The sequence below is a fragment of the Helcobacillus sp. ACRRO genome (assembly GCF_022347125.1).
Classification (GTDB): domain Bacteria; phylum Actinomycetota; class Actinomycetes; order Actinomycetales; family Dermabacteraceae; genus Helcobacillus; species Helcobacillus massiliensis.
Genome location: NZ_JAKRNG010000021.1, coordinates 1 through 45,780, shown reverse-complemented (window position 1 = coordinate 45,780; position 45,780 = coordinate 1). Strand labels below are relative to the sequence as shown.

Annotated in this window: 41 protein-coding genes, 1 tRNA gene and 1 rRNA gene; 12 read left to right on the top strand and 31 right to left on the bottom strand. The window is 68.7% G+C overall.

Annotated features, from left to right (window positions below):
* Positions 1-76 (bottom strand): 16S ribosomal RNA (locus MHY20_RS08440); the annotation flags it as partial.
* Between the two features lie 512 nt (positions 77-588).
* Positions 589-1,290 carry a demethylmenaquinone methyltransferase gene (locus MHY20_RS08435; protein WP_183374786.1) on the bottom strand — a complete coding sequence of 234 codons (702 nt, stop codon included), beginning with the start codon at positions 1,288-1,290 and terminating at the stop codon, positions 589-591.
* 96 nt (positions 1,291-1,386) lie between these two features.
* Here MHY20_RS08435 and serC point away from each other — a divergent pair, with 96 nt between their 5' ends.
* The gene (gene serC / locus MHY20_RS08430; RefSeq protein WP_239376153.1) at positions 1,387-2,517 is read left to right on the top strand and encodes a phosphoserine transaminase; all 1,131 of its coding nucleotides are present in this window, start codon (positions 1,387-1,389) and stop codon (positions 2,515-2,517) included.
* A 97-nt stretch (positions 2,518-2,614) separates the two neighbouring features.
* On the opposite strand, the gene MHY20_RS08425 is transcribed toward serC, so the two are convergent.
* From MHY20_RS08425 to MHY20_RS08375, 10 genes are all read right to left on the bottom strand, one after another.
* Entirely contained in the window at positions 2,615-4,111 is a 1,497-nt protein-coding gene (locus tag MHY20_RS08425; protein WP_239376151.1) for an NCS2 family permease, read from the bottom strand.
* Positions 4,112-4,202: 91 nt separating this feature from the next.
* Positions 4,203-4,982 carry a glucosamine-6-phosphate deaminase gene (nagB, locus tag MHY20_RS08420; protein WP_183374791.1) on the bottom strand — a complete coding sequence of 260 codons (780 nt, stop codon included), beginning with the start codon at positions 4,980-4,982 and terminating at the stop codon, positions 4,203-4,205.
* A 127-nt stretch (positions 4,983-5,109) separates the two neighbouring features.
* Positions 5,110-6,459, bottom strand: coding sequence for an NAD(P)/FAD-dependent oxidoreductase (locus tag MHY20_RS08415; RefSeq protein WP_183374793.1), 1,350 nt, complete (start codon positions 6,457-6,459; stop codon positions 5,110-5,112).
* A 54-nt stretch (positions 6,460-6,513) separates the two neighbouring features.
* Entirely contained in the window at positions 6,514-8,097 is a 1,584-nt protein-coding gene (locus MHY20_RS11665; protein ID WP_275436742.1) for a DUF501 domain-containing protein, read from the bottom strand.
* Positions 8,094-8,909, bottom strand: coding sequence for a septum formation initiator family protein (locus MHY20_RS08400; protein ID WP_239376149.1), 816 nt, complete (start codon positions 8,907-8,909; stop codon positions 8,094-8,096). The genes MHY20_RS11665 and MHY20_RS08400 overlap by 4 nt, the downstream gene beginning before the upstream one ends.
* Positions 8,902-10,182, bottom strand: a complete 1,281-nt coding sequence (gene eno / locus MHY20_RS08395; RefSeq protein WP_239376147.1) for a phosphopyruvate hydratase — start codon at positions 10,180-10,182, stop codon at positions 8,902-8,904. Before eno ends, MHY20_RS08400 begins: the two co-directional genes overlap by 8 nt.
* 62 nt (positions 10,183-10,244) lie before the next feature.
* Positions 10,245-11,333 carry a MazG nucleotide pyrophosphohydrolase domain-containing protein gene (locus MHY20_RS08390; RefSeq protein WP_239376145.1) on the bottom strand — a complete coding sequence of 363 codons (1,089 nt, stop codon included), beginning with the start codon at positions 11,331-11,333 and terminating at the stop codon, positions 10,245-10,247.
* Entirely contained in the window at positions 11,330-14,887 is a 3,558-nt protein-coding gene (gene mfd / locus MHY20_RS08385; protein ID WP_239376143.1) for a transcription-repair coupling factor, read from the bottom strand. Before mfd ends, MHY20_RS08390 begins: the two co-directional genes overlap by 4 nt.
* Positions 14,884-15,486 (bottom strand): aminoacyl-tRNA hydrolase, encoded by a 603-nt coding sequence (pth, locus tag MHY20_RS08380; protein WP_183374799.1) that lies wholly within the window; start codon positions 15,484-15,486, stop codon positions 14,884-14,886. The genes mfd and pth overlap by 4 nt, the downstream gene beginning before the upstream one ends.
* An 87-nt stretch (positions 15,487-15,573) precedes the next feature.
* The gene (locus MHY20_RS08375) at positions 15,574-16,215 is read right to left on the bottom strand and encodes a 50S ribosomal protein L25/general stress protein Ctc (RefSeq protein ID WP_183374801.1); all 642 of its coding nucleotides are present in this window, start codon (positions 16,213-16,215) and stop codon (positions 15,574-15,576) included.
* A gap of 426 nt (positions 16,216-16,641) precedes the next feature.
* Here MHY20_RS08375 and MHY20_RS08370 point away from each other — a divergent pair, with 426 nt between their 5' ends.
* Positions 16,642-17,214, top strand: coding sequence for a hypothetical protein (locus tag MHY20_RS08370; protein WP_239376142.1), 573 nt, complete (start codon positions 16,642-16,644; stop codon positions 17,212-17,214).
* Between the two features lie 192 nt (positions 17,215-17,406).
* Here the strand turns inward: MHY20_RS08370 and MHY20_RS08365 are convergent, their stop codons facing one another.
* The 3 genes from MHY20_RS08365 to MHY20_RS08355 form a co-directional block, all read right to left on the bottom strand.
* Positions 17,407-18,387: a ribose-phosphate diphosphokinase gene (locus tag MHY20_RS08365; protein ID WP_183374805.1), complete on the bottom strand. Its 981-nt coding sequence runs from the start codon at positions 18,385-18,387 to the stop codon at positions 17,407-17,409.
* The gene (gene glmU / locus MHY20_RS08360) at positions 18,384-19,865 is read right to left on the bottom strand and encodes a bifunctional UDP-N-acetylglucosamine diphosphorylase/glucosamine-1-phosphate N-acetyltransferase GlmU (protein WP_239376141.1); all 1,482 of its coding nucleotides are present in this window, start codon (positions 19,863-19,865) and stop codon (positions 18,384-18,386) included. The genes MHY20_RS08365 and glmU overlap by 4 nt, the downstream gene beginning before the upstream one ends.
* 62 nt (positions 19,866-19,927) lie before the next feature.
* Positions 19,928-19,999 (bottom strand) — tRNA-Gln (locus MHY20_RS08355).
* A gap of 173 nt (positions 20,000-20,172) precedes the next feature.
* On the opposite strand from MHY20_RS08355, the gene MHY20_RS08350 reads away from it, so the two are divergent.
* The 4 genes from MHY20_RS08350 (at position 20,173) to MHY20_RS08335 (ending at position 23,687) form a co-directional block, all read left to right on the top strand.
* Positions 20,173-20,706, top strand: coding sequence for a MarR family transcriptional regulator (locus MHY20_RS08350; protein ID WP_183374809.1), 534 nt, complete (start codon positions 20,173-20,175; stop codon positions 20,704-20,706).
* A gap of 139 nt (positions 20,707-20,845) precedes the next feature.
* Positions 20,846-22,096, top strand: a complete 1,251-nt coding sequence (locus MHY20_RS08345; RefSeq protein ID WP_183374811.1) for an SPFH domain-containing protein — start codon at positions 20,846-20,848, stop codon at positions 22,094-22,096.
* Positions 22,096-23,412: a TFIIB-type zinc ribbon-containing protein gene (locus MHY20_RS08340; protein ID WP_239376140.1), complete on the top strand. Its 1,317-nt coding sequence runs from the start codon at positions 22,096-22,098 to the stop codon at positions 23,410-23,412. The genes MHY20_RS08345 and MHY20_RS08340 overlap by 1 nt, the downstream gene beginning before the upstream one ends.
* A gap of 14 nt (positions 23,413-23,426) precedes the next feature.
* Positions 23,427-23,687, top strand: a complete 261-nt coding sequence (locus MHY20_RS08335) for a hypothetical protein (protein WP_183374815.1) — start codon at positions 23,427-23,429, stop codon at positions 23,685-23,687.
* Positions 23,688-23,708: 21 nt separating this feature from the next.
* Here MHY20_RS08335 and MHY20_RS08330 read toward each other — a convergent pair whose 3' ends face one another.
* The 6 genes from MHY20_RS08330 to MHY20_RS08305 are packed head-to-tail and all read right to left on the bottom strand — an operon-like array spanning position 23,709 to position 29,576.
* Positions 23,709-24,380, bottom strand: coding sequence for an alpha-ketoglutarate-dependent dioxygenase AlkB (locus MHY20_RS08330; protein WP_183374817.1), 672 nt, complete (start codon positions 24,378-24,380; stop codon positions 23,709-23,711).
* The gene (locus tag MHY20_RS08325; RefSeq protein WP_183374818.1) at positions 24,380-24,895 is read right to left on the bottom strand and encodes a methylated-DNA--[protein]-cysteine S-methyltransferase; all 516 of its coding nucleotides are present in this window, start codon (positions 24,893-24,895) and stop codon (positions 24,380-24,382) included. The genes MHY20_RS08330 and MHY20_RS08325 overlap by 1 nt, the downstream gene beginning before the upstream one ends.
* A gap of 41 nt (positions 24,896-24,936) precedes the next feature.
* Positions 24,937-26,733, bottom strand: coding sequence for an ABC-F family ATP-binding cassette domain-containing protein (locus MHY20_RS08320; RefSeq protein WP_183374820.1), 1,797 nt, complete (start codon positions 26,731-26,733; stop codon positions 24,937-24,939).
* A gap of 44 nt (positions 26,734-26,777) precedes the next feature.
* Positions 26,778-27,707 carry a 4-(cytidine 5'-diphospho)-2-C-methyl-D-erythritol kinase gene (locus MHY20_RS08315; RefSeq protein WP_246370660.1) on the bottom strand — a complete coding sequence of 310 codons (930 nt, stop codon included), beginning with the start codon at positions 27,705-27,707 and terminating at the stop codon, positions 26,778-26,780.
* A gap of 28 nt (positions 27,708-27,735) precedes the next feature.
* Positions 27,736-28,611, bottom strand: a complete 876-nt coding sequence (rsmA, locus tag MHY20_RS08310) for a 16S rRNA (adenine(1518)-N(6)/adenine(1519)-N(6))-dimethyltransferase RsmA (RefSeq protein ID WP_239376139.1) — start codon at positions 28,609-28,611, stop codon at positions 27,736-27,738.
* Positions 28,608-29,576, bottom strand: a complete 969-nt coding sequence (locus MHY20_RS08305) for a TatD family hydrolase (RefSeq protein ID WP_183374826.1) — start codon at positions 29,574-29,576, stop codon at positions 28,608-28,610. Before MHY20_RS08305 ends, rsmA begins: the two co-directional genes overlap by 4 nt.
* Before the next feature lie 190 nt (positions 29,577-29,766).
* Here MHY20_RS08305 and rpmF point away from each other — a divergent pair, with 190 nt between their 5' ends.
* Positions 29,767-29,937 (top strand): 50S ribosomal protein L32, encoded by a 171-nt coding sequence (gene rpmF, locus MHY20_RS08300; protein ID WP_183374828.1) that lies wholly within the window; start codon positions 29,767-29,769, stop codon positions 29,935-29,937.
* A gap of 85 nt (positions 29,938-30,022) precedes the next feature.
* Here the strand turns inward: rpmF and rsmI are convergent, their stop codons facing one another.
* Positions 30,023-30,940, bottom strand: a complete 918-nt coding sequence (gene rsmI, locus MHY20_RS08295) for a 16S rRNA (cytidine(1402)-2'-O)-methyltransferase (protein ID WP_239376138.1) — start codon at positions 30,938-30,940, stop codon at positions 30,023-30,025.
* Positions 30,941-31,002: 62 nt separating this feature from the next.
* On the opposite strand from rsmI, the gene MHY20_RS08290 reads away from it, so the two are divergent.
* Positions 31,003-32,604, top strand: a complete 1,602-nt coding sequence (locus MHY20_RS08290; RefSeq protein ID WP_239376137.1) for a phospholipid carrier-dependent glycosyltransferase — start codon at positions 31,003-31,005, stop codon at positions 32,602-32,604.
* 3 nt (positions 32,605-32,607) lie between these two features.
* Here the strand turns inward: MHY20_RS08290 and MHY20_RS08285 are convergent, their stop codons facing one another.
* From MHY20_RS08285 to MHY20_RS08275, 3 genes are all read right to left on the bottom strand, one after another.
* Positions 32,608-33,072, bottom strand: a complete 465-nt coding sequence (locus MHY20_RS08285; RefSeq protein ID WP_239376136.1) for an S-ribosylhomocysteine lyase — start codon at positions 33,070-33,072, stop codon at positions 32,608-32,610.
* Positions 33,073-33,173: 101 nt separating this feature from the next.
* Positions 33,174-33,914, bottom strand: coding sequence for a LysR substrate-binding domain-containing protein (locus MHY20_RS08280; protein ID WP_239376135.1), 741 nt, complete (start codon positions 33,912-33,914; stop codon positions 33,174-33,176).
* 64 nt (positions 33,915-33,978) lie between these two features.
* Positions 33,979-34,890: a sugar-binding domain-containing protein gene (locus MHY20_RS08275; protein ID WP_239376133.1), complete on the bottom strand. Its 912-nt coding sequence runs from the start codon at positions 34,888-34,890 to the stop codon at positions 33,979-33,981.
* Between the two features lie 168 nt (positions 34,891-35,058).
* Here MHY20_RS08275 and MHY20_RS08270 point away from each other — a divergent pair, with 168 nt between their 5' ends.
* The 3 genes from MHY20_RS08270 to glpK all read left to right on the top strand — a co-directional run bounded on the left by MHY20_RS08270 (position 35,059) and on the right by glpK (position 39,200).
* Positions 35,059-36,777 carry a glycerol-3-phosphate dehydrogenase/oxidase gene (locus MHY20_RS08270; RefSeq protein WP_239376155.1) on the top strand — a complete coding sequence of 573 codons (1,719 nt, stop codon included), beginning with the start codon at positions 35,059-35,061 and terminating at the stop codon, positions 36,775-36,777.
* 115 nt (positions 36,778-36,892) lie between these two features.
* A complete protein-coding gene (locus MHY20_RS08265; protein WP_239376131.1) occupies positions 36,893-37,621 on the top strand; it encodes an MIP/aquaporin family protein in 729 nt (242 codons plus the stop codon).
* Between the two features lie 49 nt (positions 37,622-37,670).
* On the top strand, positions 37,671-39,200 hold the full coding sequence (gene glpK / locus MHY20_RS08260; RefSeq protein WP_239376129.1) for a glycerol kinase GlpK: 1,530 nt from the start codon (positions 37,671-37,673) through the stop codon (positions 39,198-39,200).
* Between the two features lie 123 nt (positions 39,201-39,323).
* On the opposite strand, the gene MHY20_RS08255 is transcribed toward glpK, so the two are convergent.
* From MHY20_RS08255 to MHY20_RS08230, 6 genes are all read right to left on the bottom strand, one after another.
* The gene (locus MHY20_RS08255) at positions 39,324-39,908 is read right to left on the bottom strand and encodes a DUF4870 domain-containing protein (RefSeq protein ID WP_239376127.1); all 585 of its coding nucleotides are present in this window, start codon (positions 39,906-39,908) and stop codon (positions 39,324-39,326) included.
* A gap of 13 nt (positions 39,909-39,921) precedes the next feature.
* The gene (locus tag MHY20_RS08250; RefSeq protein ID WP_239376125.1) at positions 39,922-40,785 is read right to left on the bottom strand and encodes an inositol monophosphatase family protein; all 864 of its coding nucleotides are present in this window, start codon (positions 40,783-40,785) and stop codon (positions 39,922-39,924) included.
* Between the two features lie 34 nt (positions 40,786-40,819).
* Positions 40,820-42,148, bottom strand: coding sequence for a D-arabinono-1,4-lactone oxidase (locus MHY20_RS08245; RefSeq protein ID WP_183374848.1), 1,329 nt, complete (start codon positions 42,146-42,148; stop codon positions 40,820-40,822).
* A gap of 20 nt (positions 42,149-42,168) precedes the next feature.
* A complete protein-coding gene (locus tag MHY20_RS08240; RefSeq protein WP_239376123.1) occupies positions 42,169-43,383 on the bottom strand; it encodes an alanine racemase in 1,215 nt (404 codons plus the stop codon).
* 71 nt (positions 43,384-43,454) lie between these two features.
* Positions 43,455-44,318 (bottom strand): hypothetical protein, encoded by an 864-nt coding sequence (locus tag MHY20_RS08235; protein ID WP_239376121.1) that lies wholly within the window; start codon positions 44,316-44,318, stop codon positions 43,455-43,457.
* A 67-nt stretch (positions 44,319-44,385) separates the two neighbouring features.
* Entirely contained in the window at positions 44,386-44,982 is a 597-nt protein-coding gene (locus MHY20_RS08230; RefSeq protein ID WP_183374852.1) for a GNAT family protein, read from the bottom strand.
* A 34-nt stretch (positions 44,983-45,016) separates the two neighbouring features.
* Between MHY20_RS08230 and MHY20_RS08225 the strand changes: the two genes are divergently transcribed.
* On the top strand, positions 45,017-45,655 hold the full coding sequence (locus MHY20_RS08225; protein WP_183374854.1) for a 5-formyltetrahydrofolate cyclo-ligase: 639 nt from the start codon (positions 45,017-45,019) through the stop codon (positions 45,653-45,655).
* Positions 45,656-45,780: the final 125 nt, after the last annotated feature.

Genomic DNA, 45,780 nt, shown 5'->3' with positions numbered 1-45,780 from the left:
GCCTTCATCGTTCGACTTGCATGTGTTAAGCACGCCGCCAGCGTTCGTCCTGAGCCAGGATCAAACTCTCCATAAAAAAATTTGAAACCCGGCAGAAAACAAACAACCGACGCTGATAAAAAATCTGCGTTCAATTGTCCGAAGAAATCAACTAAAAAATTGATCCTCTGCCAAAAAAACTTTGGCATCAATAAACAGACACACTATTGAGATATCAAACAACTTGCGCACACTGATCGTTACGGCTTGCGCCGCTCGGCCCCAATGGCTACTTCTTCACGATATTCGTGCCGCTCTCGGCACGGGAGATCACTCTACCCGCTTGGCAACTCCTCCGCAAGCCCCTCCGCTATGATCTGCGTCACTGTCTCTGTTCGGCATGGTGCCGCGCTTCGACTGCGTCGCTGTCATCGTTGAGAGGTGAAGCTCTTGGCTTCGGAATCGCTGCCTGAGGAACTTCCGTTCTCCGCGGCAACGAGATGAAACATTACGCGCTCCGGATCGGGCCCGCAAGCCAGCGCCGCGCGAAGGTGCGCTGGATAACAGTGGCAGCTTCGGTTCGGCTGTGCCGCCTGGTGAAACCGCTGGTCAGCGAGTTGCCGGGACGTACCCACGGTGCAGCGCCACGATGCCGCCCGTCAGGTTCCGATACTGAGCCTTCTCCAGGCCCGCATCGAGGAACCAGGACCTGAGACCCTGCTGGTCCGGCCACGCTGCGATCGACTCCGCCAGGTACGTGTACGCAGAGCCGTCCGAAGCCACCGCCGACGCCATTGCGGGCAGCGCCTTCATCAGATAGTTCGAGTACACGTGCCGGAAGACTCGATTGGTGGGCGTGGAGAACTCACACACCACCACACTCCCGCCTGGACGCACCACTCGGGTCATCTCCGCCAGTGCCTTCTGCGGCTGCTGAACATTGCGCAGTCCGAAGGACACCACAGCTGAATCGAAGGAGTCGTCAGCGAATGGGAGCGCGGTCGCATCAGCGCCGATGAAGGTGATGTGGGGCTGGCGGCGCCGGCCCTCCTGCATCATTCCCTCGGAGAAGTCGGACGCGATGACGCGATGGCCAGCGGCAGCAATCGCCGCGGACGAGGTCCCAGTGCCTGCGGCGACGTCCAGAACATCCGAGTGCGGACGCAGATCCAGCGCCTCGACCATGGCACGCCGCCAGCTGCGCACCTGCCCGAAGGCGAGGATGTCGTTGAGCAGGTCGTACCGTCCGGCGATGCCGTCGAACATCGAGGAGACGTCAACGGGCTTCTTCGAGAGGTCAGCGCGGTTCATGCCTCCATCCTGCCTGATCGACGGCGTGCGCCCCGCACGGCGCGCCGATGGCGGACAGGACTGCACCGCTGATGAGTCGACCACCACAATGGGTGCATGAGCAACAGCCAAACATTGACGATCCCCTCGACCCTTCTGCCGACCGACGGCCGCTTCGGCTCCGGCCCCAGCCGTGTTCGACCAGAGCAGATGGCCGCGCTCGATCGCGCCGGCCGTACGGTGATGGGCACCTCCCACCGACAGCCCGCCGTGAAGAACCTCGTCGGCCGAATCCGCCGCGGCCTCACCGACCTCTTCGACGCGCCCGACGGGTACGAAGTCGTTCTCGGCAACGGTGGTGCCACCGCCTTCTGGGACACCGCCGTCAGCTCCCTGATCCGCACTCGCTCGCAGCACGTCACCATCGGCGAGTTCTCCCAGAAGTTCGCCGACGCCGCTGCTGCCGCACCCCACCTGCAGGACCCGTCGGTCATCTCCAGTGCCCCCGGCACCCTCGCGCTGCCGACGGGCGAGGCCGATGTCGACGCCTACGCCTACGCCCACAACGAGACCTCGACCGGCGTGATGAGCCCCATCATCCGGCCGCACAGCGCCACCGATGACCAACTGGTGCTCGTGGACGCTACTTCCGGCGCCGGCGGGCTGAGCGTCGACATCGAGCAGACCGACGTCTACTACTTCTCCCCGCAGAAGTCCTTCGCCGCCGACGGCGGCCTGTGGTTCGCCCTGTGCTCCCCCGCTGCCATCAGCCGTGCCGAGGAGATCGCCGCGACCGACCGCTGGATCCCCCAGTTCCTCTCCTTCACCACCGCCCTCAGCAACTCCCGCAAGGACCAGACCCTGAACACGCCCGCCACCGCCACCCTCCTGCTCATGGCAGAACAGGTGGACTGGATGAACAAGAACGGCGGTCTGGACTTCACAACGGCTCGAACCGCTGAGACGAGCGGTCTGCTGCACCAGTGGGTCGAACGGCGTGACGAACTGACGCTGTTCGTCACGGAGCCTTCGGCCCGGTCGCAGGTCGTCACCACCATCGACCTCGACAGCGCCATCGACGCCGCCGAGGTCACGCGCATTGCGCGCGCCAACGGCATCATCGACATCGAGCCGTACCGCAAGCTCGGCCGCAACCAGCTGCGGATCGCGACGTTCCCCGCGGTCGATCCCTCAGACGTGCAGGCGCTCATCGCAAGCCTCGACTGGGTGCTCGACCAGCTCAGCTGACACCGAAGCACAACCCACAACGGCGGCCCTCTCCCACTCGAGAAGGGCCGCCGTTCTCAGGCGTCGCGGAAGCGGCAGGGCAACAGGGGCGTGTGCCTCAGGAGATCAGGGTCGCCAGTGGATCCCGCAGGAAGTACAGGACGAACATGCCCGCGATGATGTACATCAGCGGATGGATCCGTCGGCCCGCACCCTGGACGAGCTGCAGCAGCACATACACGATGAAGCCGGCGCCCATGCCGACCGTGATCGAGTAGGAGAACGGCATCAGGATGATCGTCAGGAACGCCGGAATCGCCACCGACAGGTCCGAGAAGTCGATGTCCGTCACCTGCGTCATCATCAGGAACCCGACCAGCACCAGCGCCGGCGTCGCAGCCTCGTAGGGCACCAGCGCCACCAACGGCGACAGGAAGACGGTCGCCAGGAAGCACAGGCCCGTCACCACCGACGCGAACCCGGTGCGCGCTCCTTCTCCGACACCGGTCGCGCTCTCCATGAAGCTCGTGGCGGATGACACGCCGCCCACGCCGCCCAGGATCGCCGCAGCAGAATCGGCCACGAGGATCCGCTGCGAATGGGGAACGTCCCCGTCCTCCTGCACCAGCTCAGCCTCTGACGCGACCGCGACCATCGTCCCCATCGTGTCGAAGAAGTCGGCGAGCAGCAGCGAGAACACCACGATGGACGCACCGACCACGCCCAGCGCCGTCACACCGCCGATCGGGTCCGCCTCGAACACCGTGGAGAAGTCAGGCAGAGCGAACGCCGAGAGATCCAGCGCCGGGACGTTCATCGACCAGCCCGTCGGGTTCCCAGAGGACTTGCCGTCCGCCGGAACGAACACACCGATCTTCAGCACCGCTTCCAGCAGCACCGCCACAATCGTCGTGGAGAGGATCGAGATGAGGATCGCCCCGGGCACCTTCTTCACCCACAGCACGATCATCAGCAGCAGCCCGAACACGAACACCGCCGTCGGCCAGCCCTCCAGCGAACCGTTGACGCCCAGCTGCACCGGCACCCCCGTGCCGGAGGTGACGAAGCGGGCGTTGAACAGACCGATGAACGCAATGAACAGGCCCATGCCCACAGCGATCGCCGTCTTCAGGAACCCTGGAACCGCCCGGAACACCGCCCGGCGGAACCCCGTCAGCACCAGCAGCAGAATGATGACGCCTTCGAGGACCACCAACCCCATCGCGCCGCCCCAGGTCATCCCCGGCAGTGCGACCACGGAGTAGGCGAGGTAGGCGTTGAGGCCGAGTCCGGTCGCAAGAGCCAACGGGAACTTCGCCCACGCGCCCATCAGAATCGACGCCACCGCGCCCACCAGAGCGGTGCCCGCAGCGACCGCGGGAAGGTTCGGCTCCGTGCCGCCGCCGAGGAAGTGCCCCGTGGAATCCGGAACCGTGCCGATGATCAGAGGATTCAGCACCACGATGTAGCACATGGCGAAGAACGTCACCACGCCGCCGCGGATCTCGCGGCCCACCGTGGATCCGCGCTCAGAGATGTGGAAGTAGCGGTCAAGCGCGCCGGGGCGCGGCTGCTGGCTGCTGGGTGCGGTCCTGGTGTCCGAGGTGCTCGACATGCCCCCATTCTCACCGATGCGCCCACGGTGCGTGCATGCAGTGACGCCCGCTCACGCAGTCAGCGCGACGGGCATCACAGAACAAGAGCAGTCAGCGCTTCAGCTGGTGCTCCTCGGAGAACCGGTAGTAGTCAGCGAGCTCCAGCTTCGCAGCGGCCTCATCGTCGATCACGAGGACCACGTCAGGATGCATCTGCAGCGCAGAGCCCGTCCAGCGGGAGGACACGGAGCCCTCCACGCACTGCGCGATGGCCTCCGCCTTATTGCTGCCCGTTGCGGTCAGCACGATGCGGCGCGCCTCCAAGATGGTGCCGATGCCCTGAGTGAGGACGTGGACCGGAACGTCCTCCTTCTTGTCGAAGAAGCGGGCGTTGTCCTCGATCGTCTGCTCCAGCAGCACCTTCACGCGAGTCCGGGAGGCCAGGGAGCTGCCCGGTTCGTTGAAGGCGATGTGTCCGTCGGTCCCGATGCCGAGGAGCTGCAGGTCGACGCCGTCGGCAGCGCCGATGGCGGCGTCGTACCGGGCGGCTTCGGCGACGGGGTCCTCGGCGTCACCGCGCGGGGACTGCACCGCGGAGTCCTCGATGTCGATGTGGTCGGTGAGGTGCTCACGGATGAACCGGGCGTAGCTCTGCGGGTGGTCGGCGTCCAAGCCGACGTACTCATCCAGCATGAACACGCGCGTGCCGGCGAAGCTGAGGCCCTCCTCCCGATGGCGGCGGATCAGCTCGGTGTAGCTGAGCACCGGCGACGACCCGGTGGCCAGGCCGAGTGTGGCACCGGATTCTCCGGCACCGCGCACAACGGCCTCGATCTGGTCGGCGACTGTGCGGGCGGCGTCCTGGGGTGTCTTCTTGATGATGACGCGCACGGCGTTCCTTCCGATGGGAATGGCGGGGACAGGATTGGGGCGGGGACACAGCAGCGCTCGCCTCCGCGGTCGCGGCGACGAGCGCTGCCGTGCACTGTTCACCGAGGAGACACCCTCGGTGCGGACGTCACTTCTTCTTCGGCGTCGACGCGGCGGCGAGTTCGAAGGCGCGGCGCGGATCCGTGGACTCCGGGATGCCGAGGATGTCGCGGTTGCCGATGGCGTTGGTCGCCCATCCGGCGATCACCGCGGCCTTGCGCGCGAAGGTCGGCATGGCGTACACGTGGTAGGCGCGGGCTGCTGCCCAGGCCGGCAGGCCCTTCAGTTCGATGGTCTTGCCGCCGATGAACAGTTGACCGACGCCCTTGTACATGCCGAGCGTGGCGACGGTGCCGAGGTTCTTGTGGAAGTAGTCCACCAGGGGACGGCCGTCGATGTCGCGGACGATGTTGTCGGCGAGGCGGACAGCCTGACGCTGAGCGTGCTGCGCGTTCGGGGGGCAGACCTTGCCCTCGCCGGAGGCGAGGTCCGGAACCGTGGTGCAGTCGCCCGCGGCGAACACGTTCTCCAGCGGACCGTTCTCGCCCTTGACGCGCAGATCGGCCATGCAGTCGAGGCGGCCGGTCTGGTTCAGCGGCAGGTCCGAGTTCGCCAGCACCGGGTTCGGCTTGATGCCGGCGGTCCAGACGATGAGGTCCGAGGCGAACTCGTCACCGTCGGAGGTCTTCACGATGCCGTCCTCGCAGGAGTTGAGGAAGGTCTCGAGCTTGACCTCGATGCCGCGCTCACGCATGTCCTTCAGAGCGAACTTGCCGAGGTCGTCGCCGACCTCGGGAAGGATGCGGCCCATCGCCTCGACGACCACGAATCGGACGTCCGACGGGTGCAGGTCCGGGTAGTAGCGCAGGGCGGCGCGGACCATGTCCTGCGCCTCTGCCACAGCCTCGCCGCCGGCGAAGCCGCCGCCCACGAAGGTGAAAGTGAGCAGGCGCTTACGGGTCTCGGCGTCCTTCGTGGAGGCTGCCTCCGCGAGGTTCGCGAGGATGCGGTCGCGCACAGCGATGGCCTCTTCGACCTGCTTGAAGCCGATGGCGTTCTCCGCCAGCCCGGGGATCGGCAGGGTGCGCGGAACAGCGCCCAGGCCGATCACCAGGTAGTCGTAGTTGATGGAGACCGCGACATCGTCATCGGTCTTCACCTGGACCGAGCGGTCCTTGTGGTCGATGCGGTCGACGGTGCCGGTCACAACCTTCGCACCCTTGAGCACCTTGCGCAGCGGAGCGAGGACGTTGCGCGGGTCGATGGCGCCGGCGCCCACCTCAGGCAGGAACGGCTGGTACGTGAGGTACGGGCGGGAGTCGACGACGGTCACGGCCGCGTTGGAGCCGAGCTTCTTCGTCAGCTCCGAGGCCACGTTCATGCCGACGGTGCCGCCGCCGAGGATGAGGACATGGGGCTTGGATGCATTGGTGTTCATGGCTTTAAGGCTAGTCCTGTTCTTCTGATCGTTCCATGTGGGATGTGTGAGGTGTCAGTCAGTCTGCGCACCCGTCGGCGCGCTCGTTCGAGGCGCCGGCTCCGCCTCCGCGACCCGCAGTCGCCGCAGGGCGCTGAGGGCGATGCCGTCGAGGATGTCGTGTTCGCTGGTGACGGCGACGGAGACGTAGCCTTCAGCGGCGACGCGGCGCAGGATCCGCGCCCAGACGAGGGCTCCGGCACCGATGACGTCGACGCGGCCCGGGTGGATGTACGCCATCTGCTCCCGCTCGGCGCGCGGGGTCCGCGCCATCTCCTCGCACAGCTCGGCGAAGCGCTCCACATCAGTCTCGGCGCCGTGGATCGCATCCGGTTCGTACTGGTCGAGGCCCAGTGCATGCGCTGTCATCGTGGTGACGGTGCCGGCGACGCCGACCAAGGAGCGCACGCGGGAGAGGTCGATCTCGGTGGCGGTGTCGAGCATCTCGTCGATGTCCCGCTCTGCAGCGCGGATCGCGTCCTCACTCGGTGGGTCGTCCTGCAGATGGCGCTCCATGATCCGCACGGACCCGATGTTCAGGGAGACCTCCGCCTCGGGCTCCTCAGCACCGATGATCAGTTCGGTGGAGCCGCCTCCGATGTCCACCACGAGGGACGGGGCTTCCGGCGCCGACGGGAGCGAAGTGACCGCGCCCTGGAAGCTGAGCGTCGCCTCCTCAGCACCGTCGATCACTTCGGGGTCGATGCCGAGGATCGAGCGGACGCCGCGGACGAAGTCGTCGCGGTTGGAGGCATCGCGGGTGGCGCTGGTGGCGACGAAGCGCACCGCGGCGGGGGCCACCCCTGCGGCGTCGATCCTCTGCTTGTAGGACCGCAGCGCCTCCAGCGTGCGGTCGATCGCTTCGGGGTCGAGGACGCCGGTGCGGTCCACGCCGTAGCCGAGCCGCACGATCGTCATGGTGCGGTCGATGTCGGTGAGTGCTGGACCACCGGGTCGGTCGGGATCGTCGGCGGCATCGGCGATGAGCAGACGAATGGAGTTGGTGCCGCAGTCGATCGCTGCGACCCGGTCGGTGGGCCGGGTGCCGTCGGCCTCCCACTCAGCGGTGACCGACGCCGGCGTGTCCTCACAGCGACAGCGCTCAATGCTGGCGCTCTCGGCGATCTGCTCGAGGACCCGGTCGCCATAGGGATTCAGCCCCGGACCCTCTGCGAGGGCGTGACCGGCGAGGGCGTGCAGGCACTTCACGCGCTCGGGCATGCCGCCGCACGAGATCCCCCGGATCTCCTCCACATCGCCGAGCTCATCGCGGCGCTCAAGGAAGTGCTCATGGGCGCGCCGGTGCTTCCGCTGCGCCTCCGGATCGCCGGCGAGCTCCTCCGTCCACTCGGCGAGGGTGCCGGTGGCCTCAACGCGGGAGATCTCCTCCACCAGCGACGGCAGCGTCAGGTAGAAGGAGGTGGGGAACGGGGCGCCGCTCGGCAGGCGCGGCAGAGTGCGCACCACCGCGGGTGCACCGCAGGCGCACCGGCGGGCGATCGACACGACCCCGCGCATCGTGCGGCCCAGCTGGCGGGACATGATCTCCATGTCGAGCGCAGTGGCGGGGCTCTCGAACGGCATCGGGTCGAGGGTCATTCGGTGTCCTTCGGGTCAGAGGAATCGGAAGTGGGCTCGTTCGAGCCGCCGGAATCGGACGCGGGGGCCGGCGCGGGCTTCTTCGGGTGATCGTCCGCAGCCGACGGCTTCTCCGGCGGCGCGGCCTGCGAGGCCCCGACCATCGAATCCCACAGAGTGCCGTACCAGGCGGTCTCGTGGGCCTTCTGTTCGCGCCGCTCCGCAGTGGTCATCGGGATCTCCTCACCGGAGGTGTCGGTGAGGCGGTACTGGGTCTCACCGGGCCAGACGAACAGCAGCCGCTCACGGGCCTGCGCGGCCACGAAGGTGGGGTCGTCCCACCGGGCGACCTGCGCTTCGAGGTCGTCCAGCTGCTGCTGGCGGTTGCGGATCTGCGCCTGCATCTGGGCGAGTCGCTGCTCCTGCGCCACATAGTGGTTGACCGACGGGACGAGCGCGGCCAGCGCCAGAACGATCACCGTGATCAGCACCAGGCTGCGCTTGGTGATGCCGAGTGCGTGCTCGCCGACGCGGCCCGCGGTCCGCGAGGCGCGGCCAGTGCGCTGCCGGGCAGCAACGGCGGTGCCGCCCGAGGCGGGTGCGGAACGGGCCGACGCCGCGGGACGCGATGTGCTGCGAACGCGGGCGGAGTTCGCGGCACCGTGACGGGGCGCGGCACCGGGGCCGACGGAGGTTGCGCGCTGGTTCTGCTCCTCTCGCCGATCCCCGGACTGGGGGCGGCGGGGCGCCCTCGGCCGGGAGCTCGGGTTCGATGAAGCGGGGCGCCTCGCCGACGGCGAAGCGCCCTGCCCCTCAGGTGTGCGATCAGGCACGGAAGCGCGGGAATGCCGATGCGCCCGCGTACACCGCTGCCTCGCCCAGCTCATCCTCGATGCGGATGAGCTGGTTGTACTTGTTGACGCGCTCGCCGCGCGCCGGGGCACCGGTCTTGATCTGGCCGGAGTTCAGGGCCACGGACAGGTCCGCGATCGTGGTGTCCTCGGTCTCGCCGGAACGGTGGGAGATCATCGAGGTGTAGCCGGAGCGGGTGGCGAGCGCCACTGCATCCAGGGTTTCGGTCAGGGTGCCGATCTGGTTCACCTTCACCAGCAGGGAGTTCGCAGCCCCCTCACGGACGCCGCGCTCCAGGCGCTCCGGGTTGGTGACGAACAGGTCATCACCGACGAGCTGCACCCGATCGCCGAGCTTCTGGGTGATGGCCACCCAGCCGTCCCAGTCCTCCTCGTCCAGCGGGTCCTCAATGGACACCAGCGGGTAGGCGGACACGAGCTCGGCATAGTAGTCCACCATCTCCTCGGCCGTGCGGGCCTGTCCCTCGAACCGGTAGGAGCCGTTCTCGTAGAACTCGGATGCGGCGACGTCCAGCGCCAGCGCAACCTCCCTGCCGGGCTCGTAGCCGGCAGCGCGGATCGCGTCGACGATGAGGTCGAGCGCTTCGCGGTTCGAGTCGAGGTTCGGGGCGAAGCCCCCTTCGTCACCGAGGCCGGTGCTGAGGCCGCGCTCCTTCAGAACCGCCTTGAGCGCGTGGTACACCTCGGCGCCCCAGCGGACGGCTTCGGTGAACGTCTCGGCGCCGATCGGAGCGATCATGAACTCCTGGATGTCCACGTTGGAGTCCGCGTGGGAGCCGCCGTTGAGGATGTTCATCATCGGCACGGGCAGCAGGTGCGCGTTCGGGCCGCCGATGTAGCGGTAGAGGGGCAGCTCGGCGACGTCGGCAGCGGCCTTCGCCACCGCCAGGGACACGCCGAGGATGGCGTTCGCGCCGATCTTGCCCTTGTTGTCGGTGCCGTCGATGTCCAGCATGATCGAGTCGATGGCGCGCTGGTCGGCGACGTCCAGCTCCACCAGCTGCGGGCCGAGATCGGAGCGCACAGCAGCGGCGGCGTCCTTCACGCCCTTGCCGAGGTAGCGGCCCTTGTCGCCGTCACGGCGCTCCACTGCTTCGAACTGGCCGGTGGAGGCACCCGAGGGGACCTGGGCGAGGTACTCGAAGCCGTTGTCGAGACTGACCACGACCTCCACGGTCGGGTTGCCGCGCGAATCCAGGATCTCGCGGCCGCGCACGTCGGTGATGAATGCCATTGACAGGTCTCCTTCGTCGAGGGTGAAAGGTCGCTGGTCGGCGTTGACCCGCGGGGACCATTCTAGGCGAGGTGATCGGGACTGACTGAGCGCGCAGTCCCAACTGAGTCGATCAGTCGGTTCAGTCGGCGCAGAGCGGATTCCGGATCCCGGTCGTGCTCCTCAGCGCGGACCACCACCGCCAGCAGATCCAGAGCATCCAGGGTGATCGCCGCCTCAGGATCGGTCGGCGCGGCGGACTCGGCGGCGATGCGCACCTGCTCCAGATGCTCGAGGATGCCCGGCAGTTCACCGCCGGTGCGGGCCCGCTGGATCAGTTTGAACGCCGCCTGCAGCGCGGGCAGGGCCGACGGGATCCCCTCCCCCAGATGGCTGCGGGGCTTCTCCGCGGACTTCACCGCGTGCCACTGGTCGACCACGTCCTGCACCGTGCCGACCTCCGTGCGCTCGTCCTCGGGTGCGAAGACATGCGGATTGCGGCGGTACATCTTCCGGTTCAGTGATCGGGCCACGTCGTCCAGGGTCCACGGGCTCGCGCTCTCCATGCCGATGCGCGCATGGAACACGAGCTGGAACAGCAGGTCCCCGAACTCCTCCACCGCCGTGGGACCATCCGGATCCGGTCCTTCCAGCTCGTCGAGCACTTCGAAGGTCTCCTCCAGGAGGTACCTGGCGAGGCTCTGGTGCGTCTGCTCAGCGCTCCACACATCGCCGCCGGGGCTGCGCAGCGCATGCATGATCCGCACCGACTCCACGACCGCGCTTCCCGGGGCAGTGGGAGAGGCGAAGCGGACATCCGCATCCAGGCGGCGCCCCAGGCGCGCCTCCAGCGCATCCAGCAGCGCTGTGGGGCCCGGCAGGAAGGGGTGCTCGGAGTCGATCAGCAGGACGAGAGGGTCATCAGTGGCGCTCCCGTCGGCCTCCCCCTCCCCCGCCAGCAGGCCGACGAGGCCGTCGATCAGCGCGGCAGCGGAGCGCGCATCCAGCGGGTGGGCCTCCACCCCGGCCTCCCGCAGGTGCGCCTCCCAGGAGTCCGCGGCGATGGAGCCGACGGCGACCCGGCCGGCCGACCGCAGGCAGTCCCAGCCGGCGGCGGTCAGCAGGCCGGCCGCATTCAGCGGCGACACCGGAAGCATCACCAGTTCGCTCATCGTGCGGCCCCCACGGTGCCCGGAGCCTGAGCGGTCTCAGCGATGGCGCTGTCCGGGCGCAGAACGGCGATGACCGTGCGGCACCAGTCGAGCAGGTCGTCGTCCACGAGGCCGGTGCCGCCGATCCGCTTGGTCTGCGGGTGCGGGATGAGGACCAAACGGGTCGCCGGTTTGATGAGTGTGCCGGGGAACAGACGCTTGAGGCGCATCGCAACCGAATCCGGCACCTCGAGATGACCGAAGCGGATCATCCGGCCCTGCACCTGCACCTCGTCGATCTCCGCCTCGATGCAGTCCAGGCGGAAGCGCGCCACCGTGAACAGCAGAGCGACCTCGGGCGGCATCTCGCCGTACCGATCGGTGAGCTCCTCCCGAACGCTCTCCAGCTCCTCGGTGCTGACGGCCTTCGACAGCTTCGAATACGCCTCCAGGCGCAGCCGCTCCGATTCGATGTAGTCGAACGGGATCCGGGCGTTCAGCGGCAGCTCCACCTTCGCGTCCCGGCGCACCGGGGCACCCGTGCCCTTGAACGCATTCACCGCCTCGCCGACCATGCGGACGTAGAGGTCGAAGCCCACACCGGCGATGTGGCCGGACTGCTCACCGCCGAGGAGGTTGCCTGCGCCGCGGATCTCGAGGTCCTTCATCGCCACCTGCATGCCGGCACCCAAGTCGGAGTGGGTGGCGAGAGTGGTGAGGCGGTCGTGGGCGGTCTCAGTGAGCGGCTTGTCGCCGCGGTACAGGAAGTACGCGTAGGCGCGTTCCCGGGACCGGCCCACCCTGCCGCGCAGCTGGTGCAGCTGCGAGAGGCCGAACCGGTCGGCGTTCTCCACGATCAGCGTGTTCGCGTTGGAGATGTCCAGGCCGGTCTCCACGATGGTGGTGCACACCAGCACATCGAACCGCTTCTCCCAGAAGTCGAGGATCACGCGCTCCAGCTGCGCTTCGTTCATCTTGCCGTGCGCCACTTCGACCCGGGCATCCGGCACCAGCTCACGGATCTTCTGCGCGGTGCGGTCGATGTCCTCCACCCGGTTGTGGATGTAGAACACCTGCCCCTCGCGCAGCAGCTCGCGACGGATCGCCGCGGCGACCTGCTTGTCCTCCTGTGCGCCCACATAGGTGAGGACGGGGTGACGCTCCTCGGGCGCGGTCGCCAGAGTGGACAGTTCGCGGATGCCGGTGACGGCCATCTCCAGGGTGCGCGGGATCGGTGTGGCCGACATCGACAGCACATCGACGTTGGCGCGCAGCGCCTTCAGCGTCTCCTTGTGCTCCACGCCGAAGCGCTGCTCCTCATCGACGATGATCAGGCCCAGGTCCTTGAAGCGCACCTGGCCGGTGAGCAGACGGTGCGTGCCGATGACGACATCGACGGAGCCGTCGAGGAGGCCCTCCACCGTGGCATCCGACTCCGCCTTCGCCTGGAAGCGCGACAGGCCCCGCACCGTGACGGGGAAGCCGGCGAAGCGCTCGGTGAAGGTGTCCACATGCTGCTGCGACAGCAGGGTGGTGGGAGCGAGCACAGCGACCTGTTTTCCGTCCTGGACGGCTTTGAACGCCGCACGGACCGCGATCTCCGTTTTGCCGAATCCGACGTCGCCGCAGATCAGGCGATCCATCGGGATCGGGCGCTCCATGTCCTTCTTGACCTCGTCGATCGTGGACAGCTGATCGGGCGTCTCCGTGAACTCGAACGCGTCCTCCAGCTCCTGCTGCCAGGGGGTGTCCGGACCGAAGGCGTGCCCTTCGGACGCCTGGCGGGCGCTGTACAGACGCACCAGTTCGTCGGCGATCTCCCGGATCGCCTTGCGGGCCTTCGACTTGGTCTTCGACCAGTCGCTGCCGCCCATCCGGTTGACGCTCGGCGACTCCCCGCCGACGTACTTCGTGATGTGCTCCAGCTGGTCGCTGGGCACGTACAGACGATCACCCGGCTGTCCGCGGCGTGACGGCGCGTACTCGATGACGAGGTATTCGCGGGTGGTCCGTTTGCCCGCCTGGCCGACGGTGCGGCTGGTGAGCTCCACGAACCTGCCGACGCCGTGGTGGTCGTGCACCACGAAATCCCCCGCCTTCAGCTGCAGCGGGTCCACTGTGACGCGGCGCTTGGACGCCAGGCGACGCTCCGAGCTGCGGCGCGCCCCGGACTTTCCGGTGAGGTCGCGTTCGCACATCACCATGATCTGCTCCGACTCCAGCACCACGCCTTCGGTGATGGGGCCGGTGGTGATGAGCAGCTGGCCCTCGGCCGGTTCCTCGTCGAGGGTCTCGGTGAACTGCGCGGTGACGTCGGCGTCGCGCAGGCTCTCCGCGAGGTGGCGGCCGGTGCCGGCGCCGGCCGTGGTGATGAGCAGGCGCCAGCCGTCGGTCTGCCGGCGGTGGAGATCTCGCGCCGCCTGGGCGGTCGATCCGCCGTAGCCGGGGTGGGCGGCTGCGGCGACGGTGATGTCGGCGTCGATGCCGAACGGGGCGGCGGTGGTCAGTGGGATGCCGCGCCGGCGGAAGATCTCCTGCAGCGCGTCGATGTCGAGGAAGCTGGCCTCGTCCACATCGATCGGCACTGCGCCCTCACCAGCGGCGCTGGACCACGCGGCGGCGAGGAACTCCCCGGTGGTCTGCACCAGTTCGTCGGCTCGGGCGCGGACGCGCTCCGGCTCCAGCACGAGCACGCGGGAGCGCTCCGGCACCGTCTCGGCGACGGACTCCATCCCGTCCACCAGGACCGGGCTGAGGGACTCCATGCCGTCCACGGCTATGCCGTCGGCGATCTGGGTGAGCATGTCCGCGAGGCCCGGCAGCTGCTGGGCCATCTCGCGGGCACGTCGGCGCACATCGTCGGTCAGGAGGATCTCCCGACAGGCGGGGGCGTGCAGCTCGGTGAGTTCGGCGTCCAGGGAGCGCTGATCGGCGACGGAGAAGAAGCGCATCTCGTCGACGTCGTCGCCGAAGAACTCGATGCGGACCGGGTGGGGCTCCGTCGGCGCGAACACGTCGAGGATGCCGCCGCGCACGGCGAACTCGCCGCGGCGCTCCACCATGTCGACCCGGACGTAGGCGGCGGCCGCCAGGTCGTCCACCAGCTGATCCATCGGGTAGGCGTCATCGCGGACGATGCGCACGGGCCGCAGGTCGCCGAGGCCCTTCGCCATCGGCTGCATCAGGGCGCGCACCGGCATCACCAGCACGCTCAGCGGGTCGGTCTCCTGCGGGTGAGCGAGCCGGTACAGAGTGGCGAGCCGCGTCGCGACCGTATCCGAGCGCGGCGAGAGCCGCTCATGCGGGAGGGTCTCCCACGCGGGCAGCAGGGCCGCGGGGGCCGACGGGGCCAGCGCCTGCACCTGTGCGAGCACGTCCTCGGCTTCGCGGGTGGTGGCGGTGACGATGATCAGCGGCTGATCGGTGCCGGCGGAGCTCGCCGCTTCCGCCGCGATGAAGGGATGCATGCCCTGCGGGGCGGTGATGCTGATGGACTGCGAGGCGCTGAACGCCTCCCCGATGCGCTGCAGGTCCGCCGAGCGGCGGACCAGGTCCAGGGCGTGGCCGAGGCTCACGGGCGGATCGCCTCCCGCTGGTGGAATTCGTTCTGGGCGGACAGCAGACCGTGCAGTGCGAGGTGCTCGGCGGCGTTCGCACCGTCGATGAGGAGGTCGTCCAGCACCTTCCGCTCGGCGGCGGAGAATCGTGAGAGGACGTGGTCGGCGGTGTCCTGGCCGCGGTGCGGGCGCCCGACGCCCAGCCGCACTCGCAGGTAGTCGCGCGTGCCGAGCGCACGAGTGATGTCCCGCAGGCCGTTGTGCCCGCCTTCGCCGCCGCCCTGCTTGAGGCGGACCGTGCCGAACTCGGTGTCGATCTCGTCATGCACCACGATCACGTGGTCGGGGTCGATGCCGTAGTACTGGGCGAGCGAGCTGACCGGGCCGCCGGAGACGTTCATGAAGCTGGTGGTCTTGGCGAGGACCGCGCGCACCCCTTGGCCGGGCAGGCCGAGCCGGCCTTCGATGACCTCCGCGGCGGCGCGCTTGGCGCTGCTGAAGCGGCCTCCGGCGCTGCCGGCCATCACATCCAGGCACATGTGGCCGATGTTGTGGCGGGTCTGGGCGTACTGGGGGCCCGGATTGCCGAGGCCCACGATCAGAACTGTGCTGCTCACCGTTTTTCCATCCTTCGCGCGTCGGTCCACAGAGTACAGGGGCGCCGTGCCTGTCGGCACGGCGCCCCTGCGGGTGTCAGAAGAGGATCACTCCTCGTCGGAGTCCTCGGCGTCCTCGGAGGACTCCTCGCCCTCAGCGGCCTCCTCGCCCTCGGCGTCCTCGGCCTCCGGGGTCTCGAGGTCGGCCTCGTCGACCTGCGGCACCTCAACGGAGACCACGAGCGCCTCAGCGTCGGTCACCAGCTCCGCACCCTCGGGCAGGGTGAGGTCGCCGGCGAAGATCTGGGTGCCCTCCTCGAGGCCCTCCACGGAGATCTCGATGACCTCGGGGACCTTGAGAGCGTCCACCAGAATAGTGAGGTCGTTGAGCTCCATGATGTGGGTGGCCGGCGACACCGGCTCGCCCTCGACCTGGAACGGAATGTCCACCTCGACCTTCTCGCCGCGCTTGACGACGATCAGGTCCAGGTGCTGGATCTCGCGACGCACGGGGTGGCGCTGGATGTCCTTGATCAGGGCGAGCTTGGTCTTGCCGTCCGGCAGCTCGAGCTCGATCAGGGCGTTGGAGTTACGGGCGATCAGAGCGGTGGCGTGGTACGGAAGGACCAGGTGGACCGGGTCCATCTCGTGGCCGTACAGCACAGCGGGGATCGCGTTGTCGCGGCGGATGCGGCGGGCAGCGCCCTTGCCGAAGTCTTCGCGGCGCTCAACCTTGAGGTTCTCTGCCATGGGATTCTCCTTGTGAAGGTGCGGAGGCGACTCAACGCGACACAAGGCGCCCACGAAGACGTGGACTGGCTATGGTCACCGCGTCGATCACGGAGAGCAGGCGCTCTCCCTCGCCGAAGTTCTCCAGAAGTCTACCGGCGCCGCCGGCTGAGGGCCAGGACTCCAGCCGGGAAGCCGGGTGACGTTCAGCACCCGTCGGTCCACCGGGCAGGCGCGCACAACCCTCCCGGCAGCCATCTCGCGTGCTGTCCATGATGGCGCATCGCACCCGCTCGGAACCGCACCGGCGAGGAATTCGATGAGACCGCTCAGAAAAGGACACTGGTCCCTTTTTTGGGTCTTTCACAGGGATACGGTGGAACCGACTTCAGAGAAGACGCCACTCCAGGAAGCAGAAGAATAGGGATTCGCCAGAAAGGCCCTGCGATGACTGCCCCGACCGCACCCCGCAATCTCCACCCCACCGACTCGACAGCCGCTCTCACCGGTACGGACGAGCGCCGTGGCGTCGCATCCTGGATGTTCCCCGCGGCAGGTGTGCTGCGCATCCTGACCGGTTTCGTGTTCCTCTGGGCATTCTTCGACAAGCTGTTCGGCCTCGGCGTCGGCACCGAACCGGGGAAGTCGGTGCTGAACGGCGGCAGCCCCACCACCGGATTCCTCACGCACGCAGTTCCAGCAGGAAATCCCCTCACCGGCGTGTGGAATGCCCTGGTGTCGATCAATCCGTTCACCGACATCCTGTTCATGGCCGGGCTTCTGGGCATCGGTGCGGCACTGATGCTCGGGATCGGCATGAAGGTCGCCACCATCAGCGGCGTGGCGATGTACCTGTTCATGGCGCTGGCGGCGTACCCGTTCGGCACCAACCCGTTCGTTGATGACCACGTGCTGATGGCACTGGTGCTGATCGTCCTGCTGGGCGTCGGCGCTCAGGACCACCTCGGCTTCGGCCGGAAGTGGGCACAGATCGTCGGTGAGGATTCGTGGCTCCGCTGAGCCCGGTCCCACCGGTCCCCCGGGGCTGACACCGCCCCGTCAGGGCCTCGGAGCTGCGAGGAGGGACGCGGCTCCGAGGCCCTTCTTCATGCTCTCCCAGCACCTCGAACACAAAGGCGCGGACGGTGGAGGCCGTCCGCGCCTGGTGCGCGCTCACCGCTTCCCCGTGCCCGGGGCGAGCGGCAGGACCGATCAGACGTCGCCGTCGAACAGGCTCGTCACCGAGCCGTCATCGAAGACCGCGCGGATCGCACGGGCCAGCAGCGGTGCGATCGACAGCTGTGTGAGAGTCTCGAACTTCTTCTCCTCCGGGATCGGGAGTGTGTTGGTGCAGATGACCTCGCGGATGTCCGCGTTGCGCAGACGCTCGGTGGCGGGGTCCGAGAAGATCGGGTGGGTGGTCGCCACCACGACGGAGTTCGCGCCGTTCTCCTTCAGCGCCTCGACTGCCTGCACGATGGTGCCGGCGGTGTCGATCATGTCGTCCACGAGGATGCAGGTCTTGCCGCTGACATTGCCGATGACGCGCTTGGCCACTGCCTGGTTCGGCTTCTTCGGGTCACGGGACTTGTGGATGAAGGCCAGCGGCACGCTGCCGAGCACCTTCGCCCACTTCTCCGCGACGGCGATGCGGCCGGCGTCCGGGGAGACCACGCAGAGGTCCTCATCGCCGTAGTGCTCCTTGACGTAGCCGGACAGGATCGGCATGGCCATCAGGTGGTCGACGGGACCGTCGAAGTAGCCCTGGACCTGAGGGGCGTGCAGGTCCACCGAGATCATGCGGTCGATGCCGGCGGTGCGGTACAGGTCGGCGACCAGGCGGGCGGAGATCGGCTCGCGGCCGCGGTGCTTCTTGTCCTGGCGCGCATACGGGTAGGACGGAGCGATCGCGGTGATGCGCTTGGCGCTGGCGCGCTTGAGGGCATCGACCATGATCAGGTGCTCGACCAGCCAGTTGTTGAGCGGCGCCGGGTGCGCCTGGAGGACGAAGACGTCCGCACCTCGCACGCTTTCGCCGTAGCGCACGTAGATCTCGCCGTTGGCGAAGTCCCAGGCGTCCATCGGCAGGAGGTCGATGCCGAGCTCGCTCGCGACTTCCTGAGCGAGCACGGGGTGCGCCCGGCCCGCCGCAAGCACGAGGTGCTTCTCACCCTTGGTGCTGATGCCGCTCATTTCTTCTCCTCAGTTCCGTTCTCGGTGGATGTGTCGGTCGGCGTGGAGTGCGATGCACGAGCCGCTGCGGCGGCATCGGCTGCCGCGGTGCCGGCGCGGTTCTTCAGGGTCCATCCTTCCAGCGTACGCTGGGAGACGGTGTTGATGGCGAGGTCACCGGGGGCGACGTCCTCCAAGACGGTGGTGCCGGCGCCGGTGGCGGCGCCGTCGCCGATGGTGACCGGAGCGATGAGCACGTTGTCGCTGCCGACGCGCACATGCTTGCCGACCACGGTGCGGTGCTTGTTGACGCCGTCGTAGTTGGCGAAGATCGTGGCTGCGCCGATGTTGGTGCCCTCACCGATCTGGGCATCACCCACGTAGGACAGGTGCGGCACCTTGGCGCCGTCGCCGATCTGCGCGTTCTTCGTTTCGCAGAAGCCGCCGATCTTGCCGGCGGCGCCGAGCACGGTGCCGGGTCGGAGATAGGTGAAGGGGCCGACGGAGGCGCCCTCACCGATGGAGGCTCCGCTGCCGTGGGTGCGGACCACGCAGGCGCCGTCGCCGACGGTGATGTCGGTGAGCGTGGAGTCGGGGCCGATCTCGCAGTCCGCGCCGATGGCGGTGGTGCCGTGCAGTTGGACGCCGGGGCGGATGACGGTGTCGGCGCCGATGGTGACGGTGCTGTCGATCCAGGTGGTCTCCGGGTCCACGATGCCGACGCCGGCGCGCATGTGGCGCTCCAGGATCCGTCGGTTCATCTCGCGGGCCAGCTGGGAGAGCTGTACGCGGTCGTTGGCGCCCTCGACCTGGTCGATGTCGTCGATCGGGTGAGCGGAGACGCGGTGGCCGAGCTCCCGGGCGATGCCGAGGACATCGGTCAGATACATCTCGCCCTGGGCGTTATCGGTGGTGACGCGGGCGAGCGCGGTGCGCAGGAGGTCGAGGTCGAAGGCGTAGATGCCGGAGTTGATCTCCGTGATCGCGCGCTGCTCCTCGGTCGCGTCCTTGTGTTCGACGATGCCGAGGACGTCGCCGCCGTCGGACTCGCGCAGGATGCGGCCGTAGCCGGTGGGGTCCTCGAGGTGAGCGGTGAGGACGGAGACCTTGGCGCCGGAGCCGGCGTGCGCTTCCATGAGTGCGCGGAGGGTGTCGCCCTGCAGGAGGGGGACGTCGCCGTAGGTGACGAGGACGGTGCCGGTCTCCGCGGCGACCTGCTCGAGGCCGCACTGCACGGCGCGCCCGGTGCCGGGGATCTCGTCCTGGTCGGCGATCTTCACCTGGGGTGCGTGCTCGGCGAGATGGCCGACCACCTGCTCGCGTTCGTGCCGCACCACGGCGACGACCTCTGGGGTGCCCGTCTCACCGGCCGCGCCGATGGCGTGCACGAGCATCGACTGCCCGCACACGGGGTGGAGGACTTTCGGAAGCTTGGACTTCATTCGAGTGCCGGCCCCTGCTGCGAGGACGACGACTGCTGCTGGCGTCTGAGAGTCCACTCAATGGCTCCTTCGGATGGCCTTCATCGGTTGGCGGCGACGCGATCTGCAGATCACTGCCGTTCCGCGACCAGGACTCGAACCTGGAATCTCAGAACCAAAATCTGATGTGTTGCCGATTACACCATCGCGGATGACCCGTAGGGGACGCTCCCGATCCTAAGCCTCGGCCTGTCCATTCGCTTAATCTGCCGAGCCGGGATGTGTGAGACTTGGGGTCGCCTCCGACACCGACGGCGGACCCCGCGCGGGCCGCCTGGACCGGCAGCCGTCGGAAGAGACCCGACGAGACGAGGAGACGCAGACGATGACAGCTGAGCGCCCCGCGATGGACGAGGTGGACCGCATCGTCCGGGCCTGGCAGCAGCTGCAGCCCGATCTCAACTCCACTCCCCTGCACGTGTTCTCCCGCATCTCCCGCATCGCGTGGATCCAGGAGAACCTGCGGCGCGATGTCTTCGCGAAGGTCGGCCTGGACGGCTGGGAGTTCGACGTCCTCTCCGCACTGCGCCGCGCCGGCGACCCGTTCCAGCTCACTCCCCGACTGCTGATCCAGGAGACCCTGGTGACCTCCGGGACCATGACCACCCGGCTCGACAAGCTGCAGGCGCGGGGCCTGGTGACGCGGGCCCGCGCCCCCGAGGACGGCCGCAGCGTGGTGGTGCAGCTGTCGGCGGAGGGCATCCGCCTGGCCGATGAGGCGATCAGTGCGCTGATGGACGCCGAACAGGAGTTCCTCGACGCCCTGCCCGCGGGCGCGCAGGAGCAGATGGGCGATGCTCTGCGCAGTCTTCTGCTCGCGCTGGAGGCGCCGGCGGACGCCGAGGACCCGTCGGCCTGACCTCCGTGACGTCTCCGTCGAGCCCGGGTGGGGACCCCTCCCCCGGCTGACACGCAGGTGGGCGCCGTCGGCTGTGCTTGGATTGTCTGCAGCGGCGCCCGTCACATCGGCGCTGAACCATCCACTTCAGGAGGACCTCATGGGCTTCATCCAGGCATTCACCGGCGCACTCGGCGGCACCTTCGCCGACCAGTGGCTGGACTTCCTCACCGTTCCGTCCGGCATTGCGCCGACGGCCGCTCTGTTCCCCGCCGTCTCGAAGGGCACCAACGCCGGCCGCGGCCAGAACACCAAGGGCAGCGAGTCGATCATCTCCAACGGGTCGAAGATCGTGGTGCCGCCGGGCTACGGCCTCATCACGATGGAGGACGGCCGCACCACGGGCCTGATCACCGAGCCGGGCGGGTACATCTGGGCCTCCGGCGATCCGAACTCCCGCTCCGTGTTCGCCGGCAACGGCATCATCGCCTCCACCGTGTCCACCACCTGGGAGCGCTTCAAGTTCGGCGGGCAGCCCGGCAGCCAGCAGCTGGCGATGTTCGTGTCGCTGAAGGAGCTGCCGAACAACCGCTTCGGCACCCAGTCGGAGATCTACTGGGACGACCGCTACATGAACGCGCAGGTGGGCGCCGTGGCGCGCGGGTCGTACACGATGAAGATCGTGGATCCGCTGCTGTTCGTGCACAACTGGGTCCCCGCGAGGCACCTCCAGCCGAACGCTCAGCCGTTCGACTTCACGGACATGAGCAATGACGCCGCGGACCAGCTGTTCCGCGAGGTCGTCGCCTCCCTCGCCGCCGCGTTCTCGAAGTACACCAACGACGAGGACAAGGACCACCGCATCACCCGCATCCAGCAGGATTCGATGGGCCTCGCGCAGGCGCTCGGCGCCGCGGTGGAGGAGAACTACCGCTGGGCGGCGGACCGCGGTCTGGTGATCGTCAAGGTCGCGATGGAGTCCATCGAGTACGACGAGGACACTCGCCGCCTGCTGTCCGATGTCAAGAAGGCCGACGCCCTCTCCGGCGACCGCTCCCGCTCCTTCGCCAGCCAGGCGTTCGCGCGCGGCGTGGAGTCCGCTGGCCAGAACGGCGGCGGTGCGGGCCTGGCGATGATGGGCATGGGCGCCGGTGCGCTCGGCGGCATGGCCGCGCCAACGAACCAGACGCCGTTCGCCGGCGCGCAGCAGGGTCAGCAGCAGGCAGCGCCCCAGCAGGACGGCGGGGCCGGGCAGGCGCAGGGCGGCCAGACTCAGGGCGGGCAGGCCGACGGGTCCCAGAGCGGCGAGGATCCCGTGGCGAAGCTCGCGCAGTTCAAGCAGATGCTCGACCAGGGCCTCATCTCCCAAGAGGACTACGACGCTGCGAAGAACCGCGCGCTCGGCCTGTGATGTCCGCCCCGTTCGATCCCAACGCCCCGCGTCCCATCCCCCAGGGAGCACACGACGCCCACCGGGTCGCCGCCGATCCGCAGGGCGCGCCGCTGAACGGGACCGAAGCCAGTGACGAAGCGATGACGGATGTCCGCCCCGTCGGCGAGCAGGTCATCGACACCTCGCGCGGCCAGCAGAGCGGCTTCCAGAAGTGCCCCCGCTGCGGCTCCACGGAGATCGGGTACTCCCCCGCAGCGGCCGCTCTGGTGTGCACCTACTGCCGCTTCCAGTGGAACGAGGCGAACGCGGACCAGCAGTTCGGGTTCGACTCCTCCATCGGCTCCCTGCGAGGAACGGTGCACGGCTCCGGTGCTGCGAACCTGGTCGAGGACGACTCAGTGGTGACGATCCGCTGCGCCGGCTGCGGCGCCGACGTCGTCATCGATCCGCAGCAGGCGGCTCAGGCGCGCTGCCACTGGTGCCGACAGGTGCTGAGCCTCGGCCAGCGCATCGGCAACGGCCGCATCCCGGACGCGATCCTGCCGTTCACGGTGCCGCATGAGGCGGCCGTGAAGAACATCCGCGAATTCGCCGGATCCCGGCGCGCGTTCGCCACCGCCGCCTTCAAGGAAGGGTTCCAGCCGCAGAACATCCTCGGGGTGTACATGCCGTACATGCTGGTGGATGCGACCATGGACGTCGAGCTGCAGGGACGGGGCCAGGAGCACCTCGGCACCCGCACAGTCGGCTCCGACGACAAACGACGCACCTACTACATCGCGCAGGAGTACGAGTTCGGTCGCCGCTTCACCCTGCGCGTGGACGACCTGCCGCTGGAGTCGAACGCGGACCGCGCCCACATGAACACCGCCGTGAACACGAACAACGTGATCAATGCGGTGCAGCCATTCGATACGAAGAACGCCGTCGCCTACAACCCGAACTACCTCAGCGGATTCACCTCGGAGCGGCGCGACACGAACATCGCCGACCTCGGCGGAGAAGCGGCCGACGGCTTCCTGTCCATCGCCCGCGCCCGCGCCTCCGGCATGCTGCCGCTGTACGACCGCGGTGTGGTCTGGGAGCGGGAGGGACTGGACGTGCACGGCAGCCGTTGGGTGTCGATCTATCTGCCGGTGTGGCTGTACAGCCACATGGAGCACCGGTCCGACGGCAGCCAGTTCGTCCACTACATCGCTGTGAACGGCCGCACGGGGCGCACCATGGGCTCCGTCCCCGTGTCGCAGGGCAAGCTGATCGCCGTGTCCGCGCTCGCCTCCCTCGGCGGGCTGGTGCTGGGCTTCCTTGCGCCGCTTGTCGCCAATGCCTTCTGAGGAGGACACCGACGATGAACGAAGCGATCAGCTACATCCTGTTCCCGCTCGGCGGCATGCTGCTGGTGGGGCTCACGGTGTACTTCGCGATCTACCAGTACTACCGCAACACCGATAAGTCCTACGAGTTCGAAACTCAGACCAGTGTCGAAGTGGTCGATGTGCAGATGTACGATCGGCCCACTCGCCGCTACGACAGTCTGCGTTCACGCATGATGAACGGGCACAACACGCTGGATCATCGGCAGCGGGTGCGGCGCGTTCCCCTGAAGTGATGGTCCACGACGCGGTGATGCTCAGCCGCTGAGGCCGGTGACCCGCATCGTGATGTTGATGCGGCCGCTGGTGAGGCCGCATCCGTCGGGCGCGGTGCCCGCCCGGGTGCCGAGCACACCGTGGAATGCGAGCCTGGACGGCCCTCCGAACACGAACAGGTCGCCCGAACGCAGCTCAAGGTCCTGATAGGGCCGGTTTCGGGTCTCGGTGTTCCCGAAGCGGAAGCGGCAGGAATCACCGATGGACAGGGACACCACCGGGTCGTCGGCCTTTTCGTCCTTGTCCTGGTGCATGCCCATCCGGGCGGTGGAGTCGTAGAAGTTCACCAGGGCGGTGTCGGGGCGGTAGCGGACCGCGGCGCTCTCGTCCCCGGTGGCGGTGGTGAGGGCGCGCCGACCCAGCCGCCCCATCCAGTCGGGGAAGTCGAGCACGCGGCGCCCGTTGACGTCCACGGCCTCCCGCGTGTAGCCGGTGGGGCGCCAATGCCACCCGAGGCAGACGGTGCGCACGCTCATCGGGTTTCCGCGGATCGTGGTGGAGTGCAGGGGCACCGGTCCCTCGACCCACCGATGGAACTGGCCGACGATCCAGCGCTGCTGCTCCAGGGTGAGGAACCCGGGCACGAAGTGGGCACCCGGCGGCAGCTCCGGAATCGGGCGCTGCACGAGCTCGTCCCCGAACAGGGGGTCCATCAGCGGCCCGATTCGAGGTCCAGCAGCATCCGCTTCGCTTCGAGCCCGCCGCGGTAGCCGCCGAGCGACCCGTCGGCGCGCAGCACGCGGTGGCATGGCACCAGAATGGGGAGAGGGTTGGAGCCGCAGGCGGAGCCGATTGCGCGGGTCGCCCTCGGGCGGCCGACGGAATCGGCGACCTGCGTGTAGGTGCGGGTGGTGCCGTAGGGGATCTGCGCGAGGTGGTTATGAACGGCGCGGCGCAGCTCCGTGGTGGCCGGTGGTGCCAGCGGCACGGTGAATCCTCTGCGCTCACCCGCGAAGAACTCGGCGAGCTCCGCTTCGGCGCGCTCGAGGTGGTGAGCGGCCGACGGGTGCTGCCCGCTGCTGGGTGCGCAGTCCCGCTGGGGCGATGAACGGTCGGCGTCGCGGGGGACGTCGAGGTCCGCCTCGAAGCTGACGGCGCTGACGCCGCGGTCAGTAGCGGTCAGCAGCAGGCGCCCCAGGGGCGAATCGATTACGCGCTCAGCAGTCATGCGCCCATTGTGCCAGCCGGCCTCGCCCGTGGCCGCGTCCATCAACCGGTGAGCTCTGTGAGCTCGAGCCAGCGCTCCTCCAACTGCTCGATCTCCTCCTCGCGTTCGCGCACCTGCGCGTGCAGGGCGCTGAGCCCCTCGAAGTCGGTGGGGTCGTGGGCGGCGAGCTGATCGTGCAGGCGAGCGATCTCGGCGGTGAGGCGGTCGATGCGCCGTTCGATGGAGGAGACCTCCTTCTTCACGGCATGCAGCTCGGCTCCGCTGAGCGCCTGTCCCTCTGGTGCGGCGGACCCGTCGGAGCCGCGTGCCGTGGCCGCTGCATCAGGGCGGGAGTCCTGGGCGGCCCGCAGCTGCAGGTACTCCTCCACCCCGCCGGGCAGGTGCCGCAGCCCCTGGTCGATCACCGCGTACTGCTGATCGGTGACGCGCTCCATCAGGTAGCGGTCGTGACTGACCACGATCAGGGTACCGGGCCAGGAGTCCAGCAGGTCCTCCAGCGCGGTCAGCATGTCGGTGTCCACATCGTTCGTGGGCTCATCGAGGATCAGCACGTTCGGTTCGCTCATCAGCACCAGCAGCAGCTGCAGGCGGCGGCGCTGGCCACCGGAGAGGTCCATCACCGGGGTCGACAGGTGGTCCTTCGTGAAGCCGAGGCGCTCCAGCAGCTGGGCGGGGCTGAGCTCCTTGCCGTCCACTGTGAACGACGTTCGGTACTCGGCGAGCACCTCGCGGACCCGCTTGTCGCCGATCTCCGCGAGCTCGCGGAACTGCTGGTCGAGGATCGCCACCTGCACGGTCTTGCCGCGGGTGATGCGACCGCTGGTCGGCTCGATCGCTCCGGCGATGAGGTTCAGCAGGGTCGATTTGCCGGCGCCGTTCTGGCCGAGGATGCCGGTGCGCTCACCGGGGGCGATGAGCCAGGTGACATCCGCGAGCACCTGCTTGTCGCCGTAGGCCACGCCCACGTCCTCCAGGTCCACGACCTTCTTGCCGAGGCGCGCCGTGGCCATGCGCTTGAGTTCGAGGGAGTTGCGGACATCGGGCACATCGGCGATGAGCTGATTGGCGGCGTCGATCCGGAACTTCGGCTTCGAGGTGCGCGCGGGGGCGCCGCGGCGCAGCCACGCCAGTTCCTTGCGCATCAGGTTCTGCCGCTTCTGCTCCGCCTGGGCCGCGATCCGGTCGCGCTCCACGCGCTGCAGGACGTACGCCGCGTAGCCGCCTTCGAACGGCTCCACGATGCCGTCGTGCACCTCCCAGGTGGCAGTGCAGACTTCGTCGAGGAACCAGCGGTCGTGGGTGATGACCACGAGCGCCCCCTGGTTCTTCGGCCACCGGTTCTTCAGATGCCGGGCGAGCCAGGCGATGCCCTCCACATCCAGGTGGTTGGTGGGCTCATCCAGACCGATCAGGTCCCACTCCCCCACCAGCAGCTGCGCGAGCGCGACGCGGCGGCGCTGCCCACCGGAGAGGGCGCCGATCAGGCGGTCGAAGGGGATGTCGGAGACGAGGCCGGAGACGACGTCGCGGATGCGGGGGTCGCCCGCCCACTCGTACTCCTGGAGATGGCCGACGATCTCGTGGCCGACGGTGGCCTCGTCATCGAGGCTGTCCGACTGCGCCAGCAGCCCGATGCGGACACCGCCGCGTGGAGTGACCCGCCCGCCCATCGGCTCGAGACGGCCGAACAGCATGGACAGCAGAGTGGATTTGCCGTCACCGTTGCGGCCGACCATCCCGATGCGGTCGCCGTCGAAGATGCCGCAGGTGACCGAGTCGATGACGACGCGGTTCGGATATGCCAGGTGCAGGGACTCAGCCCCGAGGAGAAGTGCCACGGACCAACCCTAGCGGGGTGCCCGTCGGCCGCGGAAACACGCGTTCAGGCGGTCACATGCGCGCCGGCGGCTCCGCCGCCGACCCGGTGGGTGCGCGCTACGTCATGGTCGGCGAGGATCGCCTGCTCCAGCTGCGCAGCGTGCTCGCCGCTGACGGCGAGCACCGCAATCGTGGGGCCCGAGCCGGAGACGACAGCGCCGAGCGCGCCAGCGGTGCGGGCCGTCGCGATGAGGGCGCGCAGGCGGGGGTCGGCGTCGAACGCTGCGGCCTGGAGGTCGTTGTCCATCAGCGCCCCCACGCGGTGGAGGTCGCCGTCGGCGAGAGCGGTGAGCAGCGCGGAGTCGGCGTCGGGCTGCTCGGGAACGGGGCGGCCGGCTGCCGCGGTGAGCTCGTCGAAGCGGCGGAAGATGCCCGGAGTGGACAGGCCGCCGCCGGGTTCGATGAGCAGCCAGTGCCAGGACCCCGCTGCGGGCACCGCCTCAAGAACATCGCCGTACTCGGTGCCGAGGGCGGTGCGGCCCAGCAAGGGGAATGCGACGTCCGCTCCGAGATCGCGGGCGAGGACGGTGAGTTCGTGCAGGCCGAGCTCGAGCCCCCACAGGCGGTTCAGGGCCACGAGCGTGCCGGCGGCGTCAGCGCTGCCGCCGCCCATTCCGCCGGCGACCGGCACCTGCTTGTCGACATGAATGCGGGCGGAGCCGCCGACGGGGCGTCCGAGCACGGCGGCGCGCTCGTGGATGGCTCGCGCAGCGCGCACCACGAGGTTGGTGCCGTCCACCGGCAGGTGTTCGGAGCCGGCTCCGGACATGGTGACGGTGAGGTCATCGGCGCGTTCAGCGGTGATGGTCTCCACCAGGTCGACCGCGTGGAAGACGGTGGCGAGCCGGTGGTAGCCGCGTTCGTCTGCGCGCCCGCAGCGCAGGGAGAGGTTGATCTTCCCGGGCGCGTGCACTGTCACTGAGCCGACTGTCATGGGTCTGAGCAAACCGCATCCGAGCCCGTCAGCGCAAACCGGATGCCGCCGCTGCGAGGCGGATGAAGTCCGAGATCACGAGGGTCTCTCCGCGACGGGTCGGTTCGATGCCGGCGGCCTCCAGAGCAGCATCCACGACCTGCGTGGTGCCCAGGGCGGGCTTCAGCGCGGAGCGGAGGGTCTTGCGGCGCTGGGCGAACGCCGCATCGATCAGGCGGAACACGTCCTCGCGGGCGGGCTCCGCCGGATCGGCGACCCGGTCGCGCTGGATGCGCACCAGGGCACTGTCCACGTTCGGCACGGGCCAGAACACCTGGCGGGAGATGGTGCCGGCGAGCTCCGCTGATCCGTACCAGGCCGTCTTCACGCTCGGCGCGCCGTAGATCTTGGACCCCGGGACCGCGGCAAGCCGTTCCGCGACCTCCTTCTGCACCATGACGAGGGCGCTGCGCAGGGAGTCGAAGCGGGCGAACATGGTCAGGACGATCGGTGTGGCCACGTTGTACGGAAGGTTCGCGACCAGAGCCGTCGCATCCGAGCTCGCGGCAGCGGGCCTCGGCAGCTGCTCCACCTTGAGGGCGTCCCCCTGGGTGAGGGCGAAGGAGTCCGGGTCGAACCCTTTGGCGGCGACGGTCTGCGGCAGCAGGTCGGCGAGCTTCTCATCGAGCTCAATACAGCCGAGGTGCACCCCGGCGTCCAGCAGTCCGAGCGTGAGGGAGCCGAGGCCCGGCCCCACTTCCACGACGGCCTGGCCGGGCGCGATGCGGGCGCGCTCCACGATGCCGCGAACCGTGTTGGGGTCGAGCAGGAAGTTCTGGCCCTTCTGTTTGGTGGGCCGGATGCCGCCGGACTCGGCGAGGCGCCGGATCTCGGGGGCGGTCAGCAGGGGGGAGGCGGCGCTCATGCGCCGCTCCAGCCGTACACCTCGGCAGTGGTGGCCTGGACGGCGGCGCACGCGTCCTCGAGGCTGACGCCGTGGACGTCCGCGATGGTCTGCATGGTGTGCGGGATGAGGTACGGCGAGTTCGGCCGGCCTCGGTACGGCACCGGGGTGAGGAACGGGGCGTCAGTCTCCACCATGACCCGGTTGAGGGGGACGGCGGCGAGGGCATCGCGCAGCGAGTCGTTCGACTTGAAGGTGATGGGCCCGGCGATGGAGATGTAGGCACCGCGCTGCACGCAGGCGCGGGCGAAGTCGGCGTCGCCGCTGAAGCAGTGCAGCACGGTGCGGTCGGGGATCCCGTCGGCGTCCAGCACGTCCAGCACGTCCTGGTGGGCGTCGCGGTCGTGGATCTGCATCGGCAGGCCCTTCTCCTTCGCGAGCGCGATGTGGGCGCGGAAGGAGTCGATCTGGGCGGTGCGGGCGTGCTCGTCGGCGCGCTTCGTGCGGAACCAGTCGAGACCTGTCTCGCCGATGGTGACCATGTGGTCGTGGTCGAGGAGGTCGGAGACCTCCGCGATCGCGTCCTCGAGGCTGGGCAGCTCGTTGCCGTCGCGGTCGGTGCCGCGGCGGTGTTCGACCGCGGTGTTGGGGTGGATGGAGACGCCGGCGCGCAGGTGGTTGCGGAACAGAGCGGGGTCCGCGGGCTGTTCGACGCTGCCGTCGAGCAGGGCGCGGGTCCAGCGGGCGGCGGCGAGGTCGCAGCCGATGGTGATGACGCCGGTGACGTTCGAGTCGATCGCGAGCTGGAGCTGCTGCTGCACGCTGAGCTCCTCTTTGCCGTCGATGAAGTCGAGGTGGGCGTGGTTGTCCGTCACCGGCAGCGGCAGAGCCTCCGGCTGGGGAGGCCAGCTGAGGTCGCGGCGGCTTCCGCTCTCGGTGCGCTGGTCGCGGGTGCGCTTGCCCGTGGTGGGCGCAGAGTCAGTCATGGACCCATCGTACGGGTGGCGGCCGACGGACCCCGCCGACTGCTGTTATCACCACCACACGCCCGACCCGATACTCTCCCCTGCGCGGCGGTTCTCTGGCATAATCGTCTCCTGTTGCGTGCGCTCGTGCCGATTCGTCGGTTCCACACGCACGCCCCCAGATTTTTTCATTCGAGCAAGGAGCGTTCTCATGGCAGTGCCCAAGTTCAAGATGTCCCGGGCCCGCACCCGTTCGCGCCGCGCCCAGTGGAAGGCTGAAGCCACCGACCTCGTGCAGGTGTCCGTCCGCGGCCGCACCGCACGTGTTCCGCGCCGTCTGGCCAAGGCCTACCAGCGCGGTCTGATCGACATCGATGCCTGATCTGCTGGATCACATCTGAAATGAGCGTCCACTGCGGTGGGCGCTTTTTTCATGCCCGCGTCCGGTCAGACGCGCAGCGGCCGCCTCAGTGCTTCTCGGCCAGAGCCTGCTCGTAGAGGTCGCGTGAGCGCACTCCCGGCACCTGCGCAGCCACCTGCTTCGCAGCGTCCTTCAGGCGGGTGCCGTCGGCCACGAGCTCACGCAGCAGGTCCATCGGGTCGGCTGTCTGCGCGGCGGCATGCGCGGCGGCGTCCTCGGGGCCGGCGCCCTCCACCACAATGACGACCTCGCCGAGCACCTCGTGCGCCTCGGCCCAATCCGTCAGCTCCGCGAGGGTGCCCCGCTTGATCTCCTGGTGGGTCTTGGTGAGCTCCCGGCACACCGCGGCGCTGCGATCTGCTCCGAACGCCTCGCGCATCGCTGCGAGGGTCAAGGCAGTGCGGCGGGGGGATTCGAAGAAGATGAGGGTGCGGTCGTCCGCTGCGATGCGCTGCAGGGCTGCCGTCCGCTGCCCGGGGCGCCGCGGCAGGAACCCTTCGAACGCGAACCGGTCGGGCGCGATGCCGGTGTGGGCGAGCGCGGTGACGGGGGCCGAGGGTCCGGGCAGGACATCGACGGGGCAGCCGGTCTCGAGGGCGGCGCGGACTGCGCGGAACCCCGGATCGGAGACCACGGGCATCCCGGCATCGGTGACGATGAGGACGCGCTGCCCCTCAGCGGCCGCCCTCAGGAGCCGGTCGGTGCGCTGCTCCTCGTTGTGTTCGTGGTACGAGACGGTCGTGGCGTCCAGGCGGATGCCGAGGGCGGTGGCGAGCCGCTTGAGGCGGCGGGTGTCCTCCGCCGCGATGAGGTCCGCTTCCCGCAGGGCGCGGGTGAGGCGCACGGTGGCGTCCAGCGGGTTGCCGATGGGGGTGGCGGCGAGGGTCAGCACCCCGGGGGTGAGGACGGCGTCGGCGCCGACGGGTGCCGAGCTGCCGCTCTGGCCTGCAGTCTCATCGCTCATGTCCTGATCGTATCTGTCGCCGCCTGCACCGATCCGGCCGCTGCCGCCGCTACCATGGCGGGGTGTCCACAGCCACAGCTCCTGATTCCGTCGGCCGCACCCGGGCCGTCCACCTGCCCGCAGACGCCCACACCGCCGTCGCGGCCTGGATCACGGCCCTGCTGATCGGCGCGTTCGCGCTGATGCTGCGCCTGCACCGCCTCGGTGCGGTGAAGACTCTCATCTTCGATGAGACCTACTACGTCAAGGACGGCTACACGCTCACGCAGCGCGGCGTGGAGATGGACTGGCCGGAGAACCCGAACCCCGCGTTCGAAGCGGGAGACGTCTCCACATTCCTCGATTCCGGTGCGTACGTCGTCCACCCTCCGCTGGGCAAATGGCTCATCGGACTGGGGCAAGTGGCCCTCGGCGCCGATGACCCCGTCGGCTGGCGGATCTCCGCGGCCGTGGCCGGAACGATCAGCATCATCGCCGCTGTTCTGATCGTGCGCCGCCTGCTCGGCAGCCTCCTGTTGGGCGCTCTCACCGGGTTCTTCATGGCGATCGACGGCGCCCACCTGGTGCATTCGCGCACCAGCCTGCTGGACCTCTTCCTCATGGTGTTCGTGCTGCTGGCGTTCGGTGCGCTGCTGCTGGACCGTGACCGCGCGGATGCGCGGATCGCCTCGGGCCTGCCGCTGGGAGCACGCGGGTGGCGGCTGACGGCGGGCGTCCTGCTGGGTGCGGCGTGCTCGGTGAAGTGGTCCGGGCTGTACGTGCTGGCGTTCTTCGGCATCCTCACCGTGGTGTGGGACTGGATGCGGCGCCGCCGCGCCCGCGATCCGCACTGGTTCACCCGAGGCTTCGTCCGCGATGCGATCCCCGCGTTCCTGCAGACGGTGCCGGTTGCGGCACTGGTGTACCTGGCGAGTTGGACCGGCTGGTTCGTCTCGGACGACGGCTGGGGCCGCCGCTGGGCTGAGAGCAACGGGCACGCCTCCGCGCCGGGGCCCGTGCGGGCCCTGATCTCCTGGTGGCACTACCACCAGGAGGCGTACCGGTTCCACGTGGGGCTGGACTCCGGGCACACGTACGAGGCGAGCCCGCTGGGCTGGCTGCTGCAGCTGCGACCCACCCTGTTCCTGTTCACCTCCTCCGAGCACGGGCAGAACGGCTGCACGGCGCAGAGTTGCGCTGAGGTGATCACATCGGTGGGCAATCCGGTGCTGTGGTGGGCGGCGGCGCTGTCCATCCCGGTGCTCCTGGTGACCGCGGTGTGGCGCCGCGACGGCCGCGCCGCCGCAATCCTCACCGGCATCGGCGCCGGCTACCTGCCGTGGCTGATGTACCTGAACCGCACCGTGTTCACCTTCTACACCATCGTGTTCGAACCGTTCATGGTGATGGCGCTGGTGTACGTGCTGGGGCTGCTGATCGGTCCGCGCCTGCTGCGGGCCCGTGCCCGCCGCGGGAAGCGGGCCGCATCTCCAGCGGGCGGCGCCGCCCTCTTCGCCGCGGGCGATGAGAAGGCGGCGGGGCGCCGACAGGTCGGCGCGGCCGCCGCCGGTTCCCTCACCTGCCTGATCATCCTGGTCTCGGCGTTCTTCTGGCCGGTGTGGACCGGGGAGATGATCCCGTACGAGCAGTGGCAGTGGCGGATCTGGCTGGACAGCTGGTCCTGAGCCTCAGACCCCCACTGTGAGCCAGTCCTCGCGCTGCTCCAGGAAGCGGCTCGCTTCCCGCTTCGCCCCGTCCAGATCATGGTGGGCGCCCCACCCGCACTGGATCTCATTGGCGGCGGGAACCTCATCGGCCGCCACCAGGTCGTTCAGAGTGGCCTCCACCAGATCCGCGGCGTCCTGCACCTCCATGTCGCCGGAGACCAGCAGGTAGAAGCCGGTGCGGCATCCCATCGGCGAGATGTCGATGACCACGTCCGAATGGTTGCGGGAGTGCTCAGCCATCATGTGCTCCAGCGAGTGCACCACCTCGGACTCGAGATGCTCACGGTTCGGCTGGGTGAAGCGAAGATCGAACTTCGTCAGGCGGACCCCGCTGCCGAGGTCCTTGCGGTCGGCGATGCGGATGTAGGGAGCCTCCACCTTGCGGTGGTCCAGGTTGAAGCTCTCCACGTTCATCTTCTCGGCCATGACTGTTCCCTTCGACGGCGGTGCTGTGCCCCGTCAGCGTATCGAGATGGGATCAGCGCTCACGGAGAACCGCTGCGGGCCGGCAGGCGCCGTCCGCGCCATCACCGCGACGAGCGGGAGGTGCGGCCGCGCACCACCGCCACGAACTCCTGCCGAAGGTCATCGTCCGCATCCGTCGGCCAGCACAGGGCGATCTGAGTGGGCTCGCCGTCCACGTAGGGACGGTGCACCACGGTCCTGCGGTGGTGGAACCGGGCGAGCGACATCGGCATGATCGTGCAGCCGATGCCGGCTTCGACGATCAGCACCCGCTCCTTCTCATCGCCCGGGCGCTGCTGGTCGAAGACGTGCTCGTCCTCGAGATCAGCGTCGCTGACCTCATCGAGGATGCTCAGCTCGTTGTCGCGGCTCATCACCGCCACCGGCACCTCCTGCCACAGCGGCACCGCATGCAGATCGATCGGCGGGTCGAGGTGGGAGCCGCCGACGACCTGCGCCGGATCGAACCGAGCGAAGACCATGTCGACCTCACCCGCCGCGAGCGCCTGCAGGGGGTCGCGCTCCACGAGAGGAACGAGCTCCAGGTCCGCGCGCAGCGGCGACTGACGCCAGCGACGGCCGAACCGGTCCGGCTCCACGCCGGGGATGAATCCGACCCTCAGCGTGCGCTCGTCCTTGGCCGCCTGCCTATCGGCGGCCTCATGCCCGTCCCCCGAGGTGCGCTGACGTCCTGTGCGGCGCTGCTCCTGGGCCGACGGCTTCTTCCCGCGTCCACCGGTGCGGCTTCTGCCCGCCGCGGGGCGGCCGCCGCGGGCGGGGCCGCGCTTGGCACGTGAGGACATGGAGTCTCCTTCCTCCTGGGGACGGGTCCCATCATCGCAGGGTCGGGTTCGGATCCGGGCGCTGTCAGTCGGCGAGGATGCCGGCGGCGGCGCTCTCATCCACCACAAGGTCGGTGGCGACACCGGCGAGCAGGGCGGCCCGCAGCGCCCGCGCCTTCGAGGATCCGGCGCCGACGAGGATGCGCCGTGGGATCCGCTTCAGGCGGTCCGGGTCCGGGCCCGTGGCGCGGCGGTTCAGTTCGATGTCACGCCAGGATCCGTCGGCCCGCAGGGCGATGGTGCAGACGTCGCCGACGACCCCGTCGGCCTGCAGCTGCTCGGTGACCTCCTTGGTGAAGTAGCCGGAGGCGTAGACATGGGAGGGGACGGCGGAGTCGAAGGCGCCGGCGCCGAATGCGGCGATGGAGGTGCGGTTCTGCAGGTCGAGGATGCGGCGGGTGGAGCGCTCTCGCCACATGGCTCGGCGCGTGTCCTCGTAGTCGAAGAACGCGGGGACCGCGAACGGGTGCATCTGTGCGTCCCACTTCTGGGCGAGGCGGCTGATGGCTGCGGTGGCGTAGTCGAAGCCGGCGCCTTCGGAGTCGATCGCGCCGTTGAGCTGCACGATGCGCGCTCCTGGGACGGGACGGGGCCGGATGGCGTCGGCAACAGCAGTCATGGTGGTGCCCCAGGCGATGCCCATGACCGTGCTGGTGTCCATGAGGGAATCGATGAGGGCGGCTGCCTCCTGGGCCGCGGCGTCCAGGCGTTCGCGCTCATCCATCGTGGGGGCGACGGGGACGACGGTGGCACTGACGCCGAAGCGGTCGCGGAGCCGGACCTGCAGAGCCTGCACGCGCTGCTGGCCAGGCGGTCGCAGCGTGATGGTGACGAGGCCGTGGGCACGGGCGTCGCGCAGCAGGCGGGAGATCGTCGAGCGGGACTGGCCGGTGCGGTCGGCGATCGCCTCCATGGTGATGCCGTCCTGGTAATACATTAGTGCAGCCTCAAAGGCCGCATTCAGTCGATCGGACCCGCTCATCAGGCCAGTATTGCACGTTCGTGCACCCTGATTGACCACTCGATCAGGTCACATCACAATGGGTGGACACGACACCCGAGGCGGGCTGCTGCCCGCAGATCTGAGGACACCGTGACTCCCTCTCTGAAGGCACCCCTCAACGCCGAGGCACGCAGGTCAGCATTCGAGGCCTACTCCGCCGCCACGGCCGAGAACCCCTTGGACATCTTCATCGTGGGCGGCGGCATCAACGGCGCCGGCGCCGCATTCGACGCGGCGACCCGCGGGCTCAGCGTCGGCGTCGCCGAGATGCAGGACTGGGCCACCGGCACCTCCTCCCGTTCCTCGAAGCTCATGCACGGAGGCCTGCGCTACCTGCAGATGCTCGACTTCAAACTCGTCGCCGAAGCGCTGCGCGAACGCGACCTGCTGCTGACCACCACGGCGCCTCACCTGGTCCAGCCCGTCAGCTTCGTGTTCCCGATGAAGAACATCGCCGAACGCGCCTTCATCGGCTCCGGTATCGCTCTGTACGACGCGATGCAGACCGGCCACCGCGCCGTTCCGATGCACCGCCACCTGTTCCCGAAGAAGCTGCAGAAGCACTTCTCGGGCCTCGACCCGGCGAAGAACCGCGGCGGCATCGAGTACTACGACGCCACAATGGACGACGCCCGCGTCACCATGATGCTGGTGCGCTCCGCCGTCAACCTCGGCGCCCACGCCACCTCCTACACCCGCGTCACCGACTATCTGCGCCGCGGGGAACGGGTCATCGGCGTGGAGCTCACCGACCTGCTCACCGGTGAGCAGTACACGGTGCACGCTGAGCACGTCATCCTCGCCGGCGGCGTGTGGACCGGCGACGAGCAGGACCGAGCCGACGCCGGCCAGGGACTCGAGGTGCTCGCCTCCAAGGGCATCCACATCACCGTGCCGCGCGACGCCATCCAGGCCGAAGAGCACGCCGGGGTCATCACCCAGACCGAGAAGTCGGTCCTGTTCATCATCCCGTGGGACGAGTACTGGATCATCGGCACCACCGATACGCCCTGGAAGCAGGACGTCGCGCACCCCTCGGCCACCAGCGCCGACATCGACTACGTGCTCGAGCACGCCAACGCCGTGCTGAAGAGGCCGCTCCGGCGCGACGACGTCCTCGGCGTCTTCGCAGGCCTTCGCCCCTTGCTGCAGCCGGTCTCGAAGAACGAGGAGTCCTCGACGAAGGTCTCCCGCGAGCACACCGTGATGGAGGTGCGCGAGGGGATGTCCGCCATCGCCGGCGGAAAGTTCACCACCTACCGCGTGATGGCGGAGGACGTGGTCGACTTCGCGCTGCGCGGCCAGGCCGATGCGCCGAAGACGCGGACGAAGCAGATCCCCATCATCGGCGGTGACGGGTTCGAGGAGATGCGCCTGCACGCCGAGCGCCGCGCCCGCGAGTTCGGCTTCGATGCGATCCGCACCGAACGGCTCCTCACCCGATACGGCTCCCTGCTGGGCGAGCTGTTCACGATGATGGAGGAGGACCCGTCTCTGGCGAAGCCGCTGGAGAGCGCCCCGCGCTACCTGCGCGCCGAAGTGGCCTACGCCGCCCGTGCAGAAGGCGCGGAGCACCTCGCCGATGTCCTCGCCCGGCGCACCCGCCTCATCTATGAGGTCACCGACCGGGGAGTCGACGCGGCCGACGAAGCCTCCCGCATCGTCGCCGCAGAGCTCGACTGGTCGGAGGCGCGCCGCGTCTGCGAGGTCGACACCTACCGCGCGTACATCCAGGCGCATCTGGATGCCGAAGACGTGCAGACCGATGCTGAGGCCGCCGCCCTCGTGGAGCCCGTCCCCGAAGTCCCCGCGCTGATCTGAGCGCGCCTGCGGCCGGCCCTCCCCCGCGGCGGGCCGGCCGCCCACCTGTCCCTGTCCCTTCGACCCCACCCTTCCACCGCCGCACACGCGGCCGCAGTCTCAATGAGGAGAACCCATGGGAGAGATCTTCCTGTACGAAATCGCCGGCACAGCAATGCTGATCCTGCTGGGCGTCGGCGTCGTCGCCAACGTCATCATCGGCAAGACCAAAGGCTTCGGCGGCGGCTGGTTGCTGATCAACGTGGGCTGGGCGCTCGGCGTCTTCTGCGGTGTCTATGTGGCCTTCAAAACAGGCGCGCACATCAACCCCGCCGTCACGTTCGGCCTGCTCGCCAGCGGCGCCGCCGAATACGCACCCGGCATCCCCGTGACCTTCGGGAACACGGTCGCCTACCTCCTCGCGCAGCTGATCGGCGCCTTCATCGGCGCTGTCCTCGCGTGGATGACCTACAAGAAGCACTACGACCAGGAGCAGGACCAGGCGCTCATCCTCGGCACCTTCGCCACCGGCCCGGAGATCCGCTCCTACGGCTGGAACTTCGTCACCGAGGTCATCGCCACCTTCGTCCTCGTGCTGGTCATCCTCATGTTCGGCTCGACTCCCACCGAGCTCGGCCCGCTGCCGGTGACCCTGCTGGTGCTCTCCATCGGCGCCTCGCTCGGCGGCCCCACCGGCTACGCCATCAACCCGGCCCGTGACCTCGGCCCCCGCCTTGCGCACGCCGTGCTGCCGATCCCCGGCAAGGGCGGCAGCGATTGGGCGTACTCGTGGGTGCCGATCGCCGGCCCGATCGTCGGCGGTGTCCTCGCCGGCCTCGTGTCCACCGTCCTCGTCGCCAACTGACCTGTCACAGAACCGTCAACGGGCATCGACGCCCGTGAAGGAGACCATCATGTCCCAGGAGAAGTTCATCCTCTCGATCGACCAGGGCACCACGTCCTCGCGCGCGATCATCTTCAACCACGCCGGCGAGATCGTCTCGGTCGGCCAGATGGAGCACGAGCAGATCTTCCCGAAGTCCGGCTGGGTCGAGCACGACCCGGTGGAGATCATCAAGAACGTTCGCGAAGTCATCGGCACGGCCCTGTCCCGCGCCGACATCAACCGCCACCAGATCGCCGCGGTCGGCATCACCAACCAGCGCGAGACCGCTGTGGTGTGGGACCGCACCACCGGCAAACCGGTCTACAACGCCATCGTCTGGCAGGACACCCGCACCAAGAAGATCGTGGAGGACCTCGGCGGCGGAGACCCGGAGAAGTACAAGGACATCGTCGGCCTGCCGCTGGCCACCTACTTCTCCGGCCCGAAGGTGAAGTGGATCCTCGACAACGTCGAGGGAGCCCGTGAGAAGGCCGAAGCCGGCGACCTCATGTTCGGTACCACCGACACCTGGGTGCTGTGGAACCTCACCGGCGGCACCAAGGACGGCCTGCACATCACCGATGTCACGAACGCCTCGCGCACCATGCTCATGAACCTGAAGACCCTCGACTGGGAGGAGTCGATCTGCAAGGACATGGGCATTCCGATGTCGATGCTGCCGGAGATCCGCTCCTCCTCCGAGGTCTACGGCGAGGGGTCGAAGAACTCCCTGCTGATCGGCGCCAAGTTCGCCGGTATCCTCGGCGACCAGCAGGCCGCCACCTTCGGCCAGGCGTGCTTCGAGGTCGGCCAGGCGAAGAACACCTACGGCACCGGCAACTTCCTGCTGATGAACACCGGCGAGGAGATCGTCCACTCCGAAAACGGCCTGCTGACCACCGTGCTGTACCAGCTCGGCGACAACAAGCCGGTCTACGCCCTCGAAGGCTCGGTCGCCGTCACCGGCTCCCTCGTGCAGTGGGTGCGCGACAACCTCGGCCTCATCAAGGACGCCCCCGAGGTGGAGACCCTCGCGAAGAAGGTCGACAACAACGGCGGCGTGTACGTGGTGCCGGCCTTCTCCGGCCTGTTCGCCCCGTACTGGCGCGACGACGCCCGCGGCGCGATCGTCGGCCTGACCCGCTTCGTCAACAGGAACCACGTCGCCCGTGCAGTCCTGGAGTCCACCGCGTTCCAGTCCGCGGAACTGGTCGAGGCGATGAACCAGGATGCGGACGTGCCGCTGAAGGAGCTGAAGGTCGACGGCGGCATGACCGTCAACGAGACCCTCATGCAGTTCCAGGCGGACCTTCTGGACGTGGATGTGGTCCGGCCGAAGGTCGTGGAGACCACCGCCCTCGGCGCCGCCTACGCCGCCGGCCTCGCGGTCGGTTTCTGGAAGTCAGAGCAGGACGTCATCGACAACTGGTCCGAGGACACCCGCTGGGAGCCCGCCATGGACGAGGAGACCCGCGAGCGCTCCATGCGCGTGTGGCGCAAGGCTGTGGAGCGCACCTTCGACTGGGTGGACGACCACACGGACGCGCTCACCGAGTGAGTTCCGCTCCCCACGCTGGGGCCGACGACCGGCGCGGTCGTGGGGGCACAGGAAGGGGCGGGGCCGAGGAGATGTCTCCTCGGCCCCGCCCCCTTCGTTCTGCGCCGTGCGCGGTTCACACGTTCACGAGATGATGTGCCAGGTCAGCGGGTAGCGGTAGGCCTCGCCCCTGTTCGCCGTGACCGCGGCGAGGATCGGAACGATGATCGAGACCACCCATACGATCAGCAGGCCGAGGCCGGCGATTGCCAGCGGGATGAGGCCGACCAGGACCCACACGAGGATCCAGCCGATGGCGGCGATGATGCCGAGGACCACCTGCGCGATGAAGATGGTGATGGCGAAGTTGAGGGCGCCGGCGGCGGCCTGCCGCACGAACGGACTGCGGCTGCCGAACACCAGCAGGATCACCAGCGGTCCCAGCCAGCCGAGGTAGCCGACCGACGCGAGGCTGCCGATCAGCATCGACAGGTGCGCGAGGATCGCCCAGAGACGGGCATCGGAGTCGGACAGCGGCGCCTGCGCCCCTTGCGCGGCCGACGGCTGCTGATGAGCGTAGGGAGCCTGCTGAGCATGCGGCTGCTGGCCGTGGCCTGCGTGCTGTTCGTTTGAGTTCTGTGCGTGCGGGCCCTGCTGGCCGTAGCCGTACTCGTCGGGCTGCGAGGGATTGGGACTGTTGGGGTTGTGCGGTGGGATGGCGCTGCTCATGGCAACCTCCTGGTCAGTTGGGTGAGGCGCCGGCGCGGTGCGAATGCACGCGCTCAGCGATCAGGTCCAGCGTAGGCAGGCGGTCCTGCCCCGCACATGCGACGTAGGCAGGGCGCATGTGCAGCGGGGTCATACCTCCGTCTGACTCGACGCCGGGTTCGCCGGACCAGGCCCGGACCGACCCGCCCGCCTGCTCCACCAGGTGGAAGCCCGCGGCCACGTCCCACGGCTTGATGCTCAGCAGCATCGCCGCGTCCGCCCAGCCCGCCGCCACATAGGCGAGCTCCAGGGCCGCGGTGCCGAGGCTGCGCAGCGCGCTGGTGTCGCTGCGCAGCGCACCCGCCAGGTCGAGGGCGATGTCGGGGTGGTCGCTGAAGTCGCGGTTGCCGGGGAACGAGGACAGCACCAGCGAATCCTGCTGCGGCTTCATCGTGTGCGGGCCCAGCCTCTCACCGTTGAGGTACGCCCCGGTGTCATCGGAGAAGAACTCCTGGTGGAGGATCGGGGCGTTGATCACCCCGCCGACGAGGGCTCCATCGATCTCGATGCCGATGGACACGCAGAACAGCGGCAGGCCGGCGGCGAAGTTCGACGTGCCGTCGATCGGGTCCACGATGAACGCCACCGGGCCGTCACCGCCCTGGTGGCCGCTCTCCTCACCGAGGATGCGGGCATCGGGCACAGCGGCGCTGAGCGCGTCGACGATGATCTGTTCGGAGCGCTTGTCATGCTCAGTGACGATGTCGTGTGCGTTGAGCTTGTATTCACGGTCGATAGCCGAGCGGTCCAGGCCGCGCTGGTAGTCGGCCGCTGCGCTGGCGGCGGCGCGCGCCGCGTCGACGAGTGAGGTGATGGTGGGGACGGATGCTGAAGTCATGCATCCATCCTCTCAGGCACCCGTCGGCGCGCCCTCAGACGTCCAGGACGGTGCGGGTGTGGTCGTTGAGGAAGATGCCCTTCGGGTCCACTTCGGCACGGACCGTGCGGAAGTCGTCGAAGCGCGGGTAGACGCGGGCGAAGTAGTCGGCGTCCAGCCAGTGCATCTTCCCCCAGTGCGGACGCGGGTCGAACTCCATCAGCTCCTCCTGCACCGCCTGCTGGAAGGCGTAGCCGTCGCGCCGGTGGTAGGTGTGCGCGGCGATGTAGATGGTGTCTCGGTCGTAGCACGTGGACATCCAGACATCGTCCGCGGCGGCGCGGCGGATCTCCAGCGGGAACAGCACGTCCCGGAACTCCCGGTGGATGCGGGCGCGGACCTTGCCGAACGCCTCCGGGAACGCCTCCGCGGCGATCGCGTACTCCGCTTCGTGGAAGCGGACGCGGCGCGGGGCGGTGAACACGGTGTGGGAGTCGTCGGTGACGGCGGCGCCCGGGAAGAACCGTGAGGCGACATCGGCGAGGGCGGGTGCAACCCGAGGTGACCGGGTGCCGGCGCGGCACATGATCTCCCACACGCCGTTGGCGAGCAGTTCACGGCTCACGAAGCTGGAGACCCGGTTGGGGCGGGACCGACGGGCGCCGGCCTCCCGTCGGTGCATGGTGTGCAGCGTGGCGCGGGTCGAGCCGGGGAACCAGAAGATCTCCTGGTGGTCGGCCTGCGTGCTGGACTGGAGGAATCCGGCTACGGCGTCGTCGACCGGGAGGTTCTCGTCCCTGCTCTCCAGCCGGAAAGCGGGGGCGGTCGCCATCCGAACCTCCAGGATGATGCCGATGACCCCCAGGCTGAGACGGGCCGCTTCGAACAGGCGCGGGTTGGTGTCCTTGTCCGCCCACACCACGTCACCGCTGGCGAGCGCGATCCGCAGGCCCGTCACGGTGGCGGCGAGGCCCTGCATCTGGTGGCCCATGCCATGGGTGCCGGTCGAGATGGCGCCGGCGATGGACTGCGCGTCCACATCGCCCATGTTGATCATGGCGCGGCCGTGGCGCGCGAGCGCGGGACCGATCTCCATCAGGCGGGTGCCGGCGCGGAAGGTGGCGTCACCGGTGGCGCGGTCGACTTTGACCAGGCCGCGGTGGTTGTCGAGGGTGAGGAGGGTTCCGTCGGTCTCGCACAGCGGTGAGAAGGAATGGCCGGCGCCGATGGGGCGCAGGCTGTGGCCGTGGGCGGTGGCGCGGGCGATGTGGTGGATGACCGCACTCTCGGTGCCGGGGTGCTCGACGTCGGCCGCTGAGAAGTCCACGCTGCCGGACCAGTTCGAGGTGAGGGTGCGCTTGTCAGCGAGCGGCAGTGGGGTCATCGGCGGACCGTCCTTTCGGATCAGAGGAACAGCTGATGCTCACCGCGGTAGGTGGGGACCACGTCCATCACTTCCGTGCCGCGCACCAGTGCATACTGCGAGAAGCGCTCCGCGGGCTCCCCCGCCTTCGCGCACCTGAGCCATACTGTATCCCCGACCCGCAGGTGCTCTGCCGCTTCTCCGACCACTGGGCTCTGCACTTCGCCGGCGCCCTCCTGACGGCTGAACCGCAGGCCCGCTGGGTGCACCACGCGCGGAAGCCTGTCCGGCCCGGGGACACCGCTGGCGATGATCCCGCCGCCGGTGATGGTGGCGACCTTCGGCGCTGGTCGGCGCACAACGGTGAAGCCGAAGAACAGGGCCGGCCGCGGGGTGAACGCACTGTATTCGTCGAAGAGGGCGGATGCCAGCAGCCCGGACCCGGCTCCGATCTCGGTGATCACGGGGTCCTGGGACGTGGTCTCGATGGAGCCGGTTCCGCCGCCGTTGACGAATTCGAGGTCGAACTCGCCTGCGACGGCGCGGACAGCGGCGCCGCGGCGGTGCAGGATCTCCTGGCTGGAGGCGCGCTGCATCAGGCGGACTACGGCCCGGCGGGGCCCGAGGTTGCCGACCCCGGCGATCTGGCCCTCATACGCCATGATGCCGACCAGGCGAAGGGCGGGGCGGCGGCTGATCTCTCGGGCGAGGCCCAGCATGTCCTCGGGTGTGCGCAGCGGGGACCGCAGGGCTCCGATGTGGAGGCCCTTCAGAGGCTGGTAGGCGACGTCCATGTCGATCGCCACGCGGATCGGGGCGGTGCTGCTCGAGGCGGCGCCGATGGCGGTTTCGATCAGGTCGAGGTGCGGCCTCGAATCCACCATGAGGGTGATGGCGGCGCGGGCGCTGTCGTGCTGAGCGAGGCGCTGGATCGCTGCGGTGTCCGCGGTGGGATAGGCGACCACGATGTCCTGGTGGCCCCGACTGTGCAGCCACAGTGCTTCGTCCAGGGTGAAGCACAGCAGGCCGGAGTAGCCCTCGGCTGCTTCCGCCGTGCTGATGAGGGAGCGGACTCGGAGGGACTTAGTGGCGACTCGGATGGGGAGGCCGCCGGTGCGGCGGCGCATGGCGGCGATGTTGTCCTCGAAGGCGTCGAGGTCGACGACGCCGACGGGGCGGTGGGTGAGCCCGGCCTGCCGGAGGACGGCGTCCAGCTCATCGAACGGCAGGGGGCGGTCGCTGCGAAGATGTGCCACGGTGCACGGCCCTTTCCTCAGGAGGCGGCTGTCTGACGCGCTCAGCCCGGCGCATCCTCGGGCCAGCGGGCTCAGGCGCGGCGACGCTCGAGCACCTCATCCAGTGTAAGGCCCTCGGCGATGGTCATTCCGGCGGCGGCCTCCGCATCCGCGGTCTCGGCTTCGACCGCTTCGATCTCCTCGAGGCGTGCGTACTCGAGCGGGGCGGTGGCGGAGGACAGGGTGCCGTAGCGGTAGGTCTGGGACTGCTCACGAGCATCGGTGCCGATGATCTCGCGCAGGAACAGTTCGTGTCGCTCTGCGGGACCCATCACGGCGCTGCGAGCCGGCTGCGCGGTCTCAGCCTGTGCGGCGGTCGCGGTGGAACCGGCTCCGCTGCCGGCATCGTCGGCTTCCGCGGCGGCCGCCTGGCCGACGGGTGCCGACTCCTGGACGCGTGCCGGACGCACTGCGCGGCGCTGGCGGCGTGTTCGGGTCAGGCGCAGCGCAGTTGCGAACATGACGGCGAGCCATGCGACACCCGCTGCGAGCCACCAGCTGGTGAGCCCGGCGATAGCGGTGCCGGTGAGCGCCAGTGCTCCGACCAGCAGGACCAGCAGGATCGCGGTCAGCAGCCGGTGACGGTTCTCCACGGGCGCGATGACCTCGGCGCCGAGATCACGGCCTGCGCCCTCAACCTCGAAGCGCGGGCGATCGATCGGAGTGCTGGGACGGAGCAGCTGGGAGCGGTGAGCCATGGGGGAAGCCTTTGCTGATCGTTGCCGGGCCCGCACGCCGCCAGTGAGGTCGCGTGCGGTGTGGGTGAACCTCTCCTGGTTCATCTCCTGCGCCTGACCGAGCAGTTCTCGGCGACGGGAGATGCGCGGCACAGCGTATCCCAGCCACATGAGCAGCAGGAGGACGAGGAGCACCGCACCAAGATTGAATTCGTTCACTGTTCCAGGGTAATGACAGCGATGTCATTTCCCGGTCAGACACGCGCGGCCTCCCCATGGAATCCGCTCACGGATTCAGCGGACGGTGCTCCTCCGCGGTCACGGCGAGCAGCAGGTGGTCGCGCCAGGCGCCGTTGACGTGCATCGACCCGGTCAGCAGGCCCTCACGGCGCAGCCCGACCTTGTGCGCCACCCGCAGGGATGCGGTGTTGGAGGGCTGGATCTGGGCGGTGACGCGGTGCAGGGCGAGGTCTTCGAAGCAGTAGTCCAGGGCGAGGCGCAGTGCCCGCGTCATCACTCCGCACCCGGCGGCGCTCTCCTCGATCCAATAGCCGATGGGGGCGGTGCTGACCGCGCCCCACATCATGGGGCCGATCATGACCAGGCCGGTCAGGCGCCCTTCCACCTCAACAGCGAGGGTTGCGGTGGAACCGAGCCGGTCGCTGCGGCGCAGGGAGCGGAACACTGCGGCGGAGGAGGCGGGGGCATCAGCCGACGGATCCACGGCCTCCCAGGGGCGGAGCCATTCCCAGTTCTGGTCCCGCAGACGGATGAATGCTCGACGGTCGCGGCGGCGCAGGGGCCGAAGCTCGACCCGCGGTTCGTGCCGCGGCGCGCCTGCGTCGGCCGGGGACTGGGCGGCAGGTCCGCCCGGTTCTCTCATGGTCACCCCTTGATCTTCGTGCCAGGATGGCGACATGAGCAACATCGACGACCTCACCGCCCGCAAGAAGGCGCTGCGCAAAGAGATCCTCGCCGCCCGCCGCTCCGCCTATTCGACACCGGAGGGCGCGCAGCGGCACCGTGATGAGTCCGAAGCGCTCGTCGCCCACCTGGAGGGCTTCATCGACTCCCATCTGGGTGACCTCGAGCGCCCCCTCGTGGTTGCGGGCTACAGCGCGCTGCCGACGGAGGCGAATCCCATGGCGCTGCTGCGCACCCTCGCAACCGGCGGTTCGACCGTCCTGCTGCCGGTGTACCACGGCGATGTGCTGACCTGGAGGGAGTGGGACGGCGTCAGCGAACTGGAGGCATCAGAAGGGGCGAAGTTCGGAACGGAACCGACCGGTGAGGACCACGGTGTGGAGGGCCTCGCCACGGCGGATCTGATCATCACGCCGGCGGTGGCGGTCGACCGTTCGGGCACCCGCATCGGCCACGGCAAGGGCTACTACGACCGCGCTCTTCAGCACCGGTCCACGGAGTCGTTCGTGGTGACTGCGGTGAACCCGTCGGAGCTTCTGCCGGCGGGAACGCTGCCGCGCGACGAGCACGACTACCCGATCCGGTTCGCTGCAACAGCGGACGGCATCGCGGTGCTCACCGACGACGCCTGACTCCCCCGTTACCTTGTGAGCACCCCGATGGACGGGGTCTGGTCGCTCGGCCGGGTATGGCTTTGTTGCCCTGCCATTGATGGTCCGGGGGGTGTTGCCGCCCGGTCGAGAGACACGCGTTGACC

What these genes read in the sequence shown, in the direction of transcription:
- MHY20_RS08435 (WP_183374786.1), bottom strand. Translation starts at nt 1,290, where the DNA reads ATGAACCGCGCTGACCTCTCGAAGAAGCCCGTTGACGTCTCCTCGATG.
- serC (WP_239376153.1), top strand. Translation starts at nt 1,387, where the DNA reads ATGAGCAACAGCCAAACATTGACGATCCCCTCGACCCTTCTGCCGACC.
- MHY20_RS08425 (WP_239376151.1), bottom strand. Translation starts at nt 4,111, where the DNA reads ATGTCGAGCACCTCGGACACCAGGACCGCACCCAGCAGCCAGCAGCCG.
- MHY20_RS08415 (WP_183374793.1), bottom strand. Translation starts at nt 6,459, where the DNA reads ATGAACACCAATGCATCCAAGCCCCATGTCCTCATCCTCGGCGGCGGC.
- MHY20_RS11665 (WP_275436742.1), bottom strand. Translation starts at nt 8,097, where the DNA reads ATGACCCTCGACCCGATGCCGTTCGAGAGCCCCGCCACTGCGCTCGAC.
- eno (WP_239376147.1), bottom strand. Translation starts at nt 10,182, where the DNA reads ATGGCATTCATCACCGACGTGCGCGGCCGCGAGATCCTGGATTCGCGC.
- MHY20_RS08390 (WP_239376145.1), bottom strand. Translation starts at nt 11,333, where the DNA reads ATGAGCGAACTGGTGATGCTTCCGGTGTCGCCGCTGAATGCGGCCGGC.
- MHY20_RS08375 (WP_183374801.1), bottom strand. Translation starts at nt 16,215, where the DNA reads ATGGCAGAGAACCTCAAGGTTGAGCGCCGCGAAGACTTCGGCAAGGGC.
- MHY20_RS08370 (WP_239376142.1), top strand. Translation starts at nt 16,642, where the DNA reads ATGACTGCCCCGACCGCACCCCGCAATCTCCACCCCACCGACTCGACA.
- MHY20_RS08365 (WP_183374805.1), bottom strand. Translation starts at nt 18,387, where the DNA reads ATGAGCGGCATCAGCACCAAGGGTGAGAAGCACCTCGTGCTTGCGGCG.
- MHY20_RS08350 (WP_183374809.1), top strand. Translation starts at nt 20,173, where the DNA reads ATGACAGCTGAGCGCCCCGCGATGGACGAGGTGGACCGCATCGTCCGG.
- MHY20_RS08345 (WP_183374811.1), top strand. Translation starts at nt 20,846, where the DNA reads ATGGGCTTCATCCAGGCATTCACCGGCGCACTCGGCGGCACCTTCGCC.
- MHY20_RS08340 (WP_239376140.1), top strand. Translation starts at nt 22,096, where the DNA reads ATGTCCGCCCCGTTCGATCCCAACGCCCCGCGTCCCATCCCCCAGGGA.
- MHY20_RS08335 (WP_183374815.1), top strand. Translation starts at nt 23,427, where the DNA reads ATGAACGAAGCGATCAGCTACATCCTGTTCCCGCTCGGCGGCATGCTG.
- MHY20_RS08330 (WP_183374817.1), bottom strand. Translation starts at nt 24,380, where the DNA reads ATGGACCCCCTGTTCGGGGACGAGCTCGTGCAGCGCCCGATTCCGGAG.
- MHY20_RS08325 (WP_183374818.1), bottom strand. Translation starts at nt 24,895, where the DNA reads ATGACTGCTGAGCGCGTAATCGATTCGCCCCTGGGGCGCCTGCTGCTG.
- MHY20_RS08315 (WP_246370660.1), bottom strand. Translation starts at nt 27,707, where the DNA reads ATGACAGTCGGCTCAGTGACAGTGCACGCGCCCGGGAAGATCAACCTC.
- rsmA (WP_239376139.1), bottom strand. Translation starts at nt 28,611, where the DNA reads ATGAGCGCCGCCTCCCCCCTGCTGACCGCCCCCGAGATCCGGCGCCTC.
- MHY20_RS08305 (WP_183374826.1), bottom strand. Translation starts at nt 29,576, where the DNA reads ATGACTGACTCTGCGCCCACCACGGGCAAGCGCACCCGCGACCAGCGC.
- rpmF (WP_183374828.1), top strand. Translation starts at nt 29,767, where the DNA reads ATGGCAGTGCCCAAGTTCAAGATGTCCCGGGCCCGCACCCGTTCGCGC.
- rsmI (WP_239376138.1), bottom strand. Translation starts at nt 30,940, where the DNA reads ATGAGCGATGAGACTGCAGGCCAGAGCGGCAGCTCGGCACCCGTCGGC.
- MHY20_RS08285 (WP_239376136.1), bottom strand. Translation starts at nt 33,072, where the DNA reads ATGGCCGAGAAGATGAACGTGGAGAGCTTCAACCTGGACCACCGCAAG.
- MHY20_RS08280 (WP_239376135.1), bottom strand. Translation starts at nt 33,914, where the DNA reads ATGTCCTCACGTGCCAAGCGCGGCCCCGCCCGCGGCGGCCGCCCCGCG.
- MHY20_RS08275 (WP_239376133.1), bottom strand. Translation starts at nt 34,890, where the DNA reads ATGTATTACCAGGACGGCATCACCATGGAGGCGATCGCCGACCGCACC.
- MHY20_RS08265 (WP_239376131.1), top strand. Translation starts at nt 36,893, where the DNA reads ATGGGAGAGATCTTCCTGTACGAAATCGCCGGCACAGCAATGCTGATC.
- glpK (WP_239376129.1), top strand. Translation starts at nt 37,671, where the DNA reads ATGTCCCAGGAGAAGTTCATCCTCTCGATCGACCAGGGCACCACGTCC.
- MHY20_RS08255 (WP_239376127.1), bottom strand. Translation starts at nt 39,908, where the DNA reads ATGAGCAGCGCCATCCCACCGCACAACCCCAACAGTCCCAATCCCTCG.
- MHY20_RS08250 (WP_239376125.1), bottom strand. Translation starts at nt 40,785, where the DNA reads ATGACTTCAGCATCCGTCCCCACCATCACCTCACTCGTCGACGCGGCG.
- MHY20_RS08245 (WP_183374848.1), bottom strand. Translation starts at nt 42,148, where the DNA reads ATGACCCCACTGCCGCTCGCTGACAAGCGCACCCTCACCTCGAACTGG.
- MHY20_RS08230 (WP_183374852.1), bottom strand. Translation starts at nt 44,982, where the DNA reads ATGAGAGAACCGGGCGGACCTGCCGCCCAGTCCCCGGCCGACGCAGGC.
- MHY20_RS08225 (WP_183374854.1), top strand. Translation starts at nt 45,017, where the DNA reads ATGAGCAACATCGACGACCTCACCGCCCGCAAGAAGGCGCTGCGCAAA.